The sequence below is a fragment of the Qipengyuania vulgaris genome (assembly GCF_009827325.1).
GTDB classification, from domain to species: Bacteria; Pseudomonadota; Alphaproteobacteria; order Sphingomonadales; family Sphingomonadaceae; genus Qipengyuania; species Qipengyuania vulgaris.
In genome coordinates this window covers 1-54727 of the sequence record NZ_WTYC01000007.1, presented here as the reverse complement: position 1 = coordinate 54727, position 54727 = coordinate 1, and the positions used below count along the sequence as shown (strand labels likewise).

Sequence of the window (54727 nt, the reverse complement as noted above, 5' to 3'; positions counted from 1 at the left end):
GCCCCGGCGCTGGAAGAACTGTCAGAAGAACTGGCCGACAAGGTGACCATCGCCAAGATGGACATCATGGAAAACACCGGCGTACCCGGGAAGATGGGCGTCCAGTCGATCCCTTACCTCGTCCTGTTCAAGAACGGCGAACCTGCTGCGCAGATGCGCGGTGCGGCGCCCAAGGGCCAGCTCAAGCAGTGGCTCGAAGGCGAGCTCTGAAGCCGACCTTTCGCAACATCATTCCGCCGCAATCTTGTTTTGCGGTGCAACATTGCTAAACGCGTGAGACCATGAAGCGCACGCATCTGCCCCTCAACGCCCTCCGCGTCTATGACGCCGCGGCCCGCCACCTCAGTTTCACCCGCGCTGCGGACGAACTGGCGGTGACGCCGGCCGCGGTCGGCCAGCAGATCCGCGCGCTCGAAGATCACCTCGGCACCGTCCTGTTCCGCCGCACCAGCAAGGGGCTGGAGCTGACGCAGGAAGGCGCGGCCGGGCTCGATTCGCTGCGCGAAGGTTTCCTCAAGTTCGAGGAGAGTGTCTCCGCCATGCAGGCGGGGCAGGCCAGCGACAGCTATACCATCGCCTGCCCGCGCGAATTCTATGCGCAGTGGCTCGCCACGCGGCTGGCGGCCTTCGCCAAGGAAAACCCCGACATCCGCTTCGCCTTCGTGGCGGACGAGAACGCCGATTTCACCGAAGCCAATCTCGATTGCGCGATCCGGCTGGTCGACGGGCCGGGCGACCTGCAGGGCGTCGAACTCGCCGCTGCACGCCGGGTGACGGTGGCTGCGCCGGGTGCGCCGGACAAGTGGATCGACTGGGGCCTGCCGCTGCAGGATGGCGTGCAGGCGCATGTCACGGTGAGCAATGCCGGTCAGGCGCTCTCGGGCGCTATGGCCGGGCTGGGCAAGGCGATCCTGCCCGAATTGCTCGCCAAGGATGCGATCGAGGCGGGCCAACTCGAAGTGCTCGACGGACCGGAACAGGGGACGCGCGCCTACTGGCTCGTCGCCCCGACGCCGCAATGGCGCACCAAGAAGGTGAAATCGCTGGTCGAATTCCTCGCCGGTTGATGCGCGAGGTACCCGTTCTCCGGACGGCCCGTTTCACCCTCCGCGCGATGCGGCGCAGCGACACTGCCGCACTGTTCCCGACGCTCTCCGACGAAGCGCAATGTCGCTATCTCACGCGGCCCGCATTCGAAAGCGAAGAGGAACTGTGGGGCTGGCTAGCCGATCCGGAATGGAACGGGCGCACCTGGATTGCCGAAGATGCGGCAGGCAAGGTCGCAGGGCGCTTCGTGGCCTATCCTGCGCATGAGGACGGGATAGAGGAAATCGGCTACATCACCTGTGCCGACCGCCAGGGCGCGGGTGTGGCGCGCGAATGCACCGCTGCGCTGGTGCGTCACCTCATCGAAGGCGAGGGCAAGCGCAAGCTCATCGCCGAAGCCGATATGCGCAACAGTGCCTCGATCCGCCTGCTGGAGCGCCTCGGCTTCAGCCGCGAGGCGCTTTTTCGCGAGCATGAAACCACGCACGCAGGCCTGTGCGACGTGGCGATCTACGGCCTGCTCGCTACCGATCCGCTACCCGAAGACTAGCCCCGGAACGCCGCATAGACGGCGGCGATGCCCGGCGGGTCGCCGGCCGCTTCCAGCCGTTCCAGAGCCTCGTCCACGCCCAGCGAATAGGACAGCACCGTGCCGTCCGATCCGCTGCGTTCGCCGCCCAGCAGGCGGGCGAAGGCGATGGCGCTGCGGTTTTCCGCCAGCGTATCCATGCTGAAGCGCGCGATGCCCTCTGCGCGCGCTTCGTGCAGCAGCGTGGCGGTGAGGATCTTGCCCAGTCCCATCCCGTGCCAGTCGTCGAGTATGCCCACGGAGAACTCCGCGCAGCCCCGGTCCTCGGCATCGCGGAAGGCGTGGACCGCGCCGATCGCGGGCTCTTCGGCGTCGGAGCTGTCGATCGCCCCCCAGGCGAGGTGCATGTCGCCATCGGCGTCGAGCAGCCGGTCGATTACCCAGTCGGGCGGGGCGGAGGCGCCGGAGAAGAAGCGCATGTAGCGCGAATGCGGGCTCATCCGCGCGATTCCCTCCCGGATGCGCGCCTCGTCCCCGCGCGTCACGCGGCGCAGGCAGACGGGGGTGCCGTTCTCCAGATGCGTCTCGATGATGTCGGGCGAGCGGGGAATGCGGGCCTCCTTGGTGATGGCGCGGGCAGCATAGCAGCGCCGCCGCGCATGGGGAGGGGAAAACGGGAACGCGCACCGGCCCCGCGTCAGGACGTCCCTCGCTCCCGCTCCCGCTGCTCGTCCAGCACCTCGCGCCGGATTTTTTCATAGACCGGATGGCCCGGCCTCAGGTCGCGCTCGTCCACGCGGAAGGCGCCGCGCAGGTTGAGGAGGTAGATGAGCAGGCCGTTGCCGCGCCCGCCCCAACCGCTGACGGGATCGTCGTCGAACCCGCCCTTCAGCGCCCGCTCCAGCGCGCAATCCTCCAGCCGCTCGGTCCCGTGGCGCAGCGCGGCGTCCCATGCAGCGGCAAACCCTTCCGCCCCGGGCCGCGCGCGCAGCTTGTAGAGCGCCTCGATGCTCCTCCCGATGGACCGCGCGGCCTGCTTCACGATCCCGCTGGCCGCCAGCACGGCGACGAAGCGGCGCTGCAGGTCGGGCGTGATCGAATTGCGGCGCGGCTGCTTGTGGAGATAGGGCGCGAAGGCGAGCAGCGGGTCGTCGTCCTCGGGCAGGGGCGAGACATGCGCGGCGGCAGAGGTCGCCTGGCGGGCGATCTTGCGGGTGGGGACAGGTGAGGGCGGGGGGGATCCGGACACCCACGGTCCCAATCAAAATTCCGCCGGGTAGGAAAACGGTTTCTAACCAAGCCGCCCACGAAAAAGGCGGCGGCCGTCGCAATGACAGCCGCCGCCCGAATTTTCGCCGACGATGATGCGCCAGCTAACCGGCTTAGTAGCCTTCTTCGACCTGATCTTCGGCCGTGTCACCCATTTCGCCCATGGCGTCGGCTTCGGCGTCGAGAGCTTCTTCGGTCGCTTCATCGCCCTGTGCTTCGGCGAGGTCGGCCTGCTCTTCAAGCAGATCTTCCTGCGATTCCATTTCCTGCTCGGCCAGGTCTTCCTGAGCTTCCTGCTCGCTTTCAGCACATGCGCTGAGCGAGAGAGCGGCAGCGGCGGCCGATGCGATGATAGCGGTTTTTCCGAACTTCATTGGGGTTCCCCTTGTAGTGAACTTGCGACGACGCGAACGCGCCGTCTGCCCTACATACGGACGACGGCCACATTTGTGCCATCTTTTTTTGGTCCGTAGCCTAGCCCCCCTTCAACCACGCCAGCGCGCCTGCTTCCATCGCCTTGAACTTGGGCCAGTTCTCGGGTTCGTCCGCCAGCGGCGCACAGAGGAGGGCAGTGCCTTCGGGCAATTGCCACTTGATGCGGTGGTAGAGTTTGGAGCGGGTGAGGGCGGATCGCACCAGCCAGAGGCCCTCTGCCAGCGGATGCCCGTCCCCATTCAGGTCGAGCGGCTGCGATGGAGCGGCCCCGGGTTCGTGCCAGATCAGGTAGAGCGAGGTTTCGTCGGCCATACCGGATCAATGCAACGGAGCAGCGAAAGTTCGGGCGAAGATGGGAGGTTCCGAAAATGAGGTGTCCTACCGAACCATCAGCACTGGGGCCTTTACCGTGCGAACCATTTCGGTCGTTGTGCTCCCCACGATCATGCGGCGGATTGGCGAATGACCATAAGCGCCCATTAGAAGTAGCGGGTTGTCGGTCGAGGCAACCACTCCCGGGATGACCTTTTCTGCCTTTCCGCGTTCCACGACCGAGGTTACCGGGTGGTCGGATGCGAAGACTGCCTCAGTCTTATCCAGTTGTCGGCGTTTCGTGTCGCTGTTCGCTTCTGCCATCACAATCGTCACCGGCAGTCCCTCAAACAGCGGAGAATTCGCGAGCCGCTCCAGCGCACGTTCGGCAGCCGGGCTCGCGTCGTAGGCAAAGACGATATGCTTCGGTTCCGAATACTCACGAGAGGCGACCAGCACAGGCTTGGCGCTGGCCCTGACCACGCGCTCGATAGTCGAGCCAATATGGTCTGAAGCATATTCATGCCCCACGCCGCGTTTGCCCATCACGACTACGCGTGCATGATCTTCGCGCTCGAGGATCGTCTCGATCACTCCGCCATGGCGGTGCAGCGTCGAGATATCGGTCATGCCCGCCTCGCGCAGCAGCTGTTCTCCTGCAGCCAGAAGAATACGGCCTTTCTCGATCTCGGTGCGGCTGCCTTCTTCCGACAAGCGGACAAGCTCTTCCATCAGGTCGCTTTTGACGCCCAGACCGATGGCACCCGACAGGTCCCTGCGCGCTGTGATCGGATCCTGCCTTTGAACGACATGAAGCAGTTCGACCGGCAGTGACAACCGCCTGGCAGCCCATCCGGCATAGCCGCAAACGCTGGTGGCATACGCCGAGGCGTCGATCGCCGCGAGGAGGTTTTCCATTGCTGTCGCTCCCATCAGTGTCCTCCCAGCTGCGCTTCTGCGCCGGGTTTGTCATGAATAGCATACCGCTCGATCATCACGGCGCTTTCCTCGTTCAGGCCGAGGACCTCGACGATCGTGCCTTCGCGGCGGAACTTGAGGATCGCCTTGTCGAGCGTGCCCACCGCCGAAATGTCCCAGAAGTGCGCGCGGCTCACGTCGATCACCACACGGTCGAGCACTTCCTTGTAATCGAAAGCGTCCACGAACCGGTCGGAGGAGGCGAAGAACACCTGGCCCTCGATGCGATAGGTGCGCGTTGTCCCGTCCGCTGACAGCTCGGTGTTGACCGTGAACAGCCGCTTCACCTTGCTGGCAAAGAACAGGCCCGAGAGTATCACGCCAGCGAGAACTCCTTGGGCGAGGTCATGCGTCCATACCACCACTACGACGGTCACGATCATCACCACAGATGACTGCCACGGGTTGGTGCGGATGTCCTTGATTGAACGCCATGAGAAAGTGCCGATCGAAACCATGATCATGACCGCGACCAGTGAAGCCATGGGGATGATCGCGACCAGCGGGCCGAGCACCAGCAGCAGGAACAGCAGGAAGACACCCGAAACGAAGGTCGACAGCCGCGTCTCGCCGCCCGATTTCACGTTGATGACCGATTGGCCGATCATAGCGCAGCCACCCATTCCGCCGAGGAAGCCGGTGAAAAAGTTGGCGATGCCCTGACCCTTCATTTCCTGCTGCTTGTCAGAGCCCGTATCGGTAAGATCGTCGACAATCTGTGCGGTTAGCATGGACTCCAGCAAGCCCACTGCCGCCATCGTTGCCGAATAGGGCAGGATGATCTGCAGCGTTTCTAGGGTAAACGGAACGTCGGGGATTAGCCAAGATGGCAGCGAAGAGGGTAATTCGCCCATATCGCCCACCGTCCGCACATCCATGCCCATGTAGTAAACGACCGCCGTCAGGATCACGATCGCCACCAGCGGCGAAGGGACAGCCTTGGTCAGGCGCGGCAGGAGGTAGATCACTGCCAGACCCGCTGCGACCAGCACATAGGTCAGCATCGGCACGCCGGTCAGTTCGGGCAATTGCGCGATGAAGATCAAGATCGCGAGGGCGTTTACGAAACCGGTAATCACCGAGCGCGAGACATACTGCATCAACAGGTGAAGTCTCAGAAAACCAGCGATGACCTGGATAACGCCCATCAGGATCGTGGCGGCGAAGAGGTACTCGACGCCATACTGCTGAATGAGCGGGAGAACGAGCACGGCAATAGCCGCGGTCGCTGCCGAGATCATGCCCGGGCGCCCACCAACAAGTGAAATGATTACGGCGATCGAAAAGGATGCGTAGAGACCGACGCGCGGATCGACCCCGGCGATGATCGAAAAGCCGATTGCTTCTGGAATGAGCGCAAGCGCGACGACGATACCCGCGAGAATGTCGCGCCGGGGATTGGAAAGCCATTCGCGCTTCAGCGCGGAAATATCGAACATGTGAACCCTAACACGACTCACACGACCGGCACGGCGCTATCGGGCGCCGCTCAGCTGCGAACACGATGTGCGGCAATGAAAAGCCGGTCTGAAAGGTTGTCCCGGGGATAGGCGCCGGGCCGAGCCACCCGGCGCGGCCGGGTCCGACGGAAGCGCCGCAGTAACGGCAACTCGAAAATGTTGCAAGTGCGAACACTCCTTCCGTTGGCCGCTATCAACTGCGTCGTGATGATTTACGCCCAGCAGCTGGCAAACGTCAGGACGTGCGTATGAACACGCTTCCCGGGTCCCTCTCCTTGTAACCCCCGCATCGCCGCCCCATCTTAGACCTAGCTACCAGTCGCAATCGACGGTCCCGAGGGCAAGTTGTCCTCCCTTCCTTTCCCTTTCGTCTCTTAGCCCCGCGCACAAGCGGTCGCTTTTGAGCGCCTGCGCGAAATCGAAGGAATTTCATCATGACCCATTTCGGCAAGATCAAGGATTACGACGCCGGCAAGGGCAGCGGCACGATCACCCCTGAAAAGGGTGGCGATGCGCTCGATTTCGCCAAGGCCGATCTCCAGCAGGAAGCTGCCGAGCCCAAGTCGGGCCAGCGTTTCGGCTATGAGACCAAACAGGTCGATGGCGGCAAGGCCCATGCAATCAACCTGCGCCAGCAGGAGCAGGGCGGTTCCGAAAAGGCCAATCAGGCCAAGCAGCAGCAGGGCTGAACGTTGGGGGGGCTCAGGGCGCGCATCATGCGCGTCCGGGGTCCCGCCCGCTTCGCCCGCACGCTGCGATAGTGCAGGTTTCAGGGAAAGGGGAAAGGTCATGGACCTCAATGAATTGCTCCACGCTCACCAGGTCTCGGTCATGAAGGCCAGCGCCTCCGGCGACGACAAGGGCCGCGACGATCACTTCGCCAAGGTTGCCCTCTATGCCGAGCGCATCGGCGACTTGCGCCAGCTGCGCGAGCAGGCCGGTTCCGCGAACCGTCTCGCATCGCCTGAAACCATCATCTACGGCTCCTATTCCGGTGAAACGCTGGAAGAGCCTGCGCCCGCAACGGTCGCTTCGTGGGAAGACGAGGGCGGGGCGCTCGATCCGCCCGAGCCGCTAGTGCCCGCAGGGATCGTGACGAGCCTGCACCGCGCCTATCACGTCGGCCCCTATGTCTATCAGGACCTCGGGCTTGCGGTGGCGGAGCACAAGCGCCAGCTGTCGGCGGCGGACGATGTCTCGCACCCTTGACCAATCCCCCCTCCATCAGTAAATGCGCGCCCATCCGGTGTAGGATTCGTCCAACAGCGGTCAGATAGAGCTGAACATTGCCGGTCATGTCCCGGGAGCCTGTCGCAGATGCGCAAGCATATGGCGATCGGGCTCTTTTCTATTGCAGCGAGCCTGTCCCTTTGGGGACGCTTTCGTAGACGAAAGCTTGGGCCGTTCGGGGCAGCCGTCAAAGTAACCCGGTGGCCGTGTGGCCGCGGGTGGAGCGTTTCAGGCTCGTGCGATCAAGCCGCCCAGGTGCCCTTTGCGGCGTCTCGCGCAGCGATTGCCCGAACCTAGACACCACCTGCAGCCACTAGTCGTCACCTCCACACGGTGAAGAGAGAACTCATGCCGACGATCAACCAGCTGGTCCGCAAGGGCCGCGTTCCGCAGAAGGCCAAGTCCAAGGTCCCTGCGATGGAACAGAACCCGCAGAAGCGCGGTGTTTGCACCCGCGTCTATACGACGACCCCGAAGAAGCCGAACTCGGCTCTGCGTAAAGTTGCCAAGGTCCGCCTGACCAACCAGCGCGAAGTCATCTCCTACATCCCGGGCGAAGGCCACAACCTGCAGGAGCACAGTGTCGTGCTCATCCGCGGCGGCCGTGTTCGCGACCTTCCCGGCGTTCGCTACCACGTCCTTCGCGGCGTGCTCGATACGCAGGGCGTGAAGGATCGCAAGCAGTCGCGCTCGAAGTACGGCGCGAAGCGTCCGAAGTAATCCACGGGACTTAGGAGATAATCAATGAGTCGTCGTCGTCGTCCCGAGAAGCGGGAAATCCTGCCTGATCCGAAATTCAACGATCAGGTCCTTTCGAAATTCATGAACAACCTGATGTATGACGGCAAGAAGGCCGTTGCTGAAGGCATCGTCTACACCGCGCTCGAAACCGTCGAGAACAAGGCCAAGGCGAACCCGGTCGAGGTGTTCCACACCGCGCTGGAAAACATCAAGCCGCAGGTCGAAGTGCGCAGCCGCCGTGTCGGCGGTGCCACTTACCAGGTGCCGGTCGAGGTGCGCCCCGAGCGTGCCCAGGCGCTGGCGATCCGCTGGCTGATCTCGGCCGCGCGTGGCCGTCCGGAAACCACCATGGCTGCACGCCTCTCGGGCGAAGTGATGGATGCCTCCAACAACCGCGGCAATGCCGTGAAGAAGCGCGAAGACGCCCACCGCATGGCGGAAGCGAACCGCGCCTTCTCGCACTACCGCTGGTAAGGCGTTCCGTTTGCGGGGCCGGGGAGCGATCCCCGGCCTCGAAACGGTCATATTAATCCCTACATGGGGGCCGAGCTAGCTCACCCCCGACTTACGAGGAATTCCACATGGCCCGCGAATATCCGCTGGAGCGGTACCGCAACATCGGCATCATGGCTCACATCGATGCCGGCAAGACCACCACGACCGAGCGTATCCTCTACTACACCGGCAAGTCCTACAAGATCGGCGAAGTCCACGACGGCGCCGCCACCATGGACTGGATGGAGCAAGAGCAGGAACGCGGCATCACCATCACGTCCGCCGCGACGACGACCTTCTGGTCGGCCGAGGACGGTGAAGGTCCCAAGCACCGCATCAACATCATCGACACCCCCGGCCACGTCGACTTCACCATCGAAGTCGAACGCTCGCTGCGCGTGCTCGACGGCGCGGTAGCCGTCTTCGACGGCGTCGCCGGCGTAGAACCCCAGTCCGAAACCGTCTGGCGCCAGGCCGACAAGTACGGCGTGCCTCGCATGTGCTTCGTTAATAAGTTGGACCGCACCGGTGCCGACTTTTATTACTGCGTGCAGTCGATCATCGACCGCCTCGGCGCGAAGCCGCTCGTGCTGTATCTCCCGATCGGCGCGGAGAGCGATCTGAAGGGCGTCGTCGACCTCGTGAACAACCGCGGCATCGTCTGGGAAGACGACGGCCTCGGCGCGACGTTCAACTATGTCGACATCCCCGCCGAGCTCGCTGACAAGGCTGCCGAATATCGCGAAATGCTGATCGAGACCGCCGTCGAACAGGACGACGACGTGATGGAACAATATCTCGAAGGTAACGAGCCCGACGCGGCGACGCTCAAGCGTCTCATCCGCAAGGGCACCATGGCGCGCGACTTCGTTCCCGTGCTGTGCGGTTCGGCGTTCAAGAACAAGGGCGTCCAGCCCCTGCTCGACGCGATTGTCGACTACATGCCGTCGCCGCTCGACGTTGCCGCCATCAAGGGCGTTCTGCCCGACAGCGACGAAGAGCAGACCCGTCCTTCGAGCGACGAGGCACCGTTCTCCGCGCTGGCGTTCAAGATCATGAACGACCCGTTCGTCGGCTCACTGACTTTCACCCGCATCTATTCGGGCCAGCTCTCGAAGGGCTCGGTGCTGAACTCGGTGAAGGACAAGAAGGAAAAGATCGGCCGCATGCTGCTGATGCACTCGAATAACCGCGAGGACATCGATGAAGCATTCGCCGGCGACATCGTCGCCATCGCAGGTCTGAAGGAAACCACCACCGGCGACACGCTTTGTGCGTCGAACGCTCCGATCATTCTCGAGCGTATGGAATTCCCCGAGCCGGTGATCGAACTTTCGGTCGAACCGAAGACCAAGGCCGACCAGGAAAAGATGGGTGTCGCGCTCAACCGCCTGGCAGCCGAGGATCCGAGCTTCCGCGTCACCACCGACCACGAATCCGGTCAGACGATCATCAAGGGAATGGGCGAGCTTCACCTCGACATCCTCGTCGATCGCATGAAGCGCGAATTCAAGGTCGAAGCCAATGTCGGTGCACCGCAGGTCGCTTATCGCGAATACCTCGGCAAGCCGGTTGACGTGGACTACACCCACAAGAAGCAGTCGGGTGGTTCGGGTCAGTTCGGCCGCGTCAAGGTCAAGGTTACTCCGGGCGAACGTGGCCAGGGTTTTGTCTTTGAGGACAGCATCAAGGGCGGCAACATTCCGAAGGAATACATCCCGGCAATCGAGAAGGGTTTCCGTGAGCAGGCCGAAAGCGGCCATCTCGTCGGCTTCCCGATTATCGATTTCACCGTGGAACTGTATGACGGTGCCTATCACGACGTCGACTCAAGCGCGATCGCGTTCGAAATTGCCGGTCGTGGTGCCATGCGTGAAGTGGCGGACCGTTCCGGCATCAAGCTGCTCGAGCCGATCATGAAGGTTGAAGTCGTGACTCCTGAGGATTACCTCGGCGACGTCATCGGCGACCTCAACTCGCGTCGTGGCCAGATCCAGGGCACCGACACGCGCGGCAACGCTCAGGCGGTTGAAGCCAACGTGCCGCTCGCGAACATGTTCGGTTACGTTAACGAACTGCGCTCCTTCACTCAGGGGCGAGCACAATACTCGATGCAGTTCAGTCATTATGACGAAGTTCCGGCCAACGTGGCGCAGGAAGTCAAGGAGAAGCTTGCGTAAGCGAGCCGACAGGTCTAGGGGCGGCGCCTGATTCAGCGGGCGCCGTTTCCTCCCCGCAGAAATCCCAATTTTAAGACAGAGGTTATTGTAAAATGGCGAAGGAAAAATTCGAGCGTAACAAGCCGCACGTTAACGTCGGCACCATCGGTCACGTTGACCACGGCAAGACCACGCTGACCGCGGCGATCACCAAGGTCATGGGTTCGGCCGTTGATTTCGCCAACATCGACAAGGCTCCCGAAGAGCGTGAGCGCGGCATCACCATCTCGACCGCGCACGTCGAGTACGAAACCGACAACCGTCACTACGCCCACGTCGACTGCCCAGGTCACGCCGACTATGTTAAGAACATGATCACCGGTGCTGCCCAGATGGACGGCGCCATCCTGGTCGTGAACGCTGCTGACGGCCCGATGCCGCAGACCCGCGAACACATTCTGCTTGCTCGCCAGGTCGGCGTCCCGCAGCTGGTTGTTTACCTGAACAAGGTCGATCAGGTCGATGACGAAGAAATCCTCGAGCTCGTTGAACTCGAAGTCCGCGAACTCCTGAGCTCGTACGATTTCGATGGCGACAACATTCCGATCATCAAGGGTTCGGCTCTGGCTGCACTCGAAGGTCGTGATGAAGAAATCGGCGAAAACTCCATCAAGGAACTGATGGCTGCGGTTGACGATTACATTCCGACTCCGGATCGCCCGGTCGACAAGCCGTTCCTGATGCCGATCGAAGACGTGTTCTCGATCTCGGGTCGCGGTACGGTTGTCACTGGCCGTGTCGAAACCGGCATCGTGAATGTTGGCGACGAATGCGAAATCGTCGGCATCAAGGACACCACCAAGACGACCGTGACCGGCGTCGAAATGTTCCGCAAGCTGCTCGATCGCGGTGAAGCGGGTGACAACATCGGTGCCCTGATCCGCGGTGTGGCTCGTGAAGATGTCGAGCGTGGCCAGGTTCTGGCCAAGCCCGGCACCGTTAACCCGCACACCGAGTTCTCGGCAGAAGTCTACGTCCTTTCGAAGGACGAAGGTGGGCGTCACACGCCGTTCTTCGCGAACTATCGTCCGCAGTTCTACTTCCGCACCACCGACGTGACCGGCGAAGTGATCCTTCCCGAAGGCACCGAAATGGTCATGCCGGGCGACAACGTGACGATTGACGTCAAGCTGATCGCGCCGATCGCTATGGACGAAGGTCTGCGTTTCGCAATTCGTGAAGGCGGTCGTACCGTCGGCTCGGGCGTTGTCTCGAAGATCTCGAAGTAAGCTTCGACTGTAAATTCAGTGACCCGCTCCTCCTTCTGGAGGGGCGGGTTTCTGCTATTTAGTAGGGACGTAAAGCTGCCGTCAGGCACGTTTCGTCGCTCTCGGTGACCACAAGTTCAACTTGGCGGAATTCGGGGGTTGCCAGATCCGGGTCTCCCCCGTATATGCGCGCCAACAGACGGGGATTCGTCCCCGGTAAGAGAATTCACGGAAGGTCGCCCGCATCCGGGAAACCGGGCTCGCAAGCGGGGCTGACCTTTCTTTTTGTTTGCGGACCACCTCGGTGTTCCGCTTGGCTCTTTCGCATCGGTGTAGGTAATGGAAGCACAGAATATCCGCATTCGCCTCAAGGCGTTCGACCATCGCGTTCTTGACCAGGCAACTGGTGAGATTGCAGACACCGCGCGTCGCACGGGTGCCCTTATTCGTGGTCCCATTCCCATGCCGACGCGTATCGAGAAGTTCACCGTGAACCGCGGCCCGCACATCGACAAGAAGTCGCGCGAGCAGTTCGAGGTGCGTACCTACAAGCGGTTGCTCGATATCGTGCAGCCCAACGCCCAGACCGTCGATGCGCTTATGAAGCTCGACCTCGCGGCGGGCGTTAACGTCGAAATCAAGTTGGCCTGAGCCTACTGATTTCGGTCCACCTGCCGGACCATAAACCGCAGGAAAGTTCAGGGGCGCTCGATAGCCCCGCCGGATCGCAAGATCAGGCAAGACATCGGGATACCGCCGGATTTCATCCGGGACTGCGTCCCCCGTCTGCTTCCCCAGGGGAGCAATCAGCCCGGACGGGGCACGCATCGCACAATCGGGCTGGCAAGCACCCTGGGGATGGGCCCTTGGGTGCCTCTGTTGAGGAGTTTTGACGATGCGCACAGGCGTGATCGCAAAGAAAGTCGGGATGACCCGCCTCTTCCAGGAGGACGGACGGCACGTACCCGTGACCGTTCTTTCGCTGGAAGATTGTCAGGTTACCGCACATCGCACGGAGGACCGCGACGGCTATTATGGCCTTCAGGTCGGTTCGGGCGAAGCGAAGCAGAAAAACGTGAACAAGCCGCAGCGCGAAGCGTTTGCCAAGGCCGAGGTTCCGCTGAAGATGAAGGTCGCGGAATTCCGCGTGGACAGCGAGGAAGGTCTCCTTCCCGTCGGTGCCCGCATTTCCGCCGAACATTTCGTCGCTGGCCAGAAGGTGGACATCACCGGCCACACCCAGGGCAAGGGCTTTGCTGGCGCTATGAAGCGCTGGGGCTTCGGCGGTTTGCGCGCCACCCACGGTGTCTCGATCTCGCACCGCTCGCATGGTTCGACGGGTAACCGTCAGGACCCGGGCCGCGTGTTCAAGGGCAAGAAGATGGCCGGTCACATGGGTGACCGCCAGCGTACGCAGCAGAACCTCGAGATCGTGCGCACCGATGCCGATCGCGGCCTGCTCTTCGTCAAGGGTTCCGTCCCGGGCGCGAAGAATGGCTGGCTGATGGTTCGTGATGCCGTGAAGGTTGCCATGCCGGACGATCTCCCGTTCCCAGGCGTAATGTACCGCAATCGCGAAGAGTTCGAGCACCAGGAAGCTGATGCCGGTCTCGTCGAAAGTGCAGCCGAGCACGAAGTCAGCACCGAAGTCTCCGCTGAGCAGCAGGAAAAGTTGATGCAGCAGCAGGAATCGGGTGCGGACGCCGAAACCACCACCGACGGCGCTGCCGACGGTGAAAGCAAGGAGTCCTGATCGTGAAGGTCAAGGTCCAGAAAATCGACGGTAAGGCGTCGGGCGATATCGAGCTGAACGACGATGTGTTCGGCGTCGAGCCGCGCGCCGACATCCTGCACCGCGTTGTGACATGGCAGCTCGAGAACCGTCGCGGAACCGCACGCCCCACGCGTGAGCGTTCGGACGTTGCCCGCACCGGCAAGAAGTTCGGCCGCCAGAAGGGGTCGGGCGGCGCTCGTCACGGCGATCGCGGCGCCCCGATCTTCATCGGCGGTGGTAAGGCTCATGGTGCGCGCAAGCGTGACTTCGAGCAGTCGCTTAACAAGAAGATCCGTGCGCTCGGCCTGAAGATGGCTCTTTCGAGCAAGGCGAAGGACGGCCTCATCGTCGTCGACAGCCTCGAGCTCAAGGATGCCAAGACCAAGGCGCTCAAGGGCGTGTTCGACAAGAATGGCTGGGCCGGCAAGGTCCTGATCATCGACGGCGAAAGCGTGAATGACGGCTTCAAGAAGGCTGCCGGAAACCTGCCGGGCGTCAACGTCCTGCCGGCGATGGGTGCTAACGTCTACGACATCCTGAAGCACGACACGCTGGTCCTCACGAAGGATGCGGTCGAGAAGCTGGAGGGCCGTTTCAATGGCTAAGAAGCAGGCAATCGAAGCGCGTCACTACGACGTGATCCTCGCTCCGCACATCACCGAAAAGTCGACCATGGCTTCGGAGTACAATGCGGTGGTGTTCAAGGTCGCAGGCGATGCGACCAAGCCGCAGATCAAGGAGGCTGTCGAGGCGATTTACGCCGAGCAGAAGGCCAAGGTCGTCGCGGTGAACACGATCAACGTGAAGGGCAAGACCAAGCGCTGGCGGGGCAAGCCCTACAAGCGCAACGACGTGAAGAAGGCGATCGTCACTCTCGCTGAGGGTTCGATGATCGACATCACGGAAGGTGTAGGCTGATGGCACTCAAGAATTACAAACCGACGAGCCCCGCGCGCCGCGGCCTCATCCTTGTCGACAAGTCGGGCCTGTACAAAGGCAAGCCCGTCAAGTCGCTCACGGAAGGCAAGCGCAAGACCGGTGGCCGGAACAACAAGGGCCATGTCACCTCGCGTGGCATCGGCGGCGGTCACAAGCAGAAGTACCGCTTCATCGACTTCAAGCGTCGCAAGTGGGACGTAGAGGGTACCGTGGATCGGATCGAATACGATCCCAACCGCACCGCCTTCATCGCCCTGGTGAAGTACGAAGACGGTGAGATGGCCTACATTCTCGCTCCGCAGCGTCTCGCTGTCGGCGACAAGGTTGTCGCGTCGGAGAAGACCGACACGAAGCCCGGCAACGCGATGTTGCTCGGTCAGATGCCGGTCGGCACTATCTGCCACAACGTTGAGATGAAGCCGGGCAAGGGTGGCCAGATCGCCCGTTCGGCAGGTGCCTACGTTCAGCTGGTCGGTCGCGACCGCGGCATGGTCATCGTGCGTCTCAACAGCGGCGAGCAGCGTTATCTGCGTGCCGACTGCATGGGTACCGTCGGTGCCGTATCGAATCCGGACAACCAGAACCAGAACCTGGGCAAGGCCGGTCGTCGTCGCTGGATGGGTATCAAGCCGCTGACCCGCGGTGTCGCCAAGAACCCGGTCGACCACCCGCATGGTGGTGGTGAAGGCCGGACCTCGGGCGGTCGTCATCCGGTCACTCCGTGGGGCAAGCCGACCAAGGGCGCCCGTACTCGCAAGAACAAGCAGACGGACAAGATGATCATCCGTTCGCGCCACGCGAAGAAGAAGAGGTAATCCGACATGGCTCGTTCCGTCTGGAAAGGTCCGTTCGTCGAACTCAGCCTTCTTAAGAAGGCAGAAGAGGCGCAGGACGCAAATAGCACCAAGCCGATCAAGACCTGGTCGCGCCGCAGCACCATCCTGCCCCAGTTCGTCGGTCTCACGTTTAACGTGTACAACGGCCACAAGTTCATCCCGGTCTCCGTCTCTGAAGAGATGGTTGGTCACAAGCTCGGCGAGTTCGCACCCACGCGCACTTTCCCGGGTCACGCTGCCGACAAGAAGGGTAAGCGCTGATGAGCAAGCAGAAAGCACCCCGTCGCGTTGCCGACAACGAGGCTCTGGCCGTAGGCACCACCATCCGTGGTTCCGCGCAGAAGCTGAACCTCGTTGCCGAGCTCATCCGCGGCAAGAAGGCCGAAGAGGCCCTCAACATCCTCGCCTTCTCGAAGAAGTCGATGGCTAAGGATGCCACGAAGGTTCTCGCTTCGGCGATCGCCAACGCGGAAAACAACCACAACCTCGATGTCGACGCGCTGGTCGTTGCAGAGGCTTCGGTGGGCAAGTCGATTACGATGAAGCGCTTCCACACCCGTGGTCGCGGCAAGTCGACGCGCATCCTGAAGCCGTTCAGCCGCCTTCGTATCGTCGTCCGCGAGCAGGAGGAGGCGTAAGATGGGCCATAAAAGCAATCCGATCGGTCTGCGCCTGCAGATCAACCGCACCTGGGACAGCCGTTGGTACGCCGAAGGGCGTGACTACGCCAAGTTGCTGTCCGAAGACATCGAGATCCGTAAGTTCATCATGGAGAACGCCGCTCAGGCAGCGATTTCGAAAGTCGTGATTGAGCGTCCGGCCAAGCTGTGCCGCATCTCGATTTATGCAGCGCGTCCCGGCGTCATCATCGGCAAGAAAGGTGCGGACATCGAAAAGCTGCGCACCAAGCTGTCGAAGATGACTGCAAGCGAAGTGAAGCTGAACATCGTCGAAATCCGCAAGCCGGAAGTCGATGCGAAGCTTGTCGCTCAAGGCATTGCCGATCAGCTGATCCGCCGTGTGGCTTTCCGCCGTGCGATGAAGCGCGCCATGCAGTCGGCCATGCGCCTTGGTGCCGAAGGCATCAAGATCATGTGTGGCGGCCGTCTCGGCGGTGCGGAAATCGCCCGCGTAGAACAGTATCGCGAAGGCCGCGTTCCGCTTCATACGCTTCGCGCCAACATCGACTATGCCGAAGCCGAAGCGCTGACCGCATATGGCATCATCGGCATCAAGGTGTGGGTCTTCAAGGGTGAGATTCTCGGCCATGACCCGACCGCGCAGGATCGTCTGATGATGGAATCGCAGACCTCCGGCGTCCGTCCGGCTCGCTGATTGCAGGTATAGGAAAGAACCATGCTGCAACCGAAGAAAACCAAGTACCGCAAGGCGTTCAAGGGCAAGATCCATGGCAACGCCAAGGGCGGCACCACGCTCAATTTCGGCTCGTACGGCCTGAAGGCCCTCGAACCCGAGCGTATCACCGCACGCCAGATCGAAGCGGCTCGCCGTGCGATCACGCGTCACATCAAGCGCCAGGGTCGTCTCTGGATCCGCGTCTTCCCCGACGTGCCGGTTTCCAAGAAGCCTGCCGAAGTCCGTCAGGGTAAGGGCAAGGGTTCGGTCGAGTACTGGGCAGCTCGCGTGAAGCCGGGCCGCATCCTGTTCGAACTTGACGGCGTTGCCGGCCCGCTGGCTGCCGAAGCGTTCAGCCGTGCAGCCATGAAGCTGCCGGTCAAGACCAAGGTCGTTGCCCGTCTGGGCGACACCTCGCACCTCGGAGGCGAATAATGAGCAAGATCGAAGATCTGCGCCAGAAGAGCGATGACCAGCTGGACGAAGAACTGACCAGCCTCAAGCGCGAGCAGTTCAACCTTCGCTTCCAGGCTGCCACCAACCAGCTCGAAGCTCCGGCTCGCATCCGCGAAGTCCGTCGTTCGATCGCCAAGATCAAGACGCTGCAGGGCGAACGCGCCCGCACAGCGGCAGCCAAGGCGTAAGGAGTAGACCATGCCCAAGCGTATCCTGATCGGGACCGTCACCTCCGACAAGACCGACAAGACCGTGACCGTGCTCGTAGAGCGTAAGGTGAAGCACCCTCTCTACGGGAAGATCATCCGTCGCTCGAAGAAGTACCACGCCCATGATGAGAAGAACGAGTACCAGCTCGGCGACGTCGTGCGCATCGAAGAAACCAAGCCGATCTCGAAAACCAAGACCTGGATGGTCAAGGATCGGGTGACGGCGGGCGGAACCCAGGCTGTCGAGGCTAACCTCGAAGTCGAAGCCGCAAGCAACTGACGTTTTAGGAACTGCCGGACTGGTTCCGGCAAGCCAATTGAGAAGGAACGGGATCGATGATCCAGATGCAATCCAATCTCGACGTCGCGGACAACAGCGGCGCCAAGCGCGTCCAGTGCATCAAGGTACTGGGCGGTTCGAAGCGCCGCACCGCGTCCGTCGGCGACGTGATCGTGGTTTCCGTCAAGGAAGCCCAGCCACGCACGAAGGTGAAGAAGGGCGATGTCCATCGCGCCGTCATCGTGCGTACGAGGAAGGACGTGCGCCGCCCGGATGGCAGCGTAATCCGCTTCGACAGCAATGCCGCTGTTCTCGTCAACAAGAACGAAGAACCGATCGGCACCCGGATCTTTGGCCCGGTGGTGCGCGAACTTCGCGGCCGCGGGTTCATGAAGATCATCTCGCTTGCTCCGGAGGTGCTGTAATGGCTTCCGCTAAGATCAAAAAGGGTGACAGCGTCGTAGTCCTGTCTGGCAAGGACAAGGGCAAGTCCGGCACCGTCGCGAAGGTCATGCCGAAAGAAGGCAAGGTCGTCGTCGAAGGCGTCAACATCGCTGCACGTCACCGCAAGCCGACCCAGCAGAACCCGCAGGGCGGCATCGACCGTTTCGAGGCGCCGATGTCGATCAGCAAGGTTGCTGTTGCCGATCCCAAGGATGGCAAGCCCACCCGCGTCCGTTTCGAAGAAAAGGACGGTAAGAAGGTGCGCGTTGCCGTGAAGAGTGGGGAGACCATCGATGGCTGATTACGCCCCCCGTATGAAGCAGCGCTTCGACGACGAGATCGTCAAGGCAATGACCGAAAAGTTCGGTTACAAGAACCGTCTCGAAGTTCCGAAGCTGGAAAAGATCACGCTCAACATGGGTGTGGGTGAAGCCAGCCAGGACAAGAAGAAGGTCCAGACCGCTGCGGAAGAAATGGCCAAGATTGCCGGTCAGAAGCCGGTTATCACCAAGGCCAAGAAATCGATCGCGCAGTTCAAGCTGCGTGAAGGCATGCCCATCGGTGCGAAGGTAACCCTTCGCCGCGAGCGCATGTACGAATTTCTCGACCGCCTCGTGACCATTGCAATGCCCCGCATCCGTGACTTTCGTGGCCTAAATGCCAAGTCGTTCGACGGTCGCGGCAATTACGCAATGGGACTTAAAGAGCAGATCATCTTCCCCGAAATCTCCTACGATCAAATCGAGAAGGTTCGGGGCATGGATATCATCGTAACCACCACGGCAAAGACCGACGAGGAAGCACGCGAACTTCTGCGTCTCTTCGGTTTCCCGTTCCCGGCTGAAAAGTCGGAAGAGAAGGAGGCGGCGTGAGCCGCCCCCGGATCGCAGGATAAGGAAGGAACTTAAGTCCAATGGCGAAACTGAGTTCGATCAACAAGAACGAGCGTCGTAAGAAGCTCGTCAAGCAGTATGCGGAAAAGTACGCGAAGCTTAAGGCTATCGCCGACGACGAGAGCCTCGATGAAGGCGAACGTCTGATGGCGCGCCTCAAGATGGCCGAGCTGCCCCGCAACGCTAATCCCACACGCGTGCGCAATCGCTGCGCCACCACCGGCCGCCCGCGCGGCTACTACCGCAAGTTCGGCCTCAACCGCATCGAACTGCGCGACCTCGGCAACAAGGGCCTGATTCCAGGCCTGACCAAGTCGAGCTGGTGAGGTACTGACAGATGGCTATGACCGATCCCCTGGGTGACATGCTCACCCGTATCCGCAACGGCCAGCAGGCGAAGAAGGACAGTGTCCTTTCGCCGGCTTCCAAGCTGCGTGCAAACGTTCTCGAAGTGCTCCAGCGCGAAGGCTACATCCGTGGCTACAGCGAAGACGCTTCGGGCAAGCACCCCGCGCTGCGGATTGAACTGAAGTATTTCGAGGGCGAACCTGCGATCAAGCATGTTGCCCGTGTCTCCAAGCCCGGCCGCCGCGTCTATGCGGGTTCGAAAGAACTCCCCGTAGTGCGCAACGGCCTCGGCATCACCATCGTCTCGACGCCGAAGGGTGTGCTTTCCGATGCGGAAGCCCGCACCGAAAACGTCGGCGGCGAAGTGCTGGCGGAGGTGTTCTGATGAGCCGCATCGGCAAACGTCCGGTGGCGATCCCAAGCGGGGTCACTGCCAATATCGAAGGCGACAAGCTGTCGGTGAAGGGTCCCAAGGGCACCCTTTCGATGGGCCTTTCCGAACTCGTGACCTACAAGCTCGAGAACGACGAAATCGCCGTCACCCCGGCTAACGATACCCGCGCCGCCCGCAACCACTGGGGTATGCAGCGCACGCTGGTCTCGAACCTGGTCGAAGGTGTTACCGAAGGTTTCACCAAGGTACTGGAAATCACGGGTGTCGGTTATCGTGCACAGGCTCAGGGCAAGAAGCTCAAGCTTCAGCTCGGCTATTCGCACGACGTCGATCTCGACGTTCCGGAAGGTATCGAGGTGAAGACCCCGGACCAGACGACCGTTGAAATCAGCGGTATCGACAAGCAGGCCGTGGGCCAGTTCGCGGCAAATGTCCGCAGCTGGCGCAAGCCCGAACCCTACAAGGGCAAGGGTATCAAGTATCGCGGCGAGTATATCTTCCGCAAGGAAGGGAAGAAGAAGTAAGATGGCAAAGCTTTCTCTTTTCGAACGTCGCCGTCGCCGCGTCCGCACTGCGCTTCGCAATCGTGCCGGTGGCAGGCCCCGTCTGTCGGTGCACCGCACCGGCAAGCACATCTACGCACAGATCATCGACGATGCTGCAGGCAAGACTGTTGCCGCAGCTTCGACGCTGGGTGCGAAGAGCTCGGGAGCGAATGTCGATGCGGCCAAGCAGGTCGGCACCGATATCGCTGCTGCCGCCAAGAAGGCCGGCGTGACCACCGTGGTGTTCGACCGCGGCGGCTTCCTGTTCCATGGCCGCGTCAAGGCGCTGGCCGACGCCGCCCGTGAAGGCGGGCTGGAGTTCTGATGATGGCTGACGACAACAAAAACGAAAACGCCGAGGCGGAAAACGCCGTGGCTGAAACTCCTGAAGTGGCGAAGGCTAAAGCCGATGCCGGTGTGGCGGAAGCCGAGACCGAGCATGCCGTGACCAAGGAAGAACCGGCGATCGCCGACACTCCTTCGGAAGCAGCTGCCAACCAGGACCCCGCACAGGGCGCCGAAGGCCAGCCGCGCGAGCGTGGTGGCCGTGGTGGCGGTGGCGGTCGCGGTGGCAACCGTGACGGTGGCCGTGGCCGTGGTGGCGGTGGTCGCGACAATCGTCGTGGCAACCGCCGCGAGGAAGAAGACGACGGCATCATCGAGAAGCTCGTCCACATCAACCGCGTCAGCAAGACGGTGAAGGGCGGTAAGCGCTTCGGTTTTGCTGCTCTCGTGGTTGTGGGTGACGGATCGGGCCGGGTCGGCTTCGGCAAGGGCAAGGCGCGCGAAGTGCCGGAAGCCATCCAGAAGGCTTCGGCTGCTGCTCGCAAGAGCATGATCCGCGTTCCGCTGAAGGAGGGCCGGACTCTCCATCACGACGGCAACGGTCGCTTCGGTGCTGGCAAGGTTACCCTGCGTACTGCGCCTCCGGGTACCGGTATCATCGCCGGTGGTCCGATGCGTGCCGTGTTCGAAAGCCTCGGCGTTGCCGACGTGGTGACCAAGTCGGTCGGCACTTCGAACCCCTACAATATGATCCGCGCCACGTTCGACGCGCTGACCGAACAGACTTCGCCGAAGTCGGTTTCTCAGCGTCGCGGCAAGAAGGTCGCAGACCTGCTTGGCCGTGGTGGCGCTTCGGAGGCAGAGGCTGAAGCCGACGCCGCCGCTATCGCGGAGTAATTGAGATGGCGAAGAACAAGAGCATCAAGCTCAAGCAGATTGGTTCGCCAATCCGCCGGCCCGAAAGCCAGCGCAAGATCCTGATCGGTCTTGGCCTCAACAAGATGCACAAGATCGTCGAACGCCAGGACACCCCCGAGGTGCGCGGCGCAGTCGCCAAGGTGCCGCATCTGGTGGCGATCGTCGAAGACTAAGTCTTCGGTGATTACAATTTGACGGGGGCGGCCTGCTGCGATAGCGGGCCGCTTCCATTTTACAGCGCGAACAAAAGCGAAAGCGAGTGCACACTATGAAACTGAACGACATCCGCGACAATCCCGGTGCCCGCAAGGAGCGCATCCGCGTCGGCCGAGGCATCGGTTCGGGCAAGGGCAAGACCGGTGGACGTGGCCAGAAGGGCCAGAAGGCACGCTCGGGCGTCGCCATTAAGGGCTTCGAAGGCGGCCAGATGCCGCTCCACATGCGCCTGCCGAAGCGCGGCTTCAACAACCCGTTTGGCAAGGATTATGCTGAAGTGAATCTGGGCATGGTCCAGAAGTTCATCGACGCGAAGAAGCTCGATGCCAAGAAGGACATCGACCACGCTGCGCTGAAGGCCGCTGGCCTCGCTCGCGGTGGTAAGGACGGCGTCCGCCTGCTAGGCAAGGGTGAACTCAAGACCAAGGCGAAATTCATCGTCGACGGCGCTTCCAAGGGGGCCATCGAGGCGGTTGAAAAGGCTGGCGGTTCGGTCGAAGTGATCGATCGCGGCGAAAGCGAAGCCGAGAAGAAGGCCAAGCGGACCGCAGCCAACAAGGCCAAGAAGTCCAAATAATTGATGGAAATCGGGGAGCAGGGTTCGACATTCGTCGTCCTGCTCCCTATCTGTCCGGTCTACGCCGGGACGGGCCGGCGACAAGCTAGGATCGAAGACGACCAATGGCATCACGCGCCGATAGTTTCGCGAGCAACATAAGCCTCGCCAATTTCTCCAAGGCCACGGAGCTGAAGAACCGCATCTGGTTCACCATCGGTGCGCTTATCGTCTTCCGTTTCCTGAGCTTCGTGCCGCTGCCGGGAATCAATGCCAGTGCATTGAACCAACTCGCCGACCAGACCCGGGGCGGCGTGCTCGACATGTTCAACATGTTCACCGGCGGCAGCCTCGAACGCATGAGCCTCATCGCGCTCGGCGTCATGCCCTACATCACCGCTTCGATCGTCGTGCAGATGGCCTCTGCTCTGCACCCGACTCTCGCCGCGATGAAGAAGGAAGGCACTGTCGGGCGGCAGAAGCTTAACCAATACACACGCTACGGCACCGTTTTTCTCTGTACTATCCAGGGCTGGTTCCTCGCCGCAGGGCTCGAAAGCTACGGCGCATCCAGCGGTATCGCCGCGGTGGTTGATCCAGGCTACATGTTTCGTGTCGGAGCGGTGATCAGCCTGGTTGGCGGAACCATGTTCCTTTTGTGGCTCGGTGAGCAGATCACCAGTCGCGGAATCGGTAACGGCGTATCGCTCATCATCATGGCCGGCATCGTCGCCCAGTTCCCGACTTTCGTCTCGAACATGGCGTCGGGCTACAGCGAAGGCTCAATCGCGACGGGTATTCTGCTCGGTTTCATCGTGATGGTCGTGGGCCTGATCCTGCTGATCAGTTTCTTCGAGCGCGCCCAGCGTCGCTTGCTGGTCCAGTATCCGAAGCGCGCAACGCAGCGCGGCATGATGCAGGCGGATCGTTCGCACTTGCCACTCAAGCTCAACACCGCCGGCGTGATTCCACCGATCTTTGCCAGCTCGCTGTTGCTGCTGCCGCTTACGATCACACAGTTCGCGGGTAATTCGCTGGATACCGAAAGTACCACCGGTGGAGCGTTGCAGACGGTTCTGCAGTACCTCCAGCACGGCCAGCCGCTCTACATGACCCTCTATGCGGTCGGAATCATCTTCTTCTGCTTCTTCTACACCGCGGTTGTCTTCAACCCGGAGGAGACGGCCGAGAACCTGAAGAAGAATGGCGGCTTCGTCCCGGGCATCCGTCCAGGCAAGCGGACCGAGGAATATCTCGACTACGTCCTTACTCGCATCACCGTGATCGGCGCGATCTACCTGACATTCGTTTGCGTTGTGCCCGAGTATATGATTGCTCAGACCGGCGTTCCGCTGTTTCTTGGCGGCACGAGCCTGCTGATCGTCGTGAACGTCACGGTCGATACGATCAGCCAGATCCAATCGCACCTGCTGGCACACCAGTATGGCGATCTCATCAAGAAGGCCAAACTGAAGGGCCGCCTGCGTTAAGGCAGGTTACTCGAGGAAGGGGACCTCTCTCGATGGACATCATTCTTCTTGGCCCTCCGGGCGCGGGCAAGGGCACGCAGGCGCATCGCCTGGTCGAGCATCACGGCATGATGCAGCTGTCGACCGGCGATATGCTTCGCGAAACGCGCAAGGCCGACACGGAGTTGGGCCGAAAGGTTGCCGATATCATGGATTCGGGTGGTCTCGTCTCAGACGACATCGTTTCCGCGATGATCGATGCCAAGCTCATGGACATGGGCCCGGAAATCGGCGCTATCTTCGATGGCTATCCGCGCACGGCGGCACAGGCCGAACAACTCGATGCAATTCTCGCCAGACATGGCCGCAGCCTCGACCATGTCATCGAGCTCGAGGTCGACGAGGATGCCTTGGTCGAGCGCATCACCGGACGCTTTAGCTGCGCGAATTGCGGCACGGGTTATCACGATATGTTCAAGCAGCCGAAGGTTGAGGGCGTGTGCGACGAATGCGGCGCAACGGAATTCAAGCGGCGTCCTGACGATAATGAAGAAACGGTGCGTCACCGCATGTCGGTCTATCGCAACGAAACGGCGCCCATCCTTCCGGGGTACGAAAAGCGAGGCATCGTGAAGCGCATCGACGGCATGGGCGCCATTGATGACGTTACGCACGCCATCGACACAATTCTCGCTTGACGCTTTTCAAAACGAGCACGGTTCCATAGACACCTCCGGCGAAGGAGGGGTTTATGAGGGCATTTGCAAGTCTGGTTGGCGCCGCGGCGCTTGGGCTGGCTACACCTAGCATGGCCGATGTCGAGGCTGTGAGCGAGCAGGGCTTCGTCACAAGGGACGTGGCCACCCTCGCAGCCACGCCGCGGCAAGTCTGGCTTGCGCTCATCAAACCGGCCGACTGGTGGAACGACGACCACACATGGTCGGGCGATGCCGCCAATCTGTCGCTGGTCCCCAGTGCGGGCGGCTGCTTCTGCGAAGCCATACCGGGAGAGGGAGATATCCCGCTCGACGGTAGCGCACGACATGCTGTCGTTGTTCAGGCGATCCCCGACAAGGCGCTTCGCTTGCGGGGAGGCCTGGGTCCGCTCCAGGCCGTTCCCGCGACGGGCGTACTCACTATTTCGCTGGAGGAAATCGAAGGCGGCACCAAGGTGACATGGGAATACAATGTCGGCGGCCAAATGGGTTTTGAGATCGACGCAATTTCCAAAGCGGTCGATGGGGTCATGAGCCAGCAATTGCGCGGGCTGAGCGACCTGCTTGGAACTCTTCCAGGCAATGCGTCCTCGAGGGACGACAGTTAGGTCTAAAGCGGAACCGCGTTCATCGGCATAGATTGTGGGAGTGCAGGCTACGGGTTGAAGGGCTGGACCGCAACCAGCCATCGCATCGAGACTCGGTCGCAGGAACTCCCGGCCATCCGGGACAAGCAGTGAGGCGCGGCATGGCATCCGTCTACGACAGACATGTGGATCTTCCGACTTTCATGGAAGGCGTAAGAAAGCGCAATCCAGGCCAGAACGAGTTTATCCAGGCGGTCCATGAGGTCGCACAGGATGTCTTCGAGTTCATCGAGGACAAGGAAGAGTATCACGAAGCGCAGATACTGCGCCGCATCGCCGAGCCCGACCGGGTCGTGTCGTTCCGGGTCTGCTGGGAAGACGACAATCACAATATCCGCGTGCAGCGCGGATGGCGGGTCCAGAACAACAACGCGATCGGTCCCTACAAAGGCGGCATCCGCTTTCATTCGAGCGTCAACGAGAGCGTGTTGAAGTTCCTCGCCTTCGAGCAGACATTCAAGAATTCTCTGACGGGCTTGCCGATGGGTGGCGGGAAGGGTGGAGCCGACTTTAATCCCAAGGGAAAGAGCGACAGCGAGGTCATGCGCTTCTGCCAGGCCTTCATGACCGAACTTTATCGTCATATCGGGCCAGATACGGATGTGCCTGCAGGTGACATCGGGGTGGGCTCCCGGGAAATTGGCTACATGTTTGGGCAGTACAAGCGCATCACCAACCGTTGGGAAGGTGTGCTCACTGGCAAGGGAACCGAATATGGCGGCTCCAAGATGCGGCCAGAGGCGACCGGCTACGGAGCCGTCTACTTCCTTCGCGACATGCTGAAGTATTCCGGTCAGCACGTGGAAGGGAAGACTGCCGTGCTTTCGGGTTCTGGGAATGTCGCAATCCACGCGGCGGAGAAACTTCTCCAGCTTGGCGCCAAGGTCGTCAGGTTATCGGACAGCGACGGCTTCATTCACGATCCCGATGGGATCGATCAGGAGAAAATTGATTGGGTCAAGCGTCTCAAGAACGAGAGGCGCGGCCGCATCAGCGAGTATGCCGACCATTTCACAGGGGCCACGTTCCACGGCGATAGTCGCCCCTGGAATGTGAAATGCGACGTTGCTTTGCCATGCGCGACTCAGAACGAACTGGACGAGGAGGATGCCAAGGCGTTGGTAAAGGATGGCTGCATCGCTGTTTCCGAAGGTGCCAATATGCCCACCACTCTGGAGGGTGTGCGGGTTTTCCACGATGCCCAGATACTGTACGGGCCCGGAAAGGCTGCCAATGCCGGAGGTGTTGCGGTATCAGGTCTCGAAATGAGCCAGAATGCGGAGCGTATCAGTTGGAACCATGAACGGCTCGGCGAGATGCTGACCGAGTTGATGGAGGGCATTCACGAAAAGTGCGTGGAACACGGTGAAAACGGCGACTATGTGGATTACGTGCGAGGTGCCAACATCGCCGGTTTCAAGAAAGTCGCCGACGCGATGCTCGCCTTTGGTGTGATGTAGGTTTTTGACGGGCGCTCAGCGACTTGCTACACAGGGTTGAAACCTTGCGCTGGCTGCCCATATCGGCGGTCTTGCGTGATGGCGCGCGCTGGCGGTTGACCTGTTAAGCGAATCCTACTAAGCGCGCCATTCATTCGACACTTTCGGTGAGTCCGGCAGGCGATAGCCATTGTGCACGCCATCCGGGCTTTTTGCGCTACCGGCGTCCGTTGATGTCAATGAAAACAAAGCGTTGAGATAGGGTCCCGCTTAAAAGGACCCTGTGGAGCATGGAGATTTAAGTGGCTCGTATTGCCGGGGTAAACATCCCCACCAACAAGCGCGTTATCATCGCGCTCACCTATATTCACGGTATCGGCCGGACCAAGGCTGTGGAGATCGCCGACAAGCTTGGCATAGATCACGCATCGCGTGTCCAGGACCTTTCCGACGAGGAAATCCTGCGCGTTCGTGAGACGATCGACGCAGAGCATATGGTCGAGGGCGACCTTCGTCGCAATACCGCGATGAACATCAAGCGCCTGATGGACCTGCGTTCCTATCGTGGCCTTCGTCATCGTTCCGGCCTGCCCGTTCGCGGCCAGCGCACCCACACCAACGCCCGCACCCGTAAGGGTAAGGCCAAGCCGATCGCCGGCAAGAAGAAGTAGGCTTCGGTTCGTCCGAACGCTTTTCCCTTCTTGAGAATATAGAGGAATACACATCATGGCACGCGAACCCGGCCGCGTTAGGCGCCGCGACAAAAAGAATATTTCAAGCGGTGTTGCGCACATCAACGCCAGCTTCAACAACACGATGATCACCATCACCGATGCACAGGGCAATGCGATCAGCTGGTCCAGTGCAGGCATGATGGGCTTCAAGGGCAGCCGCAAGTCGACTCCCTATGCAGCACAGGTTGCCGCCGACGACGCGGGCCGCAAGGCTGCCGAACACGGTGTGCGTACCCTCGAAGTCGAAGTGAAGGGCCCCGGTTCGGGCCGTGAGAGCGCACTGCGCGGTCTTGCGGCAGTGGGCTTTACCATCACTTCGATCCGCGACGTGACGCCGATCCCGCACAACGGGGTTCGTCCTTCCAAGCGTCGCCGCGTCTGATCCGTACCTGCCTGGTGGCTCGGATCCGCTGAGCCACCGACACTTTCCACGGACCGGACGCTCGAATGAGAGCTCCGGTCCTGCCCGCATCCACACCAGGGGAAATCCATGTCCGTCAACATCAAGAACTGGCAGGAACTCAAGAAACCCAACACCCTCGACATCAAGGACGGTGGCGACAAGGCTCGCAAGGCGACCTTCGTGGCCGAGCCGCTTGAGCGCGGCTTCGGCCTCACGCTCGGCAACGCGCTTCGCCGCGTGCTCCTGTCCTCGCTCCAGGGCGCAGCCATAACCTCGATCAAGATCGAGAACGTGCTGCATGAATTTTCCTCGCTCGCCGGCGTGCGCGAGGACGTCACCGATATCGTTCTGAACGTGAAGCAGATCGCACTCAAGATGGAAGGCGAAGGCATGAAGCGCCTTCAGCTTTCGGTCACTGGTCCAGGCGAAGTGAAGGCTGGCGATATTGCCGTGACCGGCGATATCGAAGTGATGAACAAGGATCTCGTGATCTGTCACCTCGACGAAGGCGCGACGCTCAACATGGAGCTGACGGCCGACACCGGGAAGGGTTACAGCCCCGCCGTGATGAACCGTCCGGTCGATGCACCGATCGGTCTCATTCCGGTCGACAGCCTGTATTCGCCAGTTCGTCAGGTGAGCTACAAGGTCGACAACGCCCGCGTCGGGCAGGAACTCGATTACGACAAGCTCTCGCTGACCATCGAAACCGACGGCACCGTCACTCCGGAAGACGCCGTGGCCTACGCTGCGCGCATTCTTCAGGACCAGTTGACGCTGTTCGTACACTTCGAAGACGGCATCCCGCAGCCGACCAGTGGTATGATCGGTCAGGCTGCCGAGCCGCAGGAAAGCGACACGAACCAGCTCAACCGTTACCTTCTCAAGAAGGTCGACGAATTGGAACTGTCGGTGCGTTCGGCCAACTGCCTCAAGAACGACAACATCATCTACATCGGCGACCTGGTCCAGAAGACCGAGGCCGAGATGCTCCGTACGCCGAACTTCGGCCGCAAGTCGCTCAACGAGATCAAGGAAGTCCTGAGCTCGATGGGTCTGCGCCTCGGCATGGACATCCCGGGCTGGCCGCCCGAGAACATCGAGGAAATGGCTAAGAAGCTCGAACAGGAGCTGCTGGGCTAAGACCTTGCATCGGGGATTGGGCCGGACCCCTTAATCCGGCCCGTATCGGGCTACCTAGAACGGGCCCCCTACGAACGAAGGAAAGTTGAAATGCGTCATAAGATCTCTGGCCGCAAGCTGCAGCGCAAGACCGGCCACCGTAAAGCCCTGTTCCGGAATATGAGCGCTGCGCTCATCAAGCACGAACAGATCCTCACCACGCAGGCGAAGGCCAAGGAACTGCGTCCCTACATCGAAAAGCTGATAACGTTGGCAAAGCGCGGCGGCCTTTCGAACCGCCGCCTTGCGATGAGCAAGCTGGGCGACGAAACGCAGCTCAAGAAGCTGTTCGACATTCTGGCAGACCGTTATTCGGACCGTGAAGGCGGCTACACCCGCGTCATCAAGGCCGGCTACCGCGGCAGCGACGCTGCTGCCATGGCCGTGATCGAATTCGTCGACCGTGACGTGGACGCAAAGGGACAGGACAGCGGACCAGTGATGGCCGAAGAGGAAATGGAAGACGCGTAAGCGATTTCACATCGAGACAAGCGGGGCCGGGGGAGAAATCCTCCGGCCCTTTTGTTTGCACGGCTTGGAATTCGCCATAAGCAGTGCGGTAGCTCACGACAGGGATCCCCAATGTGATGACGGTGATCGCGAGGATATCACTCCGTTTGCACGTAACCTGTTAGAATCAATGACCAATCAGTATTCAGAAAAATGCTGCACATTATGAACAGCTGCTGCAATGGTGATTCAGCCTCGTCTCATTGCGAATCACCTAAAACCTCAATCAACCGAGGCAATCCCGCCCCGGTAGAGATGAGGAGAACCTCACGTGACCAACTATTTTAAGAACTTTGCGAAGGGTGGGATCGCAACCGCTACCGTCGGTGCCATGGCGCTTGCTGGGGCCACTCCCGCAATGGCCCAGGGCTATGATGATGACGACGATGGAATTTCCGTCGGCGAGGTAATCGCAGGCGCTGTAATCATCGGTGGTATTGCCGCCATTGCCAACTCCGCCAGCAAGGATCGTGATCATTATCGCGACGGACGTTATTACCGCGATGGACGCTATTACAATAATGGGCGAGACTATCGGCGTGACGCCTATCGCTATCGCGGCAATCCGCGTGCTGCGGTCAACCGGTGCGTAGCCGCTGCGAAGCAGGATGCGGGCCGATACGGCTATCGCTACGCTCAGGTCACTGAAATCCGTGACGTGGATGACACCCGCTATGGCTGGAAGGTCAAGGGCCGTATCGTGGTCGACGGCAACTACCGCGGCGGCCGCTACGATCGCAATGGCTATAGGGACCGGAATAATCGCTACCAGCGCTGGAATGACCGCGATAGCGGGAAGTTCACCTGCTACATCGAGCGTGGTCGGGTAAGCAATGTCGACTACAGCGGCATTCGCGGACTTCGCTAAAACCGCTTCCAATCATACTACGGCCCGGGCTTCATTGTCCGGGCCGCTTTTTTATGCGGTTCAGCCGCGCTAAAGCCTTTCGCGCGCATGAACCGGACATCGTTAGACGAATCGTGCCAGGTGGGGGTGCATTCAACAGGGATCGGTCATGCCGCAATTGAAGAACCTCGCCGCCGCGCCAGCCATGTTTGCAGCGCTTTCTCTTACCATCGTACCGGCTCACGCTGCAGAATTGCCAGTATCGCCGTCACTGCCCGCACATGCCTCGGCCGTTCCGGTGCTCGATGTGGAAGCCTCGCAGACTGCCGAACATCGCCGCTATCATCGCTATCGTTATCGTCGCGGACCCGGACTGGGGGACGTGATCGCAGGCGTGCTCATCGTCGGCGCGATTGCGCAGGTGGCCAAAGCTGCCACGCGCGATGACCGGCGCGACCGCGAGCGCGACTACCGTCGCGATGCGCAGTGGGACGAAGAGAGCGGCATCGATCGCGCGGTCCAGATGTGCGTCGACGCCGTGGAGCGGGAACGCCGCATCGAAACTGTCGAGCGCGCGGATCGCACGGCGCGCGGATGGATGGTCGAAGGCACGATATTCAACGGCGACCGCTTCAGCTGTTCCATCGACGAGAGCGGCAGAATTGACCGCATCGATTTCAGCGGCGGTGGTGCAGGCTACGAATACGGCGAGCCTGACTATGAGGATGATTACGAGGGCGCGGAGTACCGGGGCGATGATCGCGCCTACGAAGCGGATGACCGCGATGAAGACGACGGACAGTGGGAAGACGATCGCTACGCCTCCGAATGGAGCCGCGTAGAAGGCGAAGCGATGGCAACTCCAGTTCCGTCGGAGCCTTCCTATCCCGGCGGCCCCGCAGCGGCGGATGACGAACTCGAAGGCGATCTCGAAATCGGCACCGGCTATCCGGGCGTCGGCGCCTAATCGGCTTTTTGCCCTCGCTCGTCATAGGCGGGCAGGGCTAAGTTCAACAGGATCGCGGCGAGCCGAAGGGCGAACCCTGCAAGCGCAGCCGCGATCCACGTCCACCAGTTCATGATACCGGCCAGAGTGCCAGCGACCGTCAGGCTGGCCGAAAGCGCGGCCGCGGTCACGTAGAGTTCCGGGCGCATCAGTATCGACGGACGGCCCGCGAGCACATCGCGGAGCATTCCGCCGACGGTTCCGGTGATCACGCCCATCAGCACGCTCGGGATGGGCGGAACGCCATATTGCAGGGCCTTGGCCGTACCCAGGACCGCGTAGGCTGCCAGCCCGGCACCGTCGGCGATGGACAGGAACTTTCCTTCCCACCAGCGCGTCGGCGTGAACCAGGCGAATAGCGCGACGCCCAGACAGATCGCGGCTACCCAAGGGTCCGTAATCCAGAAGACCGGCGCACCGATCAGCAGGTCGCGCACCGTTCCTCCACCCACACCTGTAACGAGCGCAAAGAAGGCCAGCGTCACGAATGTCTGCCGTTCCTTGGTCGCCACCAATGCGCCCGTGAGCGCGAAGATCGCCACGCCGGCGAGATCGAGCCAGTCCAGAACCGGGGTGAGGATTTCCTCGTTCACTCTGGAGCCTGCGGTTTTGCCTTGCGCCGCCGGAACATGAGCACGCAGCCGAGCAATGCACCGAGGACCGACAGCAGCGCGAAGACGATCAGGATCGGGTGGCTGGTATCCTCACGCGTTTCCAGGTCCATTATGTGCAGGCCCCACATGAAGTCGAAGGTGCGCCACCATTCGGTTCGTACCGCTTCGATCGCGCCGGTCTCCGTGCCGACATAGACATGCGTTCCATCGGCCAGCGCGACCTGCCACACGGGTATCGGCCTGCGGAAGTCGAAGGGAACGTCTTCGGCTGCGTATCGAGCAGTGCCGACCACCTCGTCACCCCCCACGATGCCTTCCTCGACGATCATGCGCGCCTCGATCTCCGAAAGCGGCGCCATTTTTGCCCCGTTCGCGCGAAAGCGTTCGCTGGTGCCGTCTATGTAGGTGATGCGCGTCACCGTTTCGCCCCGTTCGACCAGAGTCGTTACCGAACGGACTGGTTCGGTGCTCTCGGCAGGCAGCGAAACCGCTATATTCGTATCGCGGGGAAGGGCGGTTTCCGCCACCTCCTTGCGCAAATGGTTGCCGCGCACTTCCTCGATCGGCTTGATCACCATCACCAAGCCGGTGACCGTCCACATCAGGACCGGAACCCCGACCAGCCAGCCAAGCCAGATGTGCCATTTTGCATAGCGCTGCATCATGCGCTGATTTGCCATTCAATTCGCTCCCGTCGTCGGCGCGCAGGTTTGGCGATCTGCGATCAGGAGTGCAAGACCCGGCCGATCTCTTCCGCGGCCTGGATGCATGAAAGGTCTGACCAGCGCGGGCCGATCACCTGCATACCGCAGGGCAGGCCGCCGCTTTCCCCGATCGGCAGGACCGTCGATGGCAGGTTGGGGAAGGTTGCGAGACCCGCCCAGCAGAGGCCCGCTGCGCCGGGAACTTCCCGGCCATCAATCTCGATCGTCCCGTCGAACACGCGCGTCTTGGTGTTCGGTACTGCGAGGACAGGGGCAGGCGGCGCGAGGACGAAGTCATAGTCCTCGTACACGCGCTCCCATGCCAGTTCGTTGCGGGCTTGCTTATCGAGAAGGTCGAACCAGTCGGTCGCGCTGGCTCGCTTGCCATCCTTCGCCGGAGCGCCGCGCGCCATCGCGATATTGAGCATGCGCATGTAATCGCCTTGCTGCCGGTCGAGATCGGGAATGAGGTCGCTCGATCGATCCACTTTGACTCCGGCAGATTCCAGGGCGGCGGCGGCCTGTTGGATCAGCGTTCGAACCGCGCTGTCGGTAGGACAGGACGGGTGATCCGCGATCACGAGAACGCGGCAGGATTTGAGCGGCTTTTCGCGCTTGGACAGCGGGAGGCTGGCGGTGATGCGGAGGAGTGCAGCGAGATCGGCGGCGCTGCGTGCCAGCGGCCCCGCAATCGACAGCGCGCCGTCATGCGCGCCGCGCCCGGCCAGGGGATGTTCGTGGCCTTGCTTGCTGATCAGGCCCCAACTCGTCTTGTGACCCCATATGCCGCAGAAATGAGCCGGAACGCGCACGGACCCGCCGATATCGGTACCGAATTCGCAGGGCACCATTCCGCTGGCCACGGCAGCCGCCGATCCGCCGGATGACCCGCCGGGAGAACGTTCGTGATCGTGGGGGTTGTGCGTCCGGCCATAGACAGGGTTGGCGGACTGCCAGTCGGCAAGGTCGGGCGGGACATTGGTCTTGCCCAGGAAAATGACGCCTGCCTGCTTGAGCAGCCGCACGACGCGAGCATCGGTGCTGGCGATATTGCGGGCGTATTCCTCGTGACCCCAGCAGGTTGGGAGTCCCGCGATATCAAAGCTTTCCTTGATGGTCATGGGCACGCCGAAAAGGGGCTGGTCCTTGCCAGCGCCTTCGCGGGTCATCGCCGTGGCAGTGTCTCGTGCGCGATCGAAATCGCATACGACGACAGCATTGATGTGCGCATCGAGCTGTTCGATCCGCGCAATCGCGCCGTCCACCGCCTCGAGCGGGGAAATATCCCCGCGCGCGACCATCGCTGCAGCTTCCAGGGCTCCGGGCTGGTTGGTCAGCACTGGAAAGTTCATGCCCATGTTTCCTCCCGACTTTCTCGCCCCGATTCGGGGAGACATGGACCGGGTGTTACACTGTCCAGAGCCAAAATAGTCATCCCCCACGCTGAAAGCGCTATCAGCAATGGGAATAGCGCCGACCGACGCGGTAGGACACCCCTTCTGCGATTACAGGGAGGCTGACGCGAAGGGAACCGTTCGCTGTCCCTGAACCTCTTGACCGCCGACCGATCAGATGTGGATCGGCTTGCCCTGGACTGCCATCGCCGCTTCCTTGATAGCTTCCGAATGGGTCGGGTGGGCGTGACAGGTGTAGGCAATATCCTCGCTGGTGGCGCCGAATTCCATTGCCTGTGCGGCCTGCGCGATCATCGTTCCAGCAACGCTGGCAATCGCCCATACGCCGAGAACGCGGTCGGTTTCGGCTTCGGCAATGACCTTCACGAAACCGTCGGGCTCGTGATTGGTCTTGGCGCGGCTGTTGGCCATCATCGGGAACTTGCCGACCTTCACCTTGGCCTTGTCACCGCCCATTTTTTCGATGGCTTCTTCCGTGGTCAGGCCGACACCGGCGAATTCGGGCCAAGTGTATACCACGCCCGGAATGATATCGTGGTTCACGATTCCGGTCTGTCCGGCCACGTTTTCTGCGCAGGCGATGCCTTCGTCTTCGGCCTTGTGCGCCAGCATCGGGCCGGGGACGACGTCGCCGATGGCCCACACGCCATCGACCTTGGTGCGGAAATCGTGATCGGTTTCGATCTGGCCGCGCTTGTTGGTTTCAAGGCCGATCGCCTCGAGGCCGAGACCGTCGGTATTGGGACGGCGGCCGATCGAGACCAGCACGCAATCGGCTTCCAGTTCCTCGCTGTCGCCGCCAGCGGCGGGTTCGAGTGTGAGGGTGGCCTTCTTGCCCTTGACGGTGCAGCCGGTGACCTTGGTCGACAGGCGCAGTTCCATGCCCTGTTTCTTGAAGATCTTGGCGGCTTCCTTGCGGACGTCGTCGTCCATGCCGGGCAGCAGCTTGTCGAGATATTCGACAACGATCACTTCGGAACCAAGGCGGCGCCAGACCGAACCGAGTTCGAGCCCGATCACGCCGCCGCCGATGACGACCATCTTCTTCGGGACGGAGGCAAGTTCGAGCGCGCCGGTGGAATCGACCACGATCTGCTTTTCGTTATCGACTTCGACACCCGGAAGCGGGGTGACCGAGGAACCGGTCGCGATGATCACATCCTTGGCGGTGACCGTTTCGTCACCCACCTTGACGGTGTGCGCATCCTGGAAGGTGGCATGGCCCTTCTTCCAGTCGACCTTGTTCTTCTTGAACAGGAACTCGATGCCGCCGGTAAGGCCCTTCACCGCATCGCGGCGCTGGTCGTGCATCTTGTCGAGGTTCAGCTTGGGCGCGACCTCGATGCCCATGTCGGCCATCGTACCGTTCGACGCGGCGTCGAAGAACTCGGACGCATGGAGCATCGCCTTCGACGGGATGCAGCCCACGTTGAGGCAGGTTCCGCCCAGCGTCTCGCGGCTTTCGGCGCAGGCGGTCTTCAGGCCCAGCTGTGCAGCGCGGATCGCGGCAACATAGCCGCCGGGGCCGGAGCCGATGACAAGGACGTCGTAGCCGTAATTCTGATCAGCCACCGATTTCCTCCGCTGGCGTAGTTTCACTGGACGTGCCGGGCTGGGCACTCGTGCTTTCGGCACAATCGTTCACGATGCCTTCGATCCGCTCGCGGCTCACGTCTTCCATGGTGAGGTCGGGATCGGAAACGAAGGTGTCCGCGCTGCATTGGCACACTTCGGACACGCGGCCCGAAACGATACCGGCATTTTCCGAAATCTGCTCGCACTGCGCGGCAACCGCGTTGCGAACTTCGCCTTCGACGGCTTCACCCGCGATCTGGGTCGCAGCGTCACAGCCCGCGAGGGCAGTTGCCGCAGCGATTATCAGGGTAGCGCGTTTCAACATTTCGGTTCCTTTTTGGAGCATCACAGGTCGATCAGCATCCGGGTCGGATCCTCGATCGCTTCCTTGATGATCTTCAGCGCAGTAACCGCTTCGCGGCCGTCGATCAGGCGGTGGTCGTAGGACAGGGCGATATACATCATCGGGCGGATGACGATCTCGCCATCGACGACGACCGGACGGTCTTCGATGCGGTGGAGGCCGAGGACCGCGCTCTGCGGCGGGTTGATGATCGGGGTCGACATCAGGCTGCCGAACACGCCGCCATTGGAAATGGTGAAGGTACCGCCCTTCATGTCATCCATCGTCAGCGTGCCGTCCTTGGCGCGCTTGCCGAAGTCGGCGATGTCCTTCTCGATCCGCGCGAAGCCCTTGTCCTGAGCATCGCGGATAACCGGGACGACGAGGCCGTTGGGAGCCGACACGGCGACCGAGATGTCGACATAGTCGTGATAGACGATCTCGTCGCCTTCGATATAGGCGTTGACGGAGGGGACGTCTTTCAGCGCCAGACATGCGGCCTTGGCGAAGAAGCCCATGAAGCCGAGCTTGATGTCGTGCTTCTTGGCGAAGAGGTCCTTGTATTTCTCACGCGCTTCGATGACCGCGCTCATGTCGCAGTCGTTGAAGGTGGTGAGCAGCGCGGCATTGTCCTGCGCACCCTTGAGCCGCTTCGCGATCGTCTGGCGCATGCGCGTCATCTTGACGCGTTCCTCGCGGCGCTCGCCGGTTGCGGCAGCGGCCGGTGCGGAGGAGGCCGGAGCGGGGGCGGGGGTGTCGCCTTTCGCCCCATCCTTTTTCGACTGAGCGGCGGCGATCACATCTTCCTTCGTCAGGCGGCCATCTCTGCCGGTGCCCTTGATGGTCGAGGGGTCGACCCCGTGTTCGAGCACTGCGCGGCGGACCGCCGGCGAAAGCGTTTGCGAACTGTCGGATGTGGCCGTTTCCTTGGCGGTCGTCGCTTCCTTCGCCTGAGCCGGAGCAGCCTTTTCGACACCTGCGTCCGGTGCTTTTGCCTCTGCCTTGGGTTCGTCCGAAGATTTGGCTGCCGCCGCGCCTTCCTCGACGATGGCGAGCACTGCGCCGACTTCGACCGTGTCGCCCACGGCAACCTTGAATTCCTTGATCACCCCGGCGACCGGCGAGGGGGCCTCCACGGCCACCTTGTCGGTTTCGAGGCTGACGATCGGCTCATCCACTGCCACGCTGTCGCCGACGCTCTTCAGCAATTCGCCGATGGTGGCTTCGGTAACGCTCTCGCCGAGCGTGGGGACTTTGATTTCGGTGGCCATGTATTCGGTTTCCTCTTCAGGCCTCGATCAATTGCAATCGCTGCGAACGTTGGGGACATCGCCGCCATTCAGCCCGAGCGCGATGTTGACGAGCGCTTCCTGCTGGATCTGGTGGCGGCTGGCAAAGCCGGTGGCGGGCGATGCGGCCACTTCGCGTCCGGCATAGCAGGGGCGCATCCCCTTCTTGCCGGCCTTGTCTGCGGCTTCCTCGATCAGGCGATCGACGAAGAACCACGCGCCGTTGTTCTTGGGCTCTTCCTGGCACCAGACGATGGTCTCCAGGTTGGGCATGCGTTCGAGCCGAACGGCGAGAGGCTCGCCCGGGAAGGGGTAAAGTTGCTCGATCCGGACGATGGAAACGTCGTCGAGCTCCGCTTCGTTGCGCCGCTGCATCAGGTCGTATGAGACCTTGCCGCTGCAGAGCACCAGGCGCTTCACCTTCTTGTCGTCGATCTCGGTCAGGTCCGACTTGATGCGCATGAAGTGATGGTCGCCCATGAAGTCTTCGGCATTCGACTTCGCCAGCGGGTGGCGCAGCAGCGACTTGGGCGTCATGATGACCATCGGCTTGCGGAACGGGCGCAGCATCTGGCGGCGCAGCGCGTGGAAATAGTTCGCGGGGGTGGTGATGTTCATCACCTGCATGTTGTCGTTGGCGCACAGCTGCAGGAAACGCTCGAGACGCGCGGAGCTGTGTTCCGGCCCCTGGCCTTCGTAGCCATGCGGCAGCAGCAGGACGAGGCCGTTCGCACGCAGCCATTTGACTTCGCCCGCGGCAAGGAACTGGTCGATGATGATCTGCGCGCCGTTTACGAAGTCGCCGAACTGCGCTTCCCACATCACCAGCGATTTCGGGTCCGCCATGGCGAAACCGTATTCGAAGCCCAACACGCCGTATTCGGAAAGCGGGCTGTCATAGACCTCGAACTTGCCGTGCGGCAACGTGGTAAGCGGGATGTATTTGCGCTCGTCCTTCTGGTCGATCCAGACGGCGTGCCGCTGGCTGAACGTCCCGCGGCCCGAATCCTGGCCCGACAGGCGGACACCGAAGCCTTCGGTCACGAGACTGCCGAAAGCCAGCGCTTCGCCGGTTGCCCAGTCGAACCCTTCGCCGCTGGCGAACATTTCGCGCTTGGCATCGAGAACGCGGCCCAGCGTCTTGTGGATCGTGATGTCATCCGGAACGGTGGTCAGCGCCCGGCCGAGGCTGTCGAACAGCTTCTTCTCGATCGCGGTTTCGACGTTGCGGCGCGCGGTTTCCGGATCGGCAGGCTTGTTCATGCCCGCCCAGCGTCCACCGAACCAGTCGGCCTCGTCGGGCTTGTAGTCCTTGGCGGCGGCGAATTCTTCCTCGAGATGCGCGTTGAATTCCTCGCACAGCCCGTCGGCATAGCCCTTCTCGATCACGCCTTCGTCTTCGAGGCGCTTCGTGTAGAGCTCGCTCACCTTGGGATGGGCGCGGATCGCGTCATACATCAGCGGCTGGGTGAATTTCGGCTCGTCGCCCTCGTTGTGGCCGAAGCGGCGATAGCACCACATGTCGATCACGATGTCGCGGCCGAAGGTCTGACGATATTCGATCGCGAGCTTGCAGGCGAAGGTTACCGCTTCAGGATCGTCTCCGTTGACGTGCAGGATCGGTGCCTGAATGCCCTTGGCGACGTCGCTCGGATAGGGGCTCGACCGGCCGAACTGCGGGCTGGTGGTGAAACCGATCTGGTTATTGATGACGAAGTGCAGGCAGCCGCCGGTGTTGTAACCGCGAACGCCCGAGAAGCCGAGGCATTCCCACACGATGCCCTGTCCGGCAAAGGCGGCATCGCCGTGGAGAAGCACCGGCAGGACCTGCTCGTGCTGCTTCAGATCGTCACGGATCGCCTGCTGCGCGCGGGTCTTGCCGAGCACGACCGGGTTCACCGCTTCCAGATGGCTCGGGTTGGGCACGAGGCTCATATGCACGTCGATGCCGTCGAAGGTACGATCGGTGCTGGTGCCGAGGTGGTATTTCACATCGCCCGAACCACCAACATCGTCGGGGTTGGACGAACCGCCCGAGAATTCGTGGAAGATGACCTTGTAGGGCTTGCCCATCACGTTCGCGAGGACGTTCAGCCGGCCGCGGTGGGCCATGCCGTAGATGATTTCGCGCACGCCGAGCTGGCCGCCGTACTTGATCACGGCTTCGAGCGCGGGGATCATGCTCTCGCCGCCATCGAGGCCGAAACGTTTGGTACCGACGTATTTCTTGCCGAGGAACTTCTCGTACTGCTCGCCGCGGATCACGGCGGCGAGGATGGCGCGCTTGCCTTCCTCGGTGAACTGGATCGTATCCTCGGGCGTCTCGAACTTATCCTGCAGGAACCGGCGTTCCTCGGTGTCCGAGATATGCATGTATTCGAGGCCGACCTTGCCGCAATAGGTTTCGCGCAGCACGCGGTAGAGCTCGCCCACCGTTACCCATTCGAAACCGAACACGCCGCCGACATAGACCTCGCGGTCCTCCTGTCCGGCGAACTCGTGCCATTCCAGCGTAAGGTCCTCGGGGATATTGCGGTGCGACAGCCCCAGCGGATCGAGATCGGCCGCAAGGTGGCCGCGCACGCGGTAGAGGCGCACCAGCAGCATCGCACGGATGCTGTCGTCGGCAGCCTGCGCGATCGCCTTCGGATCATTCGGCTTGCCGGCCTTTTCGGCTGCCTGCGCGACCGCGAGCCGCATCTGCGTGGGATCAAGCGCCGCGGTAAGATCCGCGCCGCTGTCGACCACCTCTGCCAGCCAGCGGGGATTGCCCCAGCTGGGTCCGGCTTGCGGGCCTTCCTGGTCGCCCATTTCGGGCAGGAAGTTCTGGCTCTCGTTACCCATTATCAGTCCTCATGGAGAAGGAGCGTTTGGCGGTTACGCCAGTTCCTTCAGCATCGCATCAAGCGTCGTGCCAAGTTCGCTGGGGGAGGGCGAAACGCGAATTCCCGCAGCTTCCATCGCAGCGATCTTGTCGTCCGCGCCGCCTTTGCCGCCCGAAACGATTGCACCGGCATGGCCCATGCGGCGGCCCGGAGGCGCCGTGCGACCCGCGATGAAACCGACCATCGGCTTCTGGCGGCCCTTTGCTGCCTGTTCCTTGATGAATTCGGCTGCTTCTTCTTCCGCGCTGCCGCCGATTTCGCCGATCATGATGATCGACTTCGTAGCATCGTCGTCGAGGAAGAGGTCGAGCACGTCGATGAAATTGGTCCCGTTGACCGGGTCGCCGCCAATGCCGACCGCAGTGGTCTGGCCGAGGCCGACCATGGTGGTCTGGTGAACGGCTTCGTAGGTCAGCGTGCCCGAGCGCGAGACCACGCCGACGCTGCCCTTCTTGAAGATGGAACCGGGCATGATGCCGATCTTGCATTCTTCAGGGGTCAGGACGCCGGGGCAGTTTGGACCGATCAGGCGCGACTTCGAACCTTCGAGCGCAGCCTTGACGCGCACCATGTCGAGCACCGGAATGCCTTCGGTGATGCAGACGATCAGTTCCATCTCGGCATCGATCGCTTCGCAGATTGCGTCAGCGGCGAACGGCGGCGGAACGTAGATGCAAGAAGCGGTCGCACCGGTTTCGGCCTTGGCTTCGCGCACGGTGTTGAAATTGGGCAGGCCGATATGCGTGGTGCCGCCTTTGCCGGGCGTCACACCAGCAACCATCTGCGTCCCGTAATCGAGCGCCTGCTGCGTGTGGAAAGTGCCCGTGTCGCCGGTCATCCCCTGGGTGATGACCTTGGTGTTCTTGTCTACGAGGATGCTCATTCGGCCTCTCCTGCTTCAGTAACAATTATTCGGAAATCGGAATTCGATAGCATTGGTTCGGGCAAAACCATTGCCACCGCGTTGTCGAAATAATGGGCTCGCATACCCTCATGGGGTTTGGCTTCACCGAACTTCTCGACGAGCACGGTATCTAGCGATTGTGTCGTCGACTCATCGGCAAGCCAACCTTCAACCAAGCAGCCGCTGCTTCCCCCTTCATTGAACACGATCCTGATGAGCGGGTGAGTTCTATCTTTGCCAAAGACAGTAGGCTTTTCCGGTAGCGGATTGTCGGTCATATCGACCTCTACCTCCTGCCATCCGAGCGACACGAGTAGATTCTCCTCCAGACCTTCGCCTGTTGTCGCCTGAGCGCAATCTTTGATAGCGGCAACGACTTTAGGCGGCTCTGTGACCGTCGGTTGGGCTAGGGCGCTTGCCGGAACCAGAAGCGCCGCTACCCCAACGAAGGGTGGAAATCGCATCACGTCAAGCTCTCGTCCAGACCCCTGCAGGCCTCCAGCAGTTCTTCGACCGCGTCGGTGGAGACCTTGAGATTGCTCTTTTCTTCGTCCGACAGTTCGATCTCGATCACCTCTTCGGTGCCGCCTGCGCCGATCATGGTCGGGACGCCGACATAGAGCCCGTCGAGACCGTACTTGCCTTCGACATAGCTGGCGCAGGGCAGGATACGCTTGGTGTCACCGAGATAGGCTTCGGCCATGGCGATCGCGCTGGTTGCGGGGGCGTAATAGGCGGAGCCGTTGCCGAGCAGGCCGACGATTTCACCGCCGCCCTTGCGGGTGCGGTCCACGATTTCGTCGATGCGGCTTGCCGACACGCCCTTGATCTTGGCGAAGTCGTTGACCGGAATGCCGTTGATCGTGGTGTAGCTGGAGACGGGCACCATGGTATCCCCGTGGCCGCCGAGGACGAAGGCGTTCACGTCCTTCACCGACACGTCGAATTCCCACGCGAGGAAAGTGGCGAAACGCGCGCTGTCCAATACGCCGGCCATGCCGACGACCTTTTTGTGCGGCAGGCCGCTGAATTCGCGCAGCGCCCAGACCATCGCGTCGAGCGGGTTGGTGATGCAGATCACGAACGCGTCGGGGCAGTTGTTCTTGATGCCTTCGCCGACGGCCTTCATCACCTTGAGGTTGATGCCGAGCAGGTCGTCGCGGCTCATGCCGGGCTTGCGCGGCACGCCTGCGGTCACGATCACCACGTCCGCGCCGGCGATATCGGCGTAATCGTTGGTGCCGGTGATCTTCGCGTCGAAACCTTCGATCGGGCCGCACTGGCTGAGATCGAGCGCCTTGCCCTGCGGCATGCCTTCGGCGATGTCGAACAGGACGATGTCGCCCATTTCCTTTTTTGCGGCGAGATGGGCGAGGGTTCCGCCGATCATGCCGGAGCCGATAAGCGCGATCTTCTTGCGTGCCATTGGGGGATGCGTCCTTCCGAGCGTCGCGGGACCGTAAATGCCTGGACCGCTATGGCGCACGTAAGTCCCGCGTGGGTACGCGCGCCCGGTGTTTCGGGTGGCGACCTAGGCTTGGGAGAGGGGGATTGCAACCGCAAAGACCCGGCACAAACCAACTATCTTTGCAAATAGTTCGCAGTAGCATTAAGTTGTCGTAGAGAGGTCCGTAATGGGTAGACGGTCGGGGTCGCGCACCGGTTCCCCAACGTTCGGGAAGATAGCCGATACGGGGGCCTTTGGAACCGGACTTGCGACCGGCGGAAGCGGCTACCCGATCAGGCGATCTTCGACCGGACGGCGCGCGGCTTCGAACCGTGCCGCTGCACCCGCGTCGAGTTCATGGGCGATGCCGAGCCAGTGGCGATAGTCTTCCTCATGCGCAGCCGAAGCAGCCAATGTGGCATTGGTCAGGGCGACCGGAACGGCGCGAAGTCCGTGTTCGGCAAAATGGTGCAAGGCAGCTTTCGTCGTATCGCTCATGATCTTCCGGGCCTCCTGTCCCGCACTATCGTTGGCGGCCGCACCGATTTCCCCGCGGCTGAGGACCCTGGCAAGGGGCGAACGCGCGGCGCAGCGCGCAGACGCAAAACGAACGGTCATTTCGATCATGCTCCCCGTGGTGGCCGCTGGCTCATCCAGCGTTCCGGCTAGGACACTTTATAAGGCCAGCTTGCTAAACTTCGGTTCCGCAGCATGCTTGCCGCAATATTAAAGCTGCTGCCGGTGCTATTACGGAGGTGCTGGCTTGCCGCCGTGTCGATCGGGGGCGCGGCGAAGCGTCTTGTCCTTCGGCCACCGCATGGCTAGAGGAAGCGCATTGGTACGGGTCAAGGGAACGCGGTGCGATACCGCGGCTGCCCCCGCAACTGTGACCGGCTAGGCGCGCTCCGAAGTGCCACTGCGAAAGCGGGAAGGTGGAGCAGGGCCGATGATCCGGGAGCCAGGAGACCTGCCTGTACTAGTCGTTCGGCCGCGGGCGGGGTGTACCGATGGCAAGCGGGGACGGAGTCGATCCAGGCTTCCTCCCGTCATGAGCGGCGTTCGTTCGTGATAGGAGGAATTGTGTACAAGTACCTGTTTTTGCTCACCGCTTCGGCGGTCCCTGCAGCCGTTCATGCGCAGACTGCAAGCGAAGAAGCGTTGGCCGAGATCATCGAGCGCCAGGACGCCGAGGGTGAGCCTGAGCCGGTCGGCGAAGAAGTCTATGTTCAGACGCGCCAGCCCGCCAGCGAATCCGTCATCACCGTGACCGCCAACGGTCTGGGAACGGACCTGCGCAACACCGGCCAGTCCATCACCGTGATCGACCGCGAGGAGATCGAGACACTCCAGGGCGCCGATCCGGCCAATGCGCTGGCCCGGGTGCCGGGGCTGTCCTTCTCGCGCAGCGGGCCTGTCGGCACGGTGACCAGCGTCAATGTCCGCGGCGCGAATGCGGACCAGCTCCTGGTACTGGTCGACGGTGTGCGCGTGGCCGATCAAGCCAGCCCTTCGGGCGGGTTCGATTTTGGCAATCTCTTGCTCGGGACCGCAGGCAAGATCGATGTCCTGCGGGGCTCAAACAGCACAATCTGGGGCTCGGAAGCCGTGGGCGGCGTGGTCGATATCTCCACCCGCACCGAACGCGGCATGACCGGCAGCGTCGAATATGGCGCGCGTGACACGCTGTTTGCCAGCGCCGCTGCAGGGACGGGCGATGACGATGTGTTCTTCGGCCTGACGTCCTCATGGTACGAGACGGACGGATTTTCCGCCGCCGCATCGGGGACGGAAGCCGACGGTTCGCAGCAATTCGCCATCGGCTCGACCGCCTTCGTCAACCTGACGCCGAGCCTGGAAGCCTTCGCCCACGCCAATTTCGCCGAGGGAGAGGTCGAGATCGACGGCTTTTCCTCCACCGATTTCAGCCCTGCCGATAGCGACGACATGCAGAAAACCACGCGCTATTGGGGCGATGTGGGCCTTGCCTATTACGGTAACGACCTGACCCTGCGCGCGGCCTACAGCCTGTCGGACACCGAGCGCAGCAATCGCGACGGGGACGGCGCGGAGACCTTCGGCAGCGACGGCCATTCGGAGCGGCTCTCGCTGCGCGGCGAATATCGCCTGCTCGGCGGCCTCTCGCTGGCGTTTGGCGGCGATCACGAATGGACCAGCTTTGTTACCAGTTTCGACAATGCTGCCGAAACCGAAATCAGCGGCGCCTATGCGCAGCTCGGCTGGGTCATGGGCAATCTTGCGGCACATGCCGGAGCCCGCGTGGACGATCACGAACTGTTCGGTTCGCAGACCAGCTTCGGCGGCGATCTGAGCTATGGTTTCGCAGGCGACTGGCGCGTGCGCGCGAGTGTCGGCGAAGGCTTCAAGGCACCCACGCTCTACCAGCTGCTTTCCTTCTACGGGAACGAAGACCTTCAGCCCGAGGAAAGCACCAGCTTCGATCTGGGCGTGGAGAACGGCCAGCGCGAATCCGGCCTGCACCTCGCGCTCACCGGTTTCCGCCGCGACAGCGACAATCTGATCGGCTTCGGCTTTATTGCCGACCGGCCGTCGGGCGTCTATCTCAACACGGCGCAGGCGCGCGCGCAGGGTATCGAGGCAGAGGCGGGCATCGACCTGGCACCCGGCCTGCGCCTTGCGGGCATCTACTCCTATGTCGAGGCGGAAGACCGCATGACCGGACTGGACCTTGCGCGGCGGCCCGACCATTTCGGGACGATCTATGCTGATTGGGAGAGCAGCTTCGGCCTCGGCCTTGGCGCGGACCTGCGTATCGTCGGCCCGAGCTGGGACAATGCCGCGAACACCAACCGGCTGGCCGGATACGAACTGCTCGATGTGCGCGCCTCCTTCGGCATCGGCGATAGTCTGGAACTGTTCGGACGGGTAGAGAACGTCTTCGACACCGAATACCAGACGGTTGCCGGTTATGGCACCGCGGGGCGCGGCGTCTTCGGCGGAATACGGGCGAAGATGTGATCCGCCTGCTGCCCGTTCTGGCCCTGCTGCTCGCCGGTTGTGCGGGGGCGGGGCCGGGGCGCGGTTCTCCGGACGATCGACCGACGGTCGTCAGCCTCAACCCTTGCACCGACGCGATCCTCGCCGAAGTGGCCGAGCCGGGCCAGTTGCTGGCGATTTCGCACTACAGCAAGGACCCGCGGGCAAGTTCGATGTCGGCGGAGGACGCTGCGCGGGTTCCCGCGACCGGCGGCACGGTGGAGGAAGTGCTCGCCCTCGATCCCGACGTGGTCGTGGCGAGCACATTCATTGCGCCCGCTACCCGCGCCGCGCTGGAGGACCTGGGCCTGCGGGTGGTGACGTTCGGGGGCACTGCGGATGTCGCGTCAAGTATTGCACAGATCCGCGAACTCGCTGCACTGCTAAGCAACCCCGAAAAGGGCGAGGTTCTGGTAAAGCGGATCGAACTGGCTCTTTCGGAAGTGGCGGACACCGCAAAGCCTGTCGAAGCAGCATTGTGGCAACCGGGCGGCATCGTACCCGGTGAAGCCTCGCTGGTGAGCGACATTCTGCAGCGCACGGGTTTCGCCAGTTATTCCGCCGCGCGCGGCATGGCGCAGGCGGACTATCTCTCGCTCGAACAGGTGGTTGCCGATCCGCCGCAAGTGCTGCTGGTCGCCGGGAGCGAGGCGGGCCAGAGGCATCCGGTGCTGGACAGTATCGACGGGATGGCGCGAGCCGACTTCGACACGCGCCTAATCTATTGCGGCGGCCCGACTATTATCCGCGCTGCCCGGCGGCTGAAGACGATCAGGGATACGGTCTCGTGAACCGCGCGACGCTCGTATTCGCCCTGCTCCTCGCGCTTGCCCTGCCGCTTTCGCTCCTGGCCGGCCGTGTGTGGCTGGACCCGGCGACCACTCCCAATGCCGCGCTGATCCTCGGCGAGCTGCGCCTTCCGCGCGCGGTGCTCGCGATCATCGTCGGCGGCGGACTGGGCGCGGCGGGCGCTGCGATGCAGGGCTATCTCCGCAACCCGCTGGCCGATCCCGGCCTGTTCGGTATCGCCCCCGGCGCAGCACTGGGCGCGGTGGTCGCGCTCTGGTTCGGCTATACGGCGAGTGCGTGGCTGCTGCCGCTCTTCGCGCTGATCGGCGCGGGCGGGGCCATGGCACTGCTGGCTGCGATTGCCGGGCGGACGGGCGGTATTGCCTTGTTCACGCTCGCGGGCCTGATGGTGGCGAGCCTCGCCGGAGCCTTGACCGCGCTCGCCATCAGCATGGCGCCGAACGCTTTCGCCATGAGCGAGATCGTGTTGTGGCTCAACGGCGCGCTGACAGATCGCAGCTGGCGCGAAGTCTGGCTCTCGGGGCCGCTGGTCGCACTCGGCGTGCTGCTCCTCTGGCGCACCGGACGTTCGCTCGATGCGCTCACGCTGGGCGAGCCGGTTGCGCGGTCGCTGGGGATCGACACGTCGCGCCTGCTCTGGCTGCTCATTCTCGGCATCGGGCTGACCGTCGGAGCCAGCGTGGCGGTGGCAGGGATCATCGGTTTCGTTGGTCTGATCGTTCCCCATCTCGTCCGCCCCCTGACCGACCGCAGGCCTTCGCAGCTGATCGTTCCGAGCGCACTAGCGGGAGCACTGCTCGTGCTCGTCGCCGACAGCCTCGTGCGGATTCTACCTCTAGTCACCGAACTGCGCCTCGGGATCGCGCTCAGCCTGCTCGGCGCCCCGTTTTTCCTCTGGTTGCTGCTGCGGATGCGCAGGGGGCTCGCATGATGCTGGAGACCTCAGGATTGACGGTCGGCAACCGCATCGAAGACATTTCGCTTGCGCTCGAACCCGGCACCATCACCGCGATATGCGGTCCGAACGGTGCGGGAAAGTCCACGCTTCTCGAAGCAATGGCCGGCCTGTTGTCGCCGGACAGCGGGACGGTTTCGCTGGGCGGAACCGACCTTTCACAGATCAAGCCGCGCGAACGGGCGAAACGGCTCGGCTATCTCCCGCAGGCGCATGAAATCGCCTGGGACGTTTCGGTTCGCAGCCTCGTCGCGCTGGGCCGGATGCCGCATGGAGATACGCTTGCCGGTCCTGTCGATGCGGCGCTGGACGCCGTCGATGCCGCGCAATTCGCCGAGCGCCGCGCCCAGACCCTGTCGGGCGGCGAGACGGCACGGGTTCTCCTCGCACGCGTTCTGGCCGGACAGCCGGAATGGATTCTCGCCGACGAGCCGCTTGCCGCGCTCGACATTGCGCACCAGCTTGCGCTGATCCGGCACCTGAGCGCCACCGCTGGGCGGGGTGTGGGAGTGGTCGTCGTTCTCCACGATCTGGCCCATGCGATGAACCATGCGGACCGCGTGATCGTCCTCGACCGGGGCAAGATCGCAGCGGAGGGCGCATGCGAAAACGCGCTCGACCAACGGGTGGTCGAGCGCGTCTGGGGCGTTCCCGCGCGCTGGATCGGCGATCCGGGCGCGCGGGCGCTGATTACCGGCTGATTTACTCGCCTGAACCGCTACCGACTGTCTCGGGCGGAAGGGCTCCGTCGCTGGCACCGGGCGTTGCGTTCTCGTCTTCGCCGCTGCTTGCGACCAGACCCAGCGCTTCGAGCATGTAGCGCACGTTCGGATCGCGGCCCGCGAAATTGCGGTACATTTCGCCGTAATCCATCGTGCCGCCGCGGCTGAGCACGGTTTCGCGATAATGATCGCCATTCTCGCGCGTCAGCCCGCCGTTCTCGCGGAACCAGTTGCGGCTGTCATGGTCGAGCATCTGCGTCCACAGATAGCTGTAATAGCCTGCGCTATAGCCTGCCGGCGACGAGAAGATGTGGTTGAAGTAGCTGGTCCGGTAACGCGGAGGAACCAGAGCCACTTCGAGGCCGAGTTCGGACAGTGCCTGTGCCTGATAGGCAGAGACTTCCTCCGGCATGTCGATAGCTGCAGCCTGATCGGCCGTCAGCGCATGCCATTTCATGTCGAGCAGGGCGGCCTCGACCACTTCGCCGAAATCATAACCCTGGTTGAACTTGCTAGCCGCTTCTATTTTCTCGACCAGCTCGGTCGGGATCGTCTCACCGGTTTCATAGTGCTTGGCGTAGTTCGCCAGCACTTCCGGATGTGTCATCCACATTTCGTGGACCTGGCTCGGGTATTCCACGAAGTCGCGCGCTGTGGCCGTACCCGACAGGCTCGGATATTTCTGGTTCGCGAAGAAACCATGTAGTGCGTGGCCGAACTCGTGGAAGGTCGTGTTGACCCAGTCGAAGCTTACCAGTTGCGGCTCGCCTGCCGGTGCCTTCGGAATGTTAAGAACATTGTAGATTACCGGCTTGTTGTTCCAGAGGAAACTCTGGTCGACGAAATTACTCATCCATGCCCCGCCGCGCTTCGAAGGGCGCTGGAACGGGTCGAAGTAGAACAGGCCGAGTTCGCTGCCGTCGCGATCGAACACCGTATAGGTCCACACATCGGGATGATAGACGGGAATGTCCGTGCGGCGCTCGAAGTTCAGGCCATAAAGCTTGTTGGCCATGTAGAAGACGCCGTCTTCCAGCACCTTTTCGAGCTGGAAATACTGCATCACCTCATCGTCATCGACCTCGTAACGCTCGGCCTTGACCATGTTGGCATAACGATACCAGTCCCACGGCTGGACGTCGAAGTTCTCGCCTTCCTCGCGGATTTTTTCGTTCAGCAAGGCGGCTTCGCGGCGCTGTGTCGCGGCGAGGGCAGGGACCATCTGGCTCATGAAGTCGAGTGCGGCCTGCGGGGAATCCACCATGCGGTCGTACATGGTGTAGCTCGCCCAGTCGGGTTCGCCGAACAGGGCGGCCTTTTCGGCGCGGAGAGCAGCAATCTTGGCGACCAGCGGACGAGTGTCGATGGATGTGGTGCCGTCGGCGCGGTTATAGCTTGCCTTGAACAGCTTCTCGCGCGCAGCGCGGTTTTCCATGCTCGGCAGGAGCGGCTGCTGCGTTGTGTTCTGAAGCGCGATGGCGAATTTGCCCGGCTGGCCCTTTTCGGCCGCGAGATCCGCAGCCGACTGGATGTCGGAATCGGACAGGCCGGCCAGTTCGGCACGGGTGTCGAAGAACACCGTCTGCTCGCTCATCGCGTTGCGGGCGAGCTGGCTGAATTCGGTCGTGACCGTCGACAGTTCGGTATTGATCGCCTTCACGCGTTCACGTTGGGCATCGGTCAACATCGCACCCGCGTGGACCATGCCTTCATACGTATCTTCGAGCAGGGCGGCATCTTCGGGCGTCATCGCCATTGCCGCACGGTTGTCATAGACTGCCTTGACCCGCGCGAAGAGTTCGGGATTGAGCGAAATGCTGTCCGAATGCGCGGAAAGCCTGGGGCTGATGTCGGTGTTGATTTCGTCGAGTCGGTCGGTCGTGTTCGAACCGGTCAGGGCGAAGAAGACCGTTCCCACGCGGCCGAGCATCTGGCCGGACTTTTCCAGCGCGACGATGGTATTGTCGAAAGTCGGAGCGGCGGGATTGTCGATGATCGCCTGCACTTCGGCCCGCTGGATTGCCATGCCCTGCTCGAAGGCAGGGATGTAATCGTCTTCCGAAATCTTGGTGAAATCGGGCGCGTGGAAGGGAAGCGAGCTTTCGGAAGCGAAATACCCCGTACCTTCGGGAATATCTGCGGAATCGCTGACATCGGCATCGGCCATCGGCTCGATTTCTCCCCCGGGTGCGGTGGTGCAGGCTGAAAGTAGGGCGGCTGCGGCTGTCGTGGCCAGGATATGGGCCTTCATGGTCTCTCCAGTAATAATAACGAACGCTTCAATGCTAACGCACTGACATGTGCGTTGGTTGCATTTGCGACCATTGCACCAGACTGAATGGCCCGATGCAAGCAAGCGGTGACGGTCGAACGGGCTATTTTCGTCTACGAATGACGGGTATGGATCAATCGAGAGGTTCGCCCGCTCCGCGTTCAGCCTGGTCGCGCGCCGTTGCCGCGGCTTCGTCCAGCGCCTGGCGATTGACGGTCATCACGCGGGGCTGCCCGCTGTCGTCGACCACCAGCCAGAGCGAGCCGAGTTCGAAAAAGGCACCCTGATCCTTCTCGACGGTCATCTGGGACAGGTCGAGACGTTGCAGCATGTCGAGCAAAGTTTCGTCGAACACCTCGTCGAACAGGGAATCTATCTGGTCCTCGCTCAGTTCCCGGCGCTCGCCATCCTCGTCGATGTAGAGCAGCGGTATGCCGACCTGTTCGAGGATCCGCGCCCTGTCGCCGCTGCGCGCAGCTTCTCGCAGGGCCGAAATGGCAGCTTCGAACTGGCTCGGGCTCGCGCCTGTAGCGCAGGAAATCGCGCCGCCTTTCACGGCATCGTTGGCACGGTCGAATTCGATATTCGGATCGTCCTGCTCGGACCATACCATCAGGAGGCAGTTCTCGCCGGGATCGGGGCTGGCCTGCGCTTCAACGGTTTCAAGCAGTTCCTGCCGGGCAGCATCCCCCGACTTCGTCTCGCTCGAAACGGGCGAACACGAGCAGGCGAGGGCGCCCAGCAGGAGCGTCGAGGAAGATTTCAAGCGGTTCGCGATCATTGGTTTGCGGCTTGGTAGGTGAGGATGGGTTCGTAGAGCGAGCCCTGGTCCCGCAAGTGGCTTTGGTAAAGGATATAGCTATCGACCGTCCACGGGCCAAGGTCGAGCCCGGCATGGCGTGCAAGAAAGGGCGCAGGGCTTTCGCTCGAGCTGTTGAGCCTCGCCACGGTAATATGGGGCGCGAACTTACGGGTCTCGGCGGGGAGGCCGCATTTGACGCAGATTTGCTCCAGTTTCCGCTGTAGCCGGACAAGAGGCTCGCTCGGCGCTATTCCTGCCCATACCGAAGTAGGTCTGCCCTTTTTCTCGAAGTGACCGCACCCCGCAACGCGCAGTTCGAATGGATCGAAGCGGAGCGATGCGGCCGCATCCGCCAGATCGTCCGCAAGATGCGTTTCGACATCGCCGATGTAGCGCAGCGTGAGATGCAACTGGTCTTCATCCTGCCAGCGGGCGTTATCGATCTCGGCCTCGATATCGATAATAGCATCGCGGACCGAGGCGGGCGGACGGATTGCGAAGAAGAGGCGGTGGCTCATTTATACGGTCTGGCGTGCGGCGGAGGCACGGAAAGTTGATGTCGGCCTGGAATTACACCTTAGGACAGGTTTGAAGAACCGGTTTCGCGCGGATCTTCGTATGACGCATCCAGGAAAATCTGTTCGCGGCGTTCGGACCGGAACTCCAGCCCGCGTGCCACCCTGCCGCCAGCATGAGTATAGTTCAATTCGTCCGAAATCGCATCGTAATCACGCGATTGGATCGCCGCGTTCAGCCGCGGACTTTCGCTTTGCGATACGTTTCCGAGCCCAACATTGTATACAAGGTCGAGCAAGGCATCGAATTCATGCTGGTGCAGCGGGAGATCGCCCACCAGAATGCGCACGCCGCGCTCGGCGATGGCGAGATCCTGGTCAAGAAAATCGAGCGCCTGCTGGTCGCTGATACGGTCTCCGAGGCGGAGTTTGTCGGCTGGCCTGATGAGGTGGCCGATGCCCACAGTGGGATAGCCCGCAACGTCGCGATATACGGTGTAGCGTACGCCTTCTTCCTCGATCAGTGCCTGCTTGAACTGGTCGCTCGCCTTGAAAAGCGAGGCGGGTTTGCGCACACCTTCGGAGGCCGACAGCGCCATTTCGATGTGATCGTTCTTCCGTGAATTCGTCTTCTGACCCGGAGTGCCGGTGAATGCAGCAAGGCTCATGGCACCGACACCCATCAAAAGCGATGCGCGCTTGCGCGTCGAAAGGTTCGGTTTGACACTGTACACCTTGCCCGCGGCACGCCGCGCACGTTTCAAATCCTCACGGTGCTTCCGATGCCTGCGGATCCGCGAAAGCAACGAGCCTGCGCCTTTTTGTTCACCCGCATGGGGTGTCGAAGTCCATTTTTCGCTGTCGAGCGGCCGATCGACTTCCGCCATGAGCGCCTTCAGTCGTTCGCTCTGGATAGAGATCTTCGATGGAGGAGCAATGCGGGAAAGGTCGGCTGGCGCGCCCGATTTTCTGTTCTGCTTGTCTGACATGAATGTCGTGCGCCTCATTACTAGATGTTCCATGCCGCAGGAATCTCTGTCCCGCGGATGAGCCTCTAAAATGCATGCGCTTGGGTTGCAGGCATCGGGCCCGGTATATCTAGTCAACGGGTGGGAGGGGTGATCGGGTCCACGCTTCACCGTTCGTGCGCCACACGTGGCGGTCCGGCCGTGGCGTTTCAGGCGGCGGCGCGCACGCGATTGCGGCCTGTGTTCTTTGCCATATAGCAGGCCGCGTCGCTGCGCTGGAGGACATCGTCGAACTCTTCGCCCGGTTGCCATCTCGCGATTCCGATCGAGGCCGATATGGTCGCGCCTTCCAACCCCTTTTCACGCGAACGGATGTCAGCGATTTCCAATCTGAGATCCTCGGCAAACAGACGTGCTGCAGCGCCGTCGTCCTGGTTCAGGATAACGAGAAATTCCTCGCCACCAAGCCGGAAGGCGAGGTCGTCGGAAGAACCCGCCTGAGCCAGTCTCTCGCGAATGATATCGGCAGCAGCCACCAGAACGCGGTCGCCAACCGAGTGCCCGAAGTCGTCATTGATGGTCTTGAACCGATCGAGATCTATCATCAGGACATGGCGCGATTCATCGGCACATCCGGTTTCGCGCTGTTCGAACAGCTTACGCCGGTTTCCAAGGCCGGTGAGCGCGTCGCGCGAGCCAAGGTATTCGGCACGTGCCAGCGCTATGGAGAGATCTTCCGAAAGCTGGCGCTTTTCGACCAGCACTTCGGCCGCAGCCACGATATGGTGGCCGGTGCTGGAAGCGTAGGTCCGAATACCTAGACAGATTATTGCGGCAACCAGCCAAATGGCAGGGTTTGCCAGTTGGGGCTCGACAAGCGACAGCGAACAGGTGGTCACGAAGAAACTCGCCAGCATGGCATCGCGCGGAGCGGGCATAGCCGCCAGCGTAACAGCGATCAGGGCGACTGCTATCAGTATTACGGCCCGCACCATCTGAACGGCGGCAAAAGGCGTATCAGCAGGGGGAGGCAAAAGCATCAACCCCAATGTGATGCCCGTCAGGGCCATGGCGATAATCATTGTTCGTTGGGGCGAAGCGGATTCGCGCCTTTTGCGGACCGCGTTTTCGAGTGCGGATGCCGCCCGGCGCGTGAAAGCAAAGGAGGCCAGCCTGAGCGTCAACAGTGCGTACATGGTCAGTTTGTTGGGAAAGAACGCGAAAGCCACGGCCAGCAGCGCAAGCGCAAGGAAGCTTGAGGTCAGCGACCGATGCTCGCGCTCGAGCATGGCGATCATCGACTCCTGTCGTACCTTGTGTGGATCGACAGTCATGCGCGCGCCCGGTCGCGAGCCGGCGGTAGGTTGCGGATGCGCAGCCAATTTGGATCCCTTGATGCCTCCCCTTCGTCGCAGCAAGGTAACGGAGAAAAGTTAACGAAATCGCAAGACCCGTTAACTTCTCCGTCTAAGACGAATGCTGCCAAATACAGCCGACTGATCGACCGAGAGGCACGAACGCGGTCGGTAGTCGGGTCGCTACAAGACGAAGTCGTCCATCGTCAGATCGGCGAGGCCATCGACTGCAATGAGGAGATCGGCCACGCCATCGCCATCGGTGTCGCCTTCGACCATCAGGCCATTCTCGGTGGCGGTGTACCGCAGTTCGCCTGCCGTGCCGGAGAAGGCTGCATCGCCGATGAACGCGAAGGCATCGTCACCTCCGCCTGCAAGCGCATCGATCTGCGAGAGGTCGATAATGTCGCCATCGGCCTGGCTGAAGTCGAGGATGGTGTCGGCAAGGTGCGCGTAGCTGCCCGTATGGCCTGCCTTGAAGAGGAAGGTGTCCGCGCCCGTACCGCCGGTCATCGTGTCGATGCCCCAGTTGCCGATCAGGATATCGTCGCCGTCACCGCCCAGCAGAGTGTCGTTACCCGCGCCGCCGTTGACGACATCGTTGCCGGCCCCTCCATCGAGCACATCCTCGCCATTGTGGCCTTGCAGGAGGTCGTTCCCGCCATCGCCCGAGATGGTGTCGTCGCCCCCTTCACCGAACAACAGGTCGCGGTCGGCGCCGCCGGAGATGATGTCGCCGCCACTGCCGCCATAGATGCGGTCGAAGCCGGAATTGCCCGAGAGCGTGTCGATGCCGTCGCCGCCGAGCAGCA

General features: G+C 61.7%; 67 protein-coding genes, 1 riboswitch and 1 other annotated feature (1 of these 69 cut by a window edge). Of the genes, 44 read left to right on the top strand and 23 right to left on the bottom strand.

Translation table 11 applies throughout. The annotated features are described in order from the left end of the window. From trxA to GRI69_RS12665, 3 genes are all read left to right on the top strand, one after another. Positions 1-210: the 3' portion of a thioredoxin gene (gene trxA, locus GRI69_RS12675; RefSeq protein WP_160728647.1), read on the top strand. It extends 111 nt beyond the left edge of the window; the window shows 210 of its 321 coding nt (coding positions 112-321); its start codon lies beyond the left edge, outside the window; it ends in the stop codon at positions 208-210. A gap of 71 nt (positions 211-281) precedes the next feature. Next, a complete protein-coding gene (locus GRI69_RS12670; protein ID WP_160728646.1) occupies positions 282-1067 on the top strand; it encodes a LysR substrate-binding domain-containing protein in 786 nt (261 codons plus the stop codon). Continuing rightward, positions 1067-1597, top strand: coding sequence for a GNAT family N-acetyltransferase (locus tag GRI69_RS12665; protein ID WP_160728645.1), 531 nt, complete (start codon positions 1067-1069; stop codon positions 1595-1597). Before GRI69_RS12670 ends, GRI69_RS12665 begins: the two co-directional genes overlap by 1 nt. On the opposite strand, the gene GRI69_RS12660 is transcribed toward GRI69_RS12665, so the two are convergent. The 6 genes from GRI69_RS12660 to GRI69_RS12635 all read right to left on the bottom strand — a co-directional run bounded on the left by GRI69_RS12660 (position 1594) and on the right by GRI69_RS12635 (position 6009). Continuing rightward, positions 1594-2076, bottom strand: coding sequence for a GNAT family N-acetyltransferase (locus GRI69_RS12660; protein WP_237453100.1), 483 nt, complete (start codon positions 2074-2076; stop codon positions 1594-1596). The genes GRI69_RS12665 and GRI69_RS12660 overlap by 4 nt on opposite strands. Positions 2077-2273: 197 nt before the next feature. Continuing rightward, positions 2274-2825 carry a hypothetical protein gene (locus GRI69_RS12655; RefSeq protein WP_160728644.1) on the bottom strand — a complete coding sequence of 184 codons (552 nt, stop codon included), beginning with the start codon at positions 2823-2825 and terminating at the stop codon, positions 2274-2276. 133 nt (positions 2826-2958) lie between these two features. Then, the gene (locus tag GRI69_RS12650) at positions 2959-3219 is read right to left on the bottom strand and encodes a hypothetical protein (protein WP_160728643.1); all 261 of its coding nucleotides are present in this window, start codon (positions 3217-3219) and stop codon (positions 2959-2961) included. A 100-nt stretch (positions 3220-3319) separates the two neighbouring features. Next, on the bottom strand, positions 3320-3592 hold the full coding sequence (locus tag GRI69_RS12645; protein ID WP_160728642.1) for a hypothetical protein: 273 nt from the start codon (positions 3590-3592) through the stop codon (positions 3320-3322). Between the two features lie 66 nt (positions 3593-3658). Beyond that, positions 3659-4525: a universal stress protein gene (locus tag GRI69_RS12640; RefSeq protein ID WP_237453099.1), complete on the bottom strand. Its 867-nt coding sequence runs from the start codon at positions 4523-4525 to the stop codon at positions 3659-3661. After that, positions 4525-6009: a SulP family inorganic anion transporter gene (locus GRI69_RS12635; RefSeq protein ID WP_160728641.1), complete on the bottom strand. Its 1485-nt coding sequence runs from the start codon at positions 6007-6009 to the stop codon at positions 4525-4527. The genes GRI69_RS12640 and GRI69_RS12635 overlap by 1 nt, the downstream gene beginning before the upstream one ends. Before the next feature lie 94 nt (positions 6010-6103). Next, positions 6104-6157 (bottom strand) — a sequence feature (sul1 is cis-regulatory element that is thought to sense ions involved in sulfur or methionine metabolism; They are found in Alphaproteobacteria). A gap of 307 nt (positions 6158-6464) precedes the next feature. Between GRI69_RS12635 and GRI69_RS12630 the strand changes: the two genes are divergently transcribed. The 37 genes from GRI69_RS12630 (at position 6465) to GRI69_RS12450 (ending at position 31286) form a co-directional block, all read left to right on the top strand. Further along, positions 6465-6719 carry a cold-shock protein gene (locus GRI69_RS12630; protein ID WP_160728640.1) on the top strand — a complete coding sequence of 85 codons (255 nt, stop codon included), beginning with the start codon at positions 6465-6467 and terminating at the stop codon, positions 6717-6719. A gap of 100 nt (positions 6720-6819) precedes the next feature. Then, on the top strand, positions 6820-7239 hold the full coding sequence (locus GRI69_RS12625) for a hypothetical protein (RefSeq protein WP_160728639.1): 420 nt from the start codon (positions 6820-6822) through the stop codon (positions 7237-7239). Between the two features lie 369 nt (positions 7240-7608). Beyond that, on the top strand, positions 7609-7980 hold the full coding sequence (gene rpsL / locus GRI69_RS12620) for a 30S ribosomal protein S12 (protein ID WP_006831873.1): 372 nt from the start codon (positions 7609-7611) through the stop codon (positions 7978-7980). A 24-nt stretch (positions 7981-8004) separates the two neighbouring features. After that, entirely contained in the window at positions 8005-8475 is a 471-nt protein-coding gene (gene rpsG, locus GRI69_RS12615; RefSeq protein WP_160728638.1) for a 30S ribosomal protein S7, read from the top strand. A 107-nt stretch (positions 8476-8582) separates the two neighbouring features. Continuing rightward, the gene (fusA, locus tag GRI69_RS12610) at positions 8583-10676 is read left to right on the top strand and encodes an elongation factor G (protein ID WP_160728637.1); all 2094 of its coding nucleotides are present in this window, start codon (positions 8583-8585) and stop codon (positions 10674-10676) included. Positions 10677-10768: 92 nt separating this feature from the next. Then, positions 10769-11944, top strand: coding sequence for an elongation factor Tu (gene tuf / locus GRI69_RS12605; RefSeq protein WP_160728636.1), 1176 nt, complete (start codon positions 10769-10771; stop codon positions 11942-11944). A gap of 318 nt (positions 11945-12262) precedes the next feature. Continuing rightward, positions 12263-12574: a 30S ribosomal protein S10 gene (gene rpsJ / locus GRI69_RS12600; protein ID WP_006831877.1), complete on the top strand. Its 312-nt coding sequence runs from the start codon at positions 12263-12265 to the stop codon at positions 12572-12574. A gap of 244 nt (positions 12575-12818) precedes the next feature. Continuing rightward, entirely contained in the window at positions 12819-13676 is an 858-nt protein-coding gene (gene rplC / locus GRI69_RS12595) for a 50S ribosomal protein L3 (RefSeq protein ID WP_160728635.1), read from the top strand. A 2-nt stretch (positions 13677-13678) separates the two neighbouring features. After that, positions 13679-14302: a 50S ribosomal protein L4 gene (gene rplD / locus GRI69_RS12590; protein WP_160728634.1), complete on the top strand. Its 624-nt coding sequence runs from the start codon at positions 13679-13681 to the stop codon at positions 14300-14302. After that, positions 14295-14615: a 50S ribosomal protein L23 gene (locus tag GRI69_RS12585; protein WP_160728633.1), complete on the top strand. Its 321-nt coding sequence runs from the start codon at positions 14295-14297 to the stop codon at positions 14613-14615. Before rplD ends, GRI69_RS12585 begins: the two co-directional genes overlap by 8 nt. Then, positions 14615-15451 (top strand): 50S ribosomal protein L2, encoded by an 837-nt coding sequence (gene rplB / locus GRI69_RS12580; RefSeq protein ID WP_160728632.1) that lies wholly within the window; start codon positions 14615-14617, stop codon positions 15449-15451. Before GRI69_RS12585 ends, rplB begins: the two co-directional genes overlap by 1 nt. Positions 15452-15457: 6 nt before the next feature. Continuing rightward, entirely contained in the window at positions 15458-15733 is a 276-nt protein-coding gene (rpsS, locus tag GRI69_RS12575) for a 30S ribosomal protein S19 (RefSeq protein ID WP_160728631.1), read from the top strand. Continuing rightward, complete coding sequence (gene rplV, locus GRI69_RS12570) at positions 15733-16110, top strand: 50S ribosomal protein L22 (RefSeq protein WP_160728630.1); 378 nt, start codon at positions 15733-15735, stop codon at positions 16108-16110. Before rpsS ends, rplV begins: the two co-directional genes overlap by 1 nt. Position 16111: 1 nt before the next feature. Continuing rightward, complete coding sequence (rpsC, locus tag GRI69_RS12565; RefSeq protein WP_160728629.1) at positions 16112-16807, top strand: 30S ribosomal protein S3; 696 nt, start codon at positions 16112-16114, stop codon at positions 16805-16807. A gap of 21 nt (positions 16808-16828) precedes the next feature. Continuing rightward, entirely contained in the window at positions 16829-17263 is a 435-nt protein-coding gene (rplP, locus tag GRI69_RS12560) for a 50S ribosomal protein L16 (RefSeq protein ID WP_040963569.1), read from the top strand. Further along, positions 17263-17472 (top strand): 50S ribosomal protein L29, encoded by a 210-nt coding sequence (gene rpmC, locus GRI69_RS12555; protein ID WP_160728628.1) that lies wholly within the window; start codon positions 17263-17265, stop codon positions 17470-17472. Before rplP ends, rpmC begins: the two co-directional genes overlap by 1 nt. Positions 17473-17482: 10 nt before the next feature. Then, entirely contained in the window at positions 17483-17773 is a 291-nt protein-coding gene (gene rpsQ / locus GRI69_RS12550) for a 30S ribosomal protein S17 (RefSeq protein ID WP_160728627.1), read from the top strand. 56 nt (positions 17774-17829) lie between these two features. Continuing rightward, positions 17830-18198: a 50S ribosomal protein L14 gene (gene rplN, locus GRI69_RS12545; protein ID WP_138615862.1), complete on the top strand. Its 369-nt coding sequence runs from the start codon at positions 17830-17832 to the stop codon at positions 18196-18198. Beyond that, positions 18198-18518: a 50S ribosomal protein L24 gene (gene rplX, locus GRI69_RS12540; RefSeq protein ID WP_160728626.1), complete on the top strand. Its 321-nt coding sequence runs from the start codon at positions 18198-18200 to the stop codon at positions 18516-18518. The genes rplN and rplX overlap by 1 nt, the downstream gene beginning before the upstream one ends. After that, on the top strand, positions 18511-19089 hold the full coding sequence (rplE, locus tag GRI69_RS12535) for a 50S ribosomal protein L5 (protein WP_160728625.1): 579 nt from the start codon (positions 18511-18513) through the stop codon (positions 19087-19089). The genes rplX and rplE overlap by 8 nt, the downstream gene beginning before the upstream one ends. A 41-nt stretch (positions 19090-19130) precedes the next feature. Continuing rightward, complete coding sequence (gene rpsN, locus GRI69_RS12530) at positions 19131-19436, top strand: 30S ribosomal protein S14 (RefSeq protein ID WP_160728624.1); 306 nt, start codon at positions 19131-19133, stop codon at positions 19434-19436. Positions 19437-19447: 11 nt separating this feature from the next. After that, positions 19448-19843: a 30S ribosomal protein S8 gene (gene rpsH / locus GRI69_RS12525; RefSeq protein ID WP_160728623.1), complete on the top strand. Its 396-nt coding sequence runs from the start codon at positions 19448-19450 to the stop codon at positions 19841-19843. Beyond that, positions 19843-20376 carry a 50S ribosomal protein L6 gene (gene rplF / locus GRI69_RS12520; protein WP_160728622.1) on the top strand — a complete coding sequence of 178 codons (534 nt, stop codon included), beginning with the start codon at positions 19843-19845 and terminating at the stop codon, positions 20374-20376. Before rpsH ends, rplF begins: the two co-directional genes overlap by 1 nt. 1 nt (position 20377) lies before the next feature. Then, the gene (rplR, locus tag GRI69_RS12515; protein ID WP_160728621.1) at positions 20378-20722 is read left to right on the top strand and encodes a 50S ribosomal protein L18; all 345 of its coding nucleotides are present in this window, start codon (positions 20378-20380) and stop codon (positions 20720-20722) included. Further along, a complete protein-coding gene (gene rpsE, locus GRI69_RS12510; RefSeq protein WP_202392012.1) occupies positions 20722-21579 on the top strand; it encodes a 30S ribosomal protein S5 in 858 nt (285 codons plus the stop codon). The genes rplR and rpsE overlap by 1 nt, the downstream gene beginning before the upstream one ends. Positions 21580-21584: 5 nt before the next feature. Beyond that, on the top strand, positions 21585-21773 hold the full coding sequence (gene rpmD, locus GRI69_RS12505) for a 50S ribosomal protein L30 (RefSeq protein ID WP_160728620.1): 189 nt from the start codon (positions 21585-21587) through the stop codon (positions 21771-21773). 95 nt (positions 21774-21868) lie between these two features. Further along, positions 21869-22393, top strand: a complete 525-nt coding sequence (gene rplO / locus GRI69_RS12500) for a 50S ribosomal protein L15 (protein WP_160728619.1) — start codon at positions 21869-21871, stop codon at positions 22391-22393. 104 nt (positions 22394-22497) lie between these two features. Continuing rightward, positions 22498-23862 carry a preprotein translocase subunit SecY gene (gene secY, locus GRI69_RS12495; RefSeq protein WP_160728618.1) on the top strand — a complete coding sequence of 455 codons (1365 nt, stop codon included), beginning with the start codon at positions 22498-22500 and terminating at the stop codon, positions 23860-23862. 32 nt (positions 23863-23894) lie between these two features. Further along, positions 23895-24539, top strand: coding sequence for an adenylate kinase (locus GRI69_RS12490; RefSeq protein WP_160728617.1), 645 nt, complete (start codon positions 23895-23897; stop codon positions 24537-24539). 53 nt (positions 24540-24592) lie between these two features. After that, positions 24593-25165: an SRPBCC domain-containing protein gene (locus tag GRI69_RS12485; protein ID WP_160728616.1), complete on the top strand. Its 573-nt coding sequence runs from the start codon at positions 24593-24595 to the stop codon at positions 25163-25165. A gap of 140 nt (positions 25166-25305) precedes the next feature. Next, positions 25306-26664 (top strand): NADP-specific glutamate dehydrogenase, encoded by a 1359-nt coding sequence (gene gdhA, locus GRI69_RS12480; protein WP_160728615.1) that lies wholly within the window; start codon positions 25306-25308, stop codon positions 26662-26664. A 281-nt stretch (positions 26665-26945) separates the two neighbouring features. Further along, the gene (gene rpsM, locus GRI69_RS12475) at positions 26946-27314 is read left to right on the top strand and encodes a 30S ribosomal protein S13 (RefSeq protein WP_160728614.1); all 369 of its coding nucleotides are present in this window, start codon (positions 26946-26948) and stop codon (positions 27312-27314) included. Positions 27315-27369: 55 nt separating this feature from the next. Further along, positions 27370-27759 carry a 30S ribosomal protein S11 gene (gene rpsK / locus GRI69_RS12470; RefSeq protein ID WP_006831904.1) on the top strand — a complete coding sequence of 130 codons (390 nt, stop codon included), beginning with the start codon at positions 27370-27372 and terminating at the stop codon, positions 27757-27759. A gap of 108 nt (positions 27760-27867) precedes the next feature. Then, on the top strand, positions 27868-28923 hold the full coding sequence (locus GRI69_RS12465) for a DNA-directed RNA polymerase subunit alpha (protein ID WP_160728613.1): 1056 nt from the start codon (positions 27868-27870) through the stop codon (positions 28921-28923). Positions 28924-29013: 90 nt separating this feature from the next. Next, the gene (gene rplQ, locus GRI69_RS12460) at positions 29014-29433 is read left to right on the top strand and encodes a 50S ribosomal protein L17 (protein WP_160728612.1); all 420 of its coding nucleotides are present in this window, start codon (positions 29014-29016) and stop codon (positions 29431-29433) included. A 310-nt stretch (positions 29434-29743) separates the two neighbouring features. After that, the gene (locus GRI69_RS12455; RefSeq protein WP_160728611.1) at positions 29744-30340 is read left to right on the top strand and encodes a hypothetical protein; all 597 of its coding nucleotides are present in this window, start codon (positions 29744-29746) and stop codon (positions 30338-30340) included. 148 nt (positions 30341-30488) lie between these two features. Then, positions 30489-31286 carry a hypothetical protein gene (locus GRI69_RS12450; protein WP_160728610.1) on the top strand — a complete coding sequence of 266 codons (798 nt, stop codon included), beginning with the start codon at positions 30489-30491 and terminating at the stop codon, positions 31284-31286. Here the strand turns inward: GRI69_RS12450 and GRI69_RS12445 are convergent. The 11 genes from GRI69_RS12445 to GRI69_RS12395 form a co-directional block, all read right to left on the bottom strand. Next, positions 31283-31918, bottom strand: a complete 636-nt coding sequence (locus GRI69_RS12445) for a TRIC cation channel family protein (protein ID WP_160728609.1) — start codon at positions 31916-31918, stop codon at positions 31283-31285. The two genes, GRI69_RS12450 and GRI69_RS12445, sit on opposite strands and share 4 nt — an antisense overlap. Next, positions 31915-32619 carry a PepSY domain-containing protein gene (locus GRI69_RS12440; RefSeq protein ID WP_160728608.1) on the bottom strand — a complete coding sequence of 235 codons (705 nt, stop codon included), beginning with the start codon at positions 32617-32619 and terminating at the stop codon, positions 31915-31917. The genes GRI69_RS12445 and GRI69_RS12440 overlap by 4 nt, the downstream gene beginning before the upstream one ends. A 44-nt stretch (positions 32620-32663) precedes the next feature. Continuing rightward, a complete protein-coding gene (locus GRI69_RS12435) occupies positions 32664-33995 on the bottom strand; it encodes an amidase family protein (protein ID WP_160728607.1) in 1332 nt (443 codons plus the stop codon). Positions 33996-34211: 216 nt separating this feature from the next. Continuing rightward, positions 34212-35630, bottom strand: coding sequence for a dihydrolipoyl dehydrogenase (gene lpdA, locus GRI69_RS12430; RefSeq protein ID WP_160728606.1), 1419 nt, complete (start codon positions 35628-35630; stop codon positions 34212-34214). Then, on the bottom strand, positions 35623-35958 hold the full coding sequence (locus tag GRI69_RS12425; protein WP_160728605.1) for a hypothetical protein: 336 nt from the start codon (positions 35956-35958) through the stop codon (positions 35623-35625). Before GRI69_RS12425 ends, lpdA begins: the two co-directional genes overlap by 8 nt. A gap of 20 nt (positions 35959-35978) precedes the next feature. After that, entirely contained in the window at positions 35979-37247 is a 1269-nt protein-coding gene (gene odhB / locus GRI69_RS12420; protein WP_160728604.1) for a 2-oxoglutarate dehydrogenase complex dihydrolipoyllysine-residue succinyltransferase, read from the bottom strand. A 27-nt stretch (positions 37248-37274) separates the two neighbouring features. Continuing rightward, entirely contained in the window at positions 37275-40109 is a 2835-nt protein-coding gene (locus GRI69_RS12415) for a 2-oxoglutarate dehydrogenase E1 component (RefSeq protein WP_160728603.1), read from the bottom strand. Between the two features lie 33 nt (positions 40110-40142). Further along, entirely contained in the window at positions 40143-41033 is an 891-nt protein-coding gene (gene sucD / locus GRI69_RS12410) for a succinate--CoA ligase subunit alpha (RefSeq protein WP_160728602.1), read from the bottom strand. After that, on the bottom strand, positions 41030-41521 hold the full coding sequence (locus GRI69_RS16140) for a hypothetical protein (RefSeq protein ID WP_237453098.1): 492 nt from the start codon (positions 41519-41521) through the stop codon (positions 41030-41032). Before GRI69_RS16140 ends, sucD begins: the two co-directional genes overlap by 4 nt. Further along, positions 41518-42480 carry a malate dehydrogenase gene (gene mdh, locus GRI69_RS12400; protein WP_160728600.1) on the bottom strand — a complete coding sequence of 321 codons (963 nt, stop codon included), beginning with the start codon at positions 42478-42480 and terminating at the stop codon, positions 41518-41520. Before mdh ends, GRI69_RS16140 begins: the two co-directional genes overlap by 4 nt. A gap of 306 nt (positions 42481-42786) precedes the next feature. Next, on the bottom strand, positions 42787-43119 hold the full coding sequence (locus GRI69_RS12395) for a hypothetical protein (RefSeq protein WP_160728599.1): 333 nt from the start codon (positions 43117-43119) through the stop codon (positions 42787-42789). Positions 43120-43326: 207 nt separating this feature from the next. Beyond that, positions 43327-43490, top strand: a riboswitch (cobalamin riboswitch). A gap of 91 nt (positions 43491-43581) precedes the next feature. On the opposite strand from GRI69_RS12395, the gene GRI69_RS12390 reads away from it, so the two are divergent. Genes GRI69_RS12390 through GRI69_RS12375 form a run of 4 tightly spaced genes read left to right on the top strand, consistent with a single transcriptional unit; the run spans position 43582 to position 47982 of the window. Next, complete coding sequence (locus GRI69_RS12390; RefSeq protein WP_160728598.1) at positions 43582-45498, top strand: TonB-dependent receptor domain-containing protein; 1917 nt, start codon at positions 43582-43584, stop codon at positions 45496-45498. Then, positions 45495-46307, top strand: coding sequence for an ABC transporter substrate-binding protein (locus GRI69_RS12385; RefSeq protein WP_160728597.1), 813 nt, complete (start codon positions 45495-45497; stop codon positions 46305-46307). Before GRI69_RS12390 ends, GRI69_RS12385 begins: the two co-directional genes overlap by 4 nt. Beyond that, a complete protein-coding gene (locus GRI69_RS12380) occupies positions 46304-47257 on the top strand; it encodes an iron chelate uptake ABC transporter family permease subunit (RefSeq protein WP_160728596.1) in 954 nt (317 codons plus the stop codon). Before GRI69_RS12385 ends, GRI69_RS12380 begins: the two co-directional genes overlap by 4 nt. Further along, complete coding sequence (locus tag GRI69_RS12375; RefSeq protein ID WP_419957074.1) at positions 47254-47982, top strand: ABC transporter ATP-binding protein; 729 nt, start codon at positions 47254-47256, stop codon at positions 47980-47982. Before GRI69_RS12380 ends, GRI69_RS12375 begins: the two co-directional genes overlap by 4 nt. A 1-nt stretch (position 47983) precedes the next feature. Here the strand turns inward: GRI69_RS12375 and GRI69_RS12370 are convergent, their stop codons facing one another. The 6 genes from GRI69_RS12370 to GRI69_RS12345 form a co-directional block, all read right to left on the bottom strand. After that, on the bottom strand, positions 47984-50254 hold the full coding sequence (locus tag GRI69_RS12370) for a M3 family metallopeptidase (RefSeq protein WP_160728595.1): 2271 nt from the start codon (positions 50252-50254) through the stop codon (positions 47984-47986). 154 nt (positions 50255-50408) lie between these two features. Then, a complete protein-coding gene (locus GRI69_RS12365; protein ID WP_160728594.1) occupies positions 50409-51056 on the bottom strand; it encodes a hypothetical protein in 648 nt (215 codons plus the stop codon). Beyond that, entirely contained in the window at positions 51053-51595 is a 543-nt protein-coding gene (gene thpR / locus GRI69_RS12360; protein WP_160728593.1) for an RNA 2',3'-cyclic phosphodiesterase, read from the bottom strand. The genes GRI69_RS12365 and thpR overlap by 4 nt, the downstream gene beginning before the upstream one ends. 59 nt (positions 51596-51654) lie before the next feature. Beyond that, complete coding sequence (locus tag GRI69_RS12355) at positions 51655-52599, bottom strand: lysozyme (protein ID WP_237453097.1); 945 nt, start codon at positions 52597-52599, stop codon at positions 51655-51657. A gap of 170 nt (positions 52600-52769) precedes the next feature. Continuing rightward, on the bottom strand, positions 52770-53894 hold the full coding sequence (locus tag GRI69_RS12350) for a GGDEF domain-containing protein (protein WP_160728592.1): 1125 nt from the start codon (positions 53892-53894) through the stop codon (positions 52770-52772). 204 nt (positions 53895-54098) lie between these two features. Continuing rightward, on the bottom strand, positions 54099-54727 hold a 629-nt coding region (locus tag GRI69_RS12345; RefSeq protein WP_160728591.1), incomplete at its 5' end, for a calcium-binding protein.

Coding starts and splice junctions, on each gene's coding strand:
- GRI69_RS12670 (WP_160728646.1), top strand. CDS start 282: ATGAAGCGCACGCATCTGCCCCTCAACGCCCTCCGCGTCTATGACGCC.
- GRI69_RS12665 (WP_160728645.1), top strand. CDS start 1,067: ATGCGCGAGGTACCCGTTCTCCGGACGGCCCGTTTCACCCTCCGCGCG.
- GRI69_RS12660 (WP_237453100.1), bottom strand. CDS start 2,076: ATGAGCCCGCATTCGCGCTACATGCGCTTCTTCTCCGGCGCCTCCGCC.
- GRI69_RS12650 (WP_160728643.1), bottom strand. CDS start 3,219: ATGAAGTTCGGAAAAACCGCTATCATCGCATCGGCCGCCGCTGCCGCT.
- GRI69_RS12645 (WP_160728642.1), bottom strand. CDS start 3,592: ATGGCCGACGAAACCTCGCTCTACCTGATCTGGCACGAACCCGGGGCC.
- GRI69_RS12640 (WP_237453099.1), bottom strand. CDS start 4,525: ATGGGAGCGACAGCAATGGAAAACCTCCTCGCGGCGATCGACGCCTCG.
- GRI69_RS12635 (WP_160728641.1), bottom strand. CDS start 6,009: ATGTTCGATATTTCCGCGCTGAAGCGCGAATGGCTTTCCAATCCCCGG.
- GRI69_RS12630 (WP_160728640.1), top strand. CDS start 6,465: ATGACCCATTTCGGCAAGATCAAGGATTACGACGCCGGCAAGGGCAGC.
- GRI69_RS12625 (WP_160728639.1), top strand. CDS start 6,820: ATGGACCTCAATGAATTGCTCCACGCTCACCAGGTCTCGGTCATGAAG.
- rpsL (WP_006831873.1), top strand. CDS start 7,609: ATGCCGACGATCAACCAGCTGGTCCGCAAGGGCCGCGTTCCGCAGAAG.
- rpsG (WP_160728638.1), top strand. CDS start 8,005: ATGAGTCGTCGTCGTCGTCCCGAGAAGCGGGAAATCCTGCCTGATCCG.
- fusA (WP_160728637.1), top strand. CDS start 8,583: ATGGCCCGCGAATATCCGCTGGAGCGGTACCGCAACATCGGCATCATG.
- tuf (WP_160728636.1), top strand. CDS start 10,769: ATGGCGAAGGAAAAATTCGAGCGTAACAAGCCGCACGTTAACGTCGGC.
- rpsJ (WP_006831877.1), top strand. CDS start 12,263: ATGGAAGCACAGAATATCCGCATTCGCCTCAAGGCGTTCGACCATCGC.
- rplC (WP_160728635.1), top strand. CDS start 12,819: ATGCGCACAGGCGTGATCGCAAAGAAAGTCGGGATGACCCGCCTCTTC.
- GRI69_RS12585 (WP_160728633.1), top strand. CDS start 14,295: ATGGCTAAGAAGCAGGCAATCGAAGCGCGTCACTACGACGTGATCCTC.
- rplB (WP_160728632.1), top strand. CDS start 14,615: ATGGCACTCAAGAATTACAAACCGACGAGCCCCGCGCGCCGCGGCCTC.
- rpsS (WP_160728631.1), top strand. CDS start 15,458: ATGGCTCGTTCCGTCTGGAAAGGTCCGTTCGTCGAACTCAGCCTTCTT.
- rplV (WP_160728630.1), top strand. CDS start 15,733: ATGAGCAAGCAGAAAGCACCCCGTCGCGTTGCCGACAACGAGGCTCTG.
- rpsC (WP_160728629.1), top strand. CDS start 16,112: ATGGGCCATAAAAGCAATCCGATCGGTCTGCGCCTGCAGATCAACCGC.
- rplP (WP_040963569.1), top strand. CDS start 16,829: ATGCTGCAACCGAAGAAAACCAAGTACCGCAAGGCGTTCAAGGGCAAG.
- rpmC (WP_160728628.1), top strand. CDS start 17,263: ATGAGCAAGATCGAAGATCTGCGCCAGAAGAGCGATGACCAGCTGGAC.
- rpsQ (WP_160728627.1), top strand. CDS start 17,483: ATGCCCAAGCGTATCCTGATCGGGACCGTCACCTCCGACAAGACCGAC.
- rplN (WP_138615862.1), top strand. CDS start 17,830: ATGATCCAGATGCAATCCAATCTCGACGTCGCGGACAACAGCGGCGCC.
- rplX (WP_160728626.1), top strand. CDS start 18,198: ATGGCTTCCGCTAAGATCAAAAAGGGTGACAGCGTCGTAGTCCTGTCT.
- rplE (WP_160728625.1), top strand. CDS start 18,511: ATGGCTGATTACGCCCCCCGTATGAAGCAGCGCTTCGACGACGAGATC.
- rpsN (WP_160728624.1), top strand. CDS start 19,131: ATGGCGAAACTGAGTTCGATCAACAAGAACGAGCGTCGTAAGAAGCTC.
- rpsH (WP_160728623.1), top strand. CDS start 19,448: ATGGCTATGACCGATCCCCTGGGTGACATGCTCACCCGTATCCGCAAC.
- rplF (WP_160728622.1), top strand. CDS start 19,843: ATGAGCCGCATCGGCAAACGTCCGGTGGCGATCCCAAGCGGGGTCACT.
- rplR (WP_160728621.1), top strand. CDS start 20,378: ATGGCAAAGCTTTCTCTTTTCGAACGTCGCCGTCGCCGCGTCCGCACT.
- rpsE (WP_202392012.1), top strand. CDS start 20,722: ATGATGGCTGACGACAACAAAAACGAAAACGCCGAGGCGGAAAACGCC.
- rpmD (WP_160728620.1), top strand. CDS start 21,585: ATGGCGAAGAACAAGAGCATCAAGCTCAAGCAGATTGGTTCGCCAATC.
- rplO (WP_160728619.1), top strand. CDS start 21,869: ATGAAACTGAACGACATCCGCGACAATCCCGGTGCCCGCAAGGAGCGC.
- secY (WP_160728618.1), top strand. CDS start 22,498: ATGGCATCACGCGCCGATAGTTTCGCGAGCAACATAAGCCTCGCCAAT.
- GRI69_RS12490 (WP_160728617.1), top strand. CDS start 23,895: ATGGACATCATTCTTCTTGGCCCTCCGGGCGCGGGCAAGGGCACGCAG.
- GRI69_RS12485 (WP_160728616.1), top strand. CDS start 24,593: ATGAGGGCATTTGCAAGTCTGGTTGGCGCCGCGGCGCTTGGGCTGGCT.
- gdhA (WP_160728615.1), top strand. CDS start 25,306: ATGGCATCCGTCTACGACAGACATGTGGATCTTCCGACTTTCATGGAA.
- rpsK (WP_006831904.1), top strand. CDS start 27,370: ATGGCACGCGAACCCGGCCGCGTTAGGCGCCGCGACAAAAAGAATATT.
- GRI69_RS12465 (WP_160728613.1), top strand. CDS start 27,868: ATGTCCGTCAACATCAAGAACTGGCAGGAACTCAAGAAACCCAACACC.
- rplQ (WP_160728612.1), top strand. CDS start 29,014: ATGCGTCATAAGATCTCTGGCCGCAAGCTGCAGCGCAAGACCGGCCAC.
- GRI69_RS12450 (WP_160728610.1), top strand. CDS start 30,489: ATGCCGCAATTGAAGAACCTCGCCGCCGCGCCAGCCATGTTTGCAGCG.
- GRI69_RS12440 (WP_160728608.1), bottom strand. CDS start 32,619: ATGGCAAATCAGCGCATGATGCAGCGCTATGCAAAATGGCACATCTGG.
- GRI69_RS12435 (WP_160728607.1), bottom strand. CDS start 33,995: ATGAACTTTCCAGTGCTGACCAACCAGCCCGGAGCCCTGGAAGCTGCA.
- GRI69_RS12425 (WP_160728605.1), bottom strand. CDS start 35,958: ATGTTGAAACGCGCTACCCTGATAATCGCTGCGGCAACTGCCCTCGCG.
- odhB (WP_160728604.1), bottom strand. CDS start 37,247: ATGGCCACCGAAATCAAAGTCCCCACGCTCGGCGAGAGCGTTACCGAA.
- GRI69_RS12415 (WP_160728603.1), bottom strand. CDS start 40,109: ATGGGTAACGAGAGCCAGAACTTCCTGCCCGAAATGGGCGACCAGGAA.
- sucD (WP_160728602.1), bottom strand. CDS start 41,033: ATGAGCATCCTCGTAGACAAGAACACCAAGGTCATCACCCAGGGGATG.
- mdh (WP_160728600.1), bottom strand. CDS start 42,480: ATGGCACGCAAGAAGATCGCGCTTATCGGCTCCGGCATGATCGGCGGA.
- GRI69_RS12395 (WP_160728599.1), bottom strand. CDS start 43,119: ATGACCGTTCGTTTTGCGTCTGCGCGCTGCGCCGCGCGTTCGCCCCTT.
- GRI69_RS12375 (WP_419957074.1), top strand. CDS start 47,254: ATGATGCTGGAGACCTCAGGATTGACGGTCGGCAACCGCATCGAAGAC.
- GRI69_RS12370 (WP_160728595.1), bottom strand. CDS start 50,254: ATGAAGGCCCATATCCTGGCCACGACAGCCGCAGCCGCCCTACTTTCA.
- GRI69_RS12365 (WP_160728594.1), bottom strand. CDS start 51,056: ATGATCGCGAACCGCTTGAAATCTTCCTCGACGCTCCTGCTGGGCGCC.
- thpR (WP_160728593.1), bottom strand. CDS start 51,595: ATGAGCCACCGCCTCTTCTTCGCAATCCGTCCGCCCGCCTCGGTCCGC.
- GRI69_RS12355 (WP_237453097.1), bottom strand. CDS start 52,599: ATGAGGCGCACGACATTCATGTCAGACAAGCAGAACAGAAAATCGGGC.
- GRI69_RS12350 (WP_160728592.1), bottom strand. CDS start 53,894: ATGACTGTCGATCCACACAAGGTACGACAGGAGTCGATGATCGCCATG.